At 60.6% G+C, this 43,461-nt stretch carries 39 protein-coding genes and 6 tRNA genes (1 of these 45 cut by a window edge); 1 reads left to right on the top strand and 44 read right to left on the bottom strand.

Going from position 1 to position 43,461, the window contains the following annotated elements:
- The 17 genes from B5E65_RS01770 to B5E65_RS01690 form a co-directional block, all read right to left on the bottom strand.
- On the bottom strand, nucleotides 1-1,489 hold a 1,489-nt coding region (locus B5E65_RS01770), incomplete at its 3' end, for a GDSL-type esterase/lipase family protein (protein WP_087170054.1).
- Nucleotides 1,490-1,514: 25 nt separating this feature from the next.
- The gene (locus B5E65_RS01765) at nucleotides 1,515-2,159 is read right to left on the bottom strand and encodes an HAD hydrolase-like protein (protein WP_087170053.1); all 645 of its coding nucleotides are present in this window, start codon (nucleotides 2,157-2,159) and stop codon (nucleotides 1,515-1,517) included.
- Nucleotides 2,160-2,353: 194 nt separating this feature from the next.
- A complete protein-coding gene (locus tag B5E65_RS01760) occupies nucleotides 2,354-3,190 on the bottom strand; it encodes a helix-turn-helix domain-containing protein (RefSeq protein ID WP_087170052.1) in 837 nt (278 codons plus the stop codon).
- 134 nt (nucleotides 3,191-3,324) lie between these two features.
- Nucleotides 3,325-3,399: transfer RNA gene (locus B5E65_RS01755), tRNA-Cys, on the bottom strand.
- Between the two features lie 32 nt (nucleotides 3,400-3,431).
- Nucleotides 3,432-3,507: transfer RNA gene (locus tag B5E65_RS01750), tRNA-Gly, on the bottom strand.
- A 4-nt stretch (nucleotides 3,508-3,511) separates the two neighbouring features.
- A tRNA-Phe gene (locus B5E65_RS01745) sits at nucleotides 3,512-3,587 on the bottom strand.
- Nucleotides 3,588-3,590: 3 nt separating this feature from the next.
- A tRNA-Asp gene (locus B5E65_RS01740) sits at nucleotides 3,591-3,667 on the bottom strand.
- A gap of 7 nt (nucleotides 3,668-3,674) precedes the next feature.
- Nucleotides 3,675-3,750: transfer RNA gene (locus B5E65_RS01735), tRNA-Val, on the bottom strand.
- A gap of 4 nt (nucleotides 3,751-3,754) precedes the next feature.
- A tRNA-Gly gene (locus tag B5E65_RS01730) sits at nucleotides 3,755-3,830 on the bottom strand.
- 105 nt (nucleotides 3,831-3,935) lie between these two features.
- Nucleotides 3,936-4,823 (bottom strand): Hsp33 family molecular chaperone HslO, encoded by an 888-nt coding sequence (gene hslO, locus B5E65_RS01725; protein WP_087170051.1) that lies wholly within the window; start codon nucleotides 4,821-4,823, stop codon nucleotides 3,936-3,938.
- Nucleotides 4,820-5,587 (bottom strand): class I SAM-dependent DNA methyltransferase, encoded by a 768-nt coding sequence (locus B5E65_RS01720; protein WP_087170050.1) that lies wholly within the window; start codon nucleotides 5,585-5,587, stop codon nucleotides 4,820-4,822. The genes hslO and B5E65_RS01720 overlap by 4 nt, the downstream gene beginning before the upstream one ends.
- Nucleotides 5,577-6,173 carry a ribosome biogenesis GTP-binding protein YihA/YsxC gene (gene yihA, locus B5E65_RS01715; protein ID WP_087170049.1) on the bottom strand — a complete coding sequence of 199 codons (597 nt, stop codon included), beginning with the start codon at nucleotides 6,171-6,173 and terminating at the stop codon, nucleotides 5,577-5,579. Before yihA ends, B5E65_RS01720 begins: the two co-directional genes overlap by 11 nt.
- Nucleotides 6,174-6,188: 15 nt before the next feature.
- The gene (gene lon / locus B5E65_RS01710; RefSeq protein ID WP_087170048.1) at nucleotides 6,189-8,624 is read right to left on the bottom strand and encodes an endopeptidase La; all 2,436 of its coding nucleotides are present in this window, start codon (nucleotides 8,622-8,624) and stop codon (nucleotides 6,189-6,191) included.
- Between the two features lie 191 nt (nucleotides 8,625-8,815).
- Nucleotides 8,816-10,129 carry an ATP-dependent Clp protease ATP-binding subunit ClpX gene (clpX, locus tag B5E65_RS01705; protein WP_087170047.1) on the bottom strand — a complete coding sequence of 438 codons (1,314 nt, stop codon included), beginning with the start codon at nucleotides 10,127-10,129 and terminating at the stop codon, nucleotides 8,816-8,818.
- Between the two features lie 15 nt (nucleotides 10,130-10,144).
- Complete coding sequence (clpP, locus tag B5E65_RS01700; RefSeq protein WP_087170046.1) at nucleotides 10,145-10,729, bottom strand: ATP-dependent Clp endopeptidase proteolytic subunit ClpP; 585 nt, start codon at nucleotides 10,727-10,729, stop codon at nucleotides 10,145-10,147.
- 134 nt (nucleotides 10,730-10,863) lie between these two features.
- Nucleotides 10,864-12,177 (bottom strand): trigger factor, encoded by a 1,314-nt coding sequence (gene tig, locus B5E65_RS01695; RefSeq protein ID WP_087170045.1) that lies wholly within the window; start codon nucleotides 12,175-12,177, stop codon nucleotides 10,864-10,866.
- Nucleotides 12,178-12,268: 91 nt separating this feature from the next.
- Nucleotides 12,269-12,946, bottom strand: coding sequence for a metallophosphoesterase (locus tag B5E65_RS01690; protein ID WP_087170044.1), 678 nt, complete (start codon nucleotides 12,944-12,946; stop codon nucleotides 12,269-12,271).
- A gap of 67 nt (nucleotides 12,947-13,013) precedes the next feature.
- On the opposite strand from B5E65_RS01690, the gene B5E65_RS15955 reads away from it, so the two are divergent.
- Nucleotides 13,014-13,178 (top strand): DUF1540 domain-containing protein, encoded by a 165-nt coding sequence (locus B5E65_RS15955; protein WP_158098483.1) that lies wholly within the window; start codon nucleotides 13,014-13,016, stop codon nucleotides 13,176-13,178.
- A 69-nt stretch (nucleotides 13,179-13,247) separates the two neighbouring features.
- On the opposite strand, the gene thrC is transcribed toward B5E65_RS15955, so the two are convergent.
- From thrC to uvrB, 27 genes are all read right to left on the bottom strand, one after another.
- Nucleotides 13,248-14,702: a threonine synthase gene (gene thrC / locus B5E65_RS01685; protein WP_087170043.1), complete on the bottom strand. Its 1,455-nt coding sequence runs from the start codon at nucleotides 14,700-14,702 to the stop codon at nucleotides 13,248-13,250.
- 47 nt (nucleotides 14,703-14,749) lie between these two features.
- On the bottom strand, nucleotides 14,750-15,115 hold the full coding sequence (locus B5E65_RS01680) for a YraN family protein (protein WP_087170042.1): 366 nt from the start codon (nucleotides 15,113-15,115) through the stop codon (nucleotides 14,750-14,752).
- Nucleotides 15,108-15,734: a ribonuclease HII gene (locus tag B5E65_RS01675; protein ID WP_481810347.1), complete on the bottom strand. Its 627-nt coding sequence runs from the start codon at nucleotides 15,732-15,734 to the stop codon at nucleotides 15,108-15,110. Before B5E65_RS01675 ends, B5E65_RS01680 begins: the two co-directional genes overlap by 8 nt.
- Entirely contained in the window at nucleotides 15,731-16,624 is an 894-nt protein-coding gene (gene ylqF / locus B5E65_RS01670; RefSeq protein ID WP_087170041.1) for a ribosome biogenesis GTPase YlqF, read from the bottom strand. The genes B5E65_RS01675 and ylqF overlap by 4 nt, the downstream gene beginning before the upstream one ends.
- Nucleotides 16,614-17,165, bottom strand: coding sequence for a signal peptidase I (lepB, locus tag B5E65_RS01665; RefSeq protein WP_087170040.1), 552 nt, complete (start codon nucleotides 17,163-17,165; stop codon nucleotides 16,614-16,616). The genes ylqF and lepB overlap by 11 nt, the downstream gene beginning before the upstream one ends.
- A gap of 89 nt (nucleotides 17,166-17,254) precedes the next feature.
- A complete protein-coding gene (rplS, locus tag B5E65_RS01660) occupies nucleotides 17,255-17,596 on the bottom strand; it encodes a 50S ribosomal protein L19 (RefSeq protein WP_204655952.1) in 342 nt (113 codons plus the stop codon).
- Nucleotides 17,597-17,787: 191 nt separating this feature from the next.
- Complete coding sequence (locus B5E65_RS01655) at nucleotides 17,788-18,432, bottom strand: TIGR03936 family radical SAM-associated protein (RefSeq protein WP_087170038.1); 645 nt, start codon at nucleotides 18,430-18,432, stop codon at nucleotides 17,788-17,790.
- On the bottom strand, nucleotides 18,395-20,266 hold the full coding sequence (locus B5E65_RS01650) for a TIGR03960 family B12-binding radical SAM protein (protein ID WP_087170037.1): 1,872 nt from the start codon (nucleotides 20,264-20,266) through the stop codon (nucleotides 18,395-18,397). Before B5E65_RS01650 ends, B5E65_RS01655 begins: the two co-directional genes overlap by 38 nt.
- Nucleotides 20,267-20,331: 65 nt before the next feature.
- Nucleotides 20,332-20,769 carry a zinc metalloprotease gene (locus B5E65_RS01645; protein ID WP_087170036.1) on the bottom strand — a complete coding sequence of 146 codons (438 nt, stop codon included), beginning with the start codon at nucleotides 20,767-20,769 and terminating at the stop codon, nucleotides 20,332-20,334.
- A complete protein-coding gene (locus B5E65_RS01640) occupies nucleotides 20,766-21,590 on the bottom strand; it encodes a M23 family metallopeptidase (protein ID WP_087170035.1) in 825 nt (274 codons plus the stop codon). The genes B5E65_RS01645 and B5E65_RS01640 overlap by 4 nt, the downstream gene beginning before the upstream one ends.
- A gap of 132 nt (nucleotides 21,591-21,722) precedes the next feature.
- Nucleotides 21,723-23,855, bottom strand: a complete 2,133-nt coding sequence (gene ppk1 / locus B5E65_RS01635) for a polyphosphate kinase 1 (protein WP_087170034.1) — start codon at nucleotides 23,853-23,855, stop codon at nucleotides 21,723-21,725.
- The gene (locus B5E65_RS01630) at nucleotides 23,855-24,235 is read right to left on the bottom strand and encodes a ComEA family DNA-binding protein (protein ID WP_087170033.1); all 381 of its coding nucleotides are present in this window, start codon (nucleotides 24,233-24,235) and stop codon (nucleotides 23,855-23,857) included. Before B5E65_RS01630 ends, ppk1 begins: the two co-directional genes overlap by 1 nt.
- A 78-nt stretch (nucleotides 24,236-24,313) precedes the next feature.
- Entirely contained in the window at nucleotides 24,314-25,135 is an 822-nt protein-coding gene (locus B5E65_RS01625) for a Cof-type HAD-IIB family hydrolase (RefSeq protein WP_087170032.1), read from the bottom strand.
- Nucleotides 25,128-26,057, bottom strand: a complete 930-nt coding sequence (locus B5E65_RS01620) for an RluA family pseudouridine synthase (RefSeq protein ID WP_087170031.1) — start codon at nucleotides 26,055-26,057, stop codon at nucleotides 25,128-25,130. The genes B5E65_RS01625 and B5E65_RS01620 overlap by 8 nt, the downstream gene beginning before the upstream one ends.
- The gene (lspA, locus tag B5E65_RS01615) at nucleotides 26,044-26,619 is read right to left on the bottom strand and encodes a signal peptidase II (protein ID WP_242957449.1); all 576 of its coding nucleotides are present in this window, start codon (nucleotides 26,617-26,619) and stop codon (nucleotides 26,044-26,046) included. Before lspA ends, B5E65_RS01620 begins: the two co-directional genes overlap by 14 nt.
- 77 nt (nucleotides 26,620-26,696) lie before the next feature.
- Entirely contained in the window at nucleotides 26,697-29,486 is a 2,790-nt protein-coding gene (gene ileS, locus B5E65_RS01610; RefSeq protein ID WP_087170030.1) for an isoleucine--tRNA ligase, read from the bottom strand.
- 37 nt (nucleotides 29,487-29,523) lie between these two features.
- Nucleotides 29,524-30,270: a DivIVA domain-containing protein gene (locus tag B5E65_RS01605; protein WP_087170029.1), complete on the bottom strand. Its 747-nt coding sequence runs from the start codon at nucleotides 30,268-30,270 to the stop codon at nucleotides 29,524-29,526.
- Nucleotides 30,271-30,309: 39 nt separating this feature from the next.
- Nucleotides 30,310-31,110 (bottom strand): YlmH family RNA-binding protein, encoded by an 801-nt coding sequence (locus B5E65_RS01600; protein ID WP_087170028.1) that lies wholly within the window; start codon nucleotides 31,108-31,110, stop codon nucleotides 30,310-30,312.
- On the bottom strand, nucleotides 31,094-31,537 hold the full coding sequence (locus tag B5E65_RS01595) for a cell division protein SepF (RefSeq protein ID WP_087170027.1): 444 nt from the start codon (nucleotides 31,535-31,537) through the stop codon (nucleotides 31,094-31,096). Before B5E65_RS01595 ends, B5E65_RS01600 begins: the two co-directional genes overlap by 17 nt.
- A gap of 110 nt (nucleotides 31,538-31,647) precedes the next feature.
- Nucleotides 31,648-32,859: a biotin/lipoyl attachment domain-containing protein gene (locus B5E65_RS01590; RefSeq protein WP_087170026.1), complete on the bottom strand. Its 1,212-nt coding sequence runs from the start codon at nucleotides 32,857-32,859 to the stop codon at nucleotides 31,648-31,650.
- Between the two features lie 48 nt (nucleotides 32,860-32,907).
- Complete coding sequence (gene miaA / locus B5E65_RS01585; RefSeq protein ID WP_087170025.1) at nucleotides 32,908-33,843, bottom strand: tRNA (adenosine(37)-N6)-dimethylallyltransferase MiaA; 936 nt, start codon at nucleotides 33,841-33,843, stop codon at nucleotides 32,908-32,910.
- Complete coding sequence (gene mutL / locus B5E65_RS01580) at nucleotides 33,827-35,854, bottom strand: DNA mismatch repair endonuclease MutL (RefSeq protein ID WP_087170024.1); 2,028 nt, start codon at nucleotides 35,852-35,854, stop codon at nucleotides 33,827-33,829. The genes miaA and mutL overlap by 17 nt, the downstream gene beginning before the upstream one ends.
- Nucleotides 35,855-35,870: 16 nt before the next feature.
- Complete coding sequence (mutS, locus tag B5E65_RS01575) at nucleotides 35,871-38,471, bottom strand: DNA mismatch repair protein MutS (RefSeq protein ID WP_087170064.1); 2,601 nt, start codon at nucleotides 38,469-38,471, stop codon at nucleotides 35,871-35,873.
- Nucleotides 38,472-38,558: 87 nt separating this feature from the next.
- Complete coding sequence (locus B5E65_RS01570) at nucleotides 38,559-38,966, bottom strand: YlbF/YmcA family competence regulator (protein ID WP_087170023.1); 408 nt, start codon at nucleotides 38,964-38,966, stop codon at nucleotides 38,559-38,561.
- A gap of 62 nt (nucleotides 38,967-39,028) precedes the next feature.
- Complete coding sequence (gene miaB / locus B5E65_RS01565; RefSeq protein ID WP_087170022.1) at nucleotides 39,029-40,408, bottom strand: tRNA (N6-isopentenyl adenosine(37)-C2)-methylthiotransferase MiaB; 1,380 nt, start codon at nucleotides 40,406-40,408, stop codon at nucleotides 39,029-39,031.
- Between the two features lie 121 nt (nucleotides 40,409-40,529).
- Entirely contained in the window at nucleotides 40,530-43,385 is a 2,856-nt protein-coding gene (gene uvrA / locus B5E65_RS01560) for an excinuclease ABC subunit UvrA (protein WP_087170021.1), read from the bottom strand.
- Nucleotides 43,386-43,393: 8 nt separating this feature from the next.
- Nucleotides 43,394-43,461: the 3' end of an excinuclease ABC subunit UvrB gene (uvrB, locus tag B5E65_RS01555; RefSeq protein WP_087170020.1), read on the bottom strand. Its footprint extends 1,939 nt past the window's final position; only the last 68 of its 2,007 coding nucleotides appear in the window; its start codon lies beyond the right edge, outside the window — the gene reads right to left on this strand; the stop codon is at nucleotides 43,394-43,396.

Raw genomic sequence — 43,461 nt, 5'->3', positions numbered from 1 at the left:
CCGTCGGGGTGGGGGCCGGCGTTGCGGTCGGAACCGGGGTCGGCGTCGGGGTCGCCGTTGCCGCCGTCTCCACCTTGATGGTGATCTGGGTCTTGGCCGTCACACCGTCCACGGTCACACTGGCCTCAATCACATAATCGCCGGGATTGCTGGATTTGAAGGTACAGCTGGCACCGGTAGTACCGTCAATGCCGGAACCGCTCCACTTCACATCGGCAGCGTACTTGTCGCCGCGGCTGACCGAGGCGGTCAGGGTAACGGATTCACCAGTCTGCACAGTGGTCTTGCTGGCGGAAATAGAGATCTTCATGAACATCGCGGTAACCGAGATATTCTGCTTGAAGTTCTTGTCCGTACGGGACGCGCTGGTTACGCCGTCGCTCCATTTCAGGAACACGTACCCGTCGGCGGGAACAGCGGTCACCGTTACGCTGTCGGAAGAGGATACCGGTACGCTTACTGAGGCCTGACCGGTCTTGTCGCCGTAGGTCAGGGTACCGCCGCTGCTCTCGGTATAGTAGTTGGCGGTATACTGGGTGGGCTCCGGCGTGGCGGAAGAAGACGACGGCGTGGTGGTACCGGTCTCCACCGGGTTCTTGGCCCGCTTGGGAATGTTGTTGGTATCCGGGCGGCGATCCTCCGTCTCATAGGCATGGGTACGGTGGTACTCCAGGATCTTTTTCAGGCCGCTCTGGCTCAGGTGAATGCCGTCGCTGGACATATACTCCGCTTTGGCATACCCGTCATCGCCCTTGAGGATCTCGCTGGTATTCAGGAACTTGAGGCCGTCCTCTTCGCACATCTTTACCAGCGCGTAGTTGAACTCATCCACCGTCTGCATATCCACGTTGTAGCCGCTGGTGGAAGCACTTACCGGCGGGATTGCATTGACGATGATGTCGCAGTACGAATAGGCTTCCTGGATGGCCTTGATAGCGCTGCGGTAGCTTTCAATGAAATCGTCGGCGGACATGCTGCCGTCCGCATTGTTCGTACCAAAGGTCAGCACGATCCGGCGGGGCTTCATCTTGGCCAGCGCCTCCGGGATAGTATAGGCGGTATTGTCGTTCTTGAAGTACACGCACTTGGTGGTGGTTACCTCCTGAATGCCCATGCTCTCCTTGCCGACAAACTGGTCCAGGGTGAGCAGGTTGTACTGGTTGAAGCGCACCGTATTGGAATCGCCCACAAAGACGGTCTGCTCCACGTACTCATCGCCGGCGTCGCTGGTTTCGGCCAGGATCGCGGAACTGGTTTCATCAATCACAAATTCGCTGTTGTCGTAGCCGGTGCTGGCGGAAGAAGAACCGCTCTGCGAAGAAGGATCCTCCGAACGGGTTGCCCCGCCTACCACAACCCCCACCACAATGGAGGTGATCAGAATCGCCAGTATGCAGCAGGCCAGCACGATGGCCGCCTGCTTTTGCTTTTTGCTCATGTTTTCCAGGCTGAAGCCGCCCGTTTTGCGGGACGCTTTGCGTTTTGCCATTTTCAGGTCCTCCGTTCGTCGGAATTCAGGATTCGAGAATAAACTTGGTCAGACTTTCACAATCCGGCGCAAGGAAAGCCGGTGCATAGGGTTCCAGTTCCTGCCGCGTACCATAGCCGTACAAAACCCCGGCAGCGGGCAGACCGCAGTTGCGCGCGCCTTCCATATCATCGCGCCTGTCCCCCACCATCAGGGCCGGACGGCCAGCCACAGGCGGCTGGCACAGCACATGCCGCATAACAGCCGTCTTGGTGTCCAGGCTGCTGTCCATCGCAGCGCCGCCGATAATCGTGAACCAGCGGTCAATGCCCAGATGCTCCAGAATCGGGCGGGCCACCTCGGCCGGTTTGGAAGTAGCGGTGCAAAGCAGGACGCCTTCCTCGTTCAGGCGGCGGAGCATCTCCTCCACACCGGGGAACAGGCGGCAGGCATACTGACCGCTCTCTTTATACAGCGCCCGGTACAGGGTAACTGCCTTTTCCACATCCTCCGGATCCTGAAAGTGCTGCGCAAAGGTACGCCGAAGCGGAGGCCCCAAGTACTGCTGAAGATCAAATCCGGAACAGTCTACCCCCATTCGTTCAAAGGTCTCGCGAAGGGTCTGCAGAATCCCCGGGCTGGAATGGATCAGCGTCCCGTCCACGTCAAACAGTACTGTCTGGAAACGCATGATGCGTCCTCCTTTTTTGCGGCATTTTTACCGGAAATTCCGGTACGTACTAAGTTATTATACCATCTTTGCCCGGCAAGAGCAATTCCGGCGCGGGAATTTACAGTTTATTCATGGTCGCAAAAGGCGGCAGCCCTTTCCGCGCAAGATGCGCGCAGAAAAAGCTGCCGCTTTTTATACAGGATCAATTCGGTTCAGGCTGTCTTGCCGGTACGGTACAGTGCCGCGCCATACACCAGAATGTCCACCAGGACCGCCATGCGAAGCAGAGCCAGCAAACCAGGCAGTATGCCGAACGCCGCATTGGCAAGGGCCGGCGGAAGCGGAAACAGGAGAACCAGATATGCCGCACAGCCTGCCGCTATGCCCCGCCGGGCATGGTCAGCCGCGATTTGCAGGGAACGGAAGCTGCGCAGCGTACAAGCCGCAAGAAACGCAAAAGCAGCGAATGCCAGGGCCGCTACAAGAAGGTCAAACCAATAGGTCTGGTACATTTGCCAGCTTGCGCCCGGCCGGGTAATCCACCGGGCTATAAACTTCCAGAAAAACAGGCTGCTGGAAAACCGCGTAAACATAACGGCGGCCAAATACAGCGTTCCATATACAGACCAGCCGCACCACAGGGCCCACCGCTTTTTTGCATAAATACAGATCAGGGCCGGAATAAAAAACGGAACTGCCAGAATCAGCCCGGCGACCGGATCCCCCTGCAGTATACACAGCACCAGCGCAAGGGCACCGATACCGAACAGCAGCAGGCATACCAGAATACGGGCAGGCACGGCCTGCGGACAGACGGGTGCTGGTACAGCCGGCTCTGTTTGGGGCGGCGACGCCTCGTCCAGGATCAGCTGATCCATAGTCACCCCGAACAGCTCATGCAGTTTGACCAGGTTGTCCAGATCCGGTGCGGACGCATCGGTCTCCCATTTGGATACCGATTGTCTTGATACCCCCAGCTGATCCGCCAACTGACTTTGCGAAAGGCCCTTCTGACTGCGCAGACGGCAGATTGTTTGTCCCAGGCTCATACCCTATCCCTCCTTGTTTCTGCTTTTCAGTATACAGGGACAGGGTGGTTTCGTCCACCAAGTATACGCGGAACTTTGTCAACCAGCGGTTGCACAACAGAAAAACTCCCGGACGCATACGCATTCGGGAGTTCTGGAGGTGCCGACCAGATTTGAACTGGTGAATGAAGGTTTTGCAGACCTTTGCCTTACCACTTGGCCACGGCACCGTATGAGCAACTGATGGATCAGCTGCTGTTTGTGGAGCGGCTTACGAGGCTCGAACTCGCTACCTCCACCTTGGCAAGGTGGCGCTCTACCAGATGAGCTAAAGCCGCAAAATGGTGCCTCCGATCGGAATCGAACCAATGACACGGGGATTTTCAGTCCCCTGCTCTACCAACTGAGCTACAGAGGCAAATGGCGACCCGGATGAGGCTCGAACTCACGACCTCTAGCGTGACAGGCTAGCGTTCTAACCAACTGAACTACCGGGCCAAACCGATGGTGGAAGTTACAGGACTCGAACCTGTGACCCTCTGCTTGTAAGGCAGATGCTCTCCCAGCTGAGCTAAACTTCCCCAATGGAGCGGCTTACGAGGCTCGAACTCGCTACCTCCACCTTGGCAAGGTGGCGCTCTACCAGATGAGCTAAAGCCGCATGTTTTGAGGACCTTGTCGACCGCTTTGTTCGGGCGACGGTGTTTATTTTATCGCATCCCGACGCATTTGTCAATACAAATCCTCAAAAAATTTCAAACTTTTTTTATTCGCCTGATTTCTTGTCGGAAAGGCCCTTGAGAAGCCGCTCCACGTCTACCGAATAGACCTTGTCGCAGAACTGGCAGGTAACCTCTACAGTCCCCTCTTCTTCCTTGAGGCGCTGCAGTTCTTCCCTGCCCAGGCTGAGCAGCGCACGCTCCACACGGGCCTGGCTGCAGTCACACTGATAGCTGACGGTATGGCTGTCCAGCACCTGCGGGGCAAAGCCATCCATCACACGCTCCATGATCCGCTCCGGGGTATAGCCCTCCTGCAGCAGGCTGGTAATCGGCGGCATAGCGGCCACGTTGGCTTCCAGGCGGCTGATCTCCTCCTCCGACGCGCCGGGCAGAAGCTGCAGAATATACCCGCCCGCGCAGGAAACCGTCAGATCCGGCGCCACCAGCACGCCCAGCGCGCACACGGTCGGGATCTGCTCACTCACAGCATAATAGCTGGTAATATCCTCGGCAATCTCACCGCTCACCAGCGGAATCTGGCCCACATACGGTTCTTTCAGGCCCAGGTCGCGCACCACGCTCAGGGTACCGTCCCGGCCTACCGCCGCGCCCACATTCAGTTTTCCGTCCGGCCGGTCGGGGACATCCACGCAGGGGTTCTCCACATAGCCTTTTACACAGCCCTTGCCGTCCGCCACGGCCAGAACAAGGCCAGCCGGGCCGCCGCCCTTTACGCGCAGGGTGATGGAGTCGCTTTCATTTTTCAGCATGACCCCCATCATGGAGGCCGCCGTCAGCAGACGGCCCAGTGCCGCCGAGGTAACGGCGCTGGTCTTGTGGATCTGCTCCATACGGCGCACCAGTTCCGTGCTGTCCACACCGTAAAACACAACGCCGCCGTTTTCCGAAATGCCCCGAATCAAATTGCTCATTGCTGGTTCTCTCCTTGCTGGGTATATTGCTTGATTGCCGTAAAGATGTACCGCTGGCTGTCCGGGCGCAGCGGACCAAAGGTTTCCCCGTCGCGGACACAGGCCACCGTAAAGCCGTACCGTTCCAGAACCTCTGTTACATACGCCTGCTCATAGGTATACTCGCTGAACTGCTCCCGGCACTCCTCCGGCGGATCGCTGTACCGGATGGATACATCAATATCCACCCGGCCCGCCTGGGGATCATACTGATTACTCCAGCAGCAGACCGCATCCGGGCACTCGATGGTAAAGCTCTGCCCGGCCAGTATCTGGCTGTGCTTATAGGGCGTGTTCAGGTCAAACACGAAAACGCCGTCCTTTTCCATGAAAAAGGCGGCTTTTTCGATTGCTTTTTCAAAACGCTCCCGCGGGCCGATATGATTGAAGGTATCAAAGGTGGACACGGCAGCCCGGATGGTTCCGTACAGATCCAGATCCAGGATATCCTGCTGCAGCAGAAGCAGGCCGTCGGAAACTCCCAGTTCCGCGGCTTTTTCCCGCAGAACCGACAGCATCTCCGCCGACTGATCCACACCGATCATATCGTAGCCGCACTGGGCCAGCATCAGGGTCAGGTCGCCGGTTCCGCAGCCCAGATCCACCACGATGCCGTCCCGCACGCCATGCTCCTGCAGCTGGCCCGCCACATAGCCAAAAAGCGCGTCGTAGTCGGCTTCTCCGTTCAGTTCGTCGTAGAAATAGGCAAACTCATTATAGGCCATTGTCCGCCTCCAGCCGCTGCGCCAGAAACGCCTGCAGCTCCCCGATTCCCTGCCCGTTCTCGCTGCTGACCAGGAACACGTCCTTACAGCCATACTCCGCACAGATCCGGGCAAACTCCTCCCGGGTGGCGGCCATCTGGCTTTTTTTCAGCTTATCGGCCTTGGTGAGCGCCACCGCAAACTCCACCCCGTGATAGCGCAGATACTCCAGCATCTGCCGGTCATCGGCCGAGGGGGCATGACGGCTGTCCAGCAGCTGGATCAGCACAGCCCGTTTACGGGCCGCGTCAAAGTAGCTGTTGATCAGATCGTCCCAGCGGCGGCGTTCCTGATCCGAAACGCGGGCATAACCGTACCCCGGCAGATCCACAAAATAGACGCTGTCCACCTGGTAAAAGTTGATGGTAGCCGTTTTGCCCGGGGTGGCGCTTACCCGGGCCAGGTTTTTGCGGTTGCACAGCTTATTGATCAGACTGGACTTGCCCACATTGGAGCGGCCGGAAAAGACAAACTCCGGCCGGTCGCTGCCCGGCAGCTGGCTGGACAGGCCATAGGACGCCAGAAACTGCGCGTTGTTATAGTTCATGAGACTTCCTTTCCCTTACTGGCGCACGGCAGCCGGGGCGGCATGCTCTTCCGGCGGCGGCGCGGCCTTCTTGCTGCGGGAAGAAGATTTCTTTTTCTCCTTTCCCGGGCGGATCAGCGCCTTATCCAGCACCTGCTGCAGGTTGGAAACCGGAACAAAGGTCACCGCTTTCTTGACCTCTTCCTCCACCTCGTACAGGTCGCTCTCGTTGTCCTTGGGGATCAGGACGGTCTTGATGCCCTCCCGGTAGGCGGCCATGCTCTTTTCCCGCAGGCCGCCGATGGGCAGCACCTGACCGTGCAGGGTGATCTCACCGGTCATGGCCACGTCCGCCCGCACAGCGCAGCCGGACAGGCTGGAGATCAGCGCAGTGGTCAGGGTGACACCGGCGGACGGGCCGTCCTTGGGCACTGCGCCCTCCGGGGCATGGATATGCAGATCCGCGTCTTTCAGCCGGGCGGGATCAATGCCGTACTCCGCCGCATGGACACGGGCATAGGTGACCGCCAGACGGGCACTCTCCTTCATTACGTCGCCCAGGGAACCGGTCAGCTCGATCTTACCGGTACCGTTGTCCAGCACCTGCACCTCGATGGGCAGAATCTCGCCGCCCACGCTGGTCCAGGCCAGGCCGTTGGTGATGCCCACGGCGTTGGTGCGGTTAAAGAAATTGTCCTTGACACGGCGGGGCCCCAGCAGCTCTTCCAGCATGCCGGCGGTCACATGCACCGATTCGGTCTCTTCGGCGGCAATCTTGCGGGCACACTTGCGCAGAACCTCGGTGATGCTGCGTTCCAGGCCGCGCACACCGGCCTCGCGGGTATAGCCGTCGATCAGGCCGTACAGCGCGCCGGAGTTCATGGTCACCTTGCCCTCCAGGCCGTTGTTCTTCAGCTGTTTGGGCAGCAGATGCCGCTTGGCAATGTTGTACTTCTCCACCCGCGTATAGCTGGGCAGTTCGATCACGTCCATACGGTCCAGCAGCGGGGCCGGGATGGTGTCCAGGTTATTGGCCGTGGTGATGAAGAGCACATTGCTCAAATCAAAGGGAATGTCCAGATAGTGGTCCTTGAAGCCCTTGTTCTGCTCCGGATCCAGGGCCTCCAGCAGCGCGGCGGCCGGGTCGCCCCGGAAGTCGCTGGCCAGCTTGTCGATCTCATCCAGCAGCAGCAGCGGGTTGGAACTCTTGGCGGTAATCACCGCGCTGATGATCTTGCCGGGCATCGCCCCGATATAGGTGCGGCGATGGCCCCGGATCTCGGCTTCATCCCGCACGCCGCCCAGGCTCATGCGGGCATACTCCCGCCCCAGGCAGGCCGCAATGGAACGGGCAATCGAGGTTTTGCCCACGCCCGGAGGGCCTACCAGGCAGATGATCTGCCCCTTGACCTCCGGACTGAGCTTGCGCACCGCCAGAATCTCCAGGATGCGGTCCTTGACCTTTTTCAGGCCATAGTGCTCTTTATCCAGGATATTCTGGGCGCGGGTGATGTTCAGGTTATCCACCGTGGTTTTGCCCCAGGGCAGGCTCAGGCAGGTGTCCAGATAGGTGCGGATCACCGCGGCTTCCTGGCTGTTTCCCTGCATGCGGGCCATCCGCTCGGTCTCTTTGAGAAGCTTTTCCCGGGCCTCCTCGGGCAGTTCCAGGGCTTCGATCTTCTTGCGGTATTCCTCCGCCTCCAGGCGGGCATCCTCGGTCTCATCCAGCTCGGTGGCGATGACCCGCATCTGCTCCCGCAGATAGTAATCCCGCTGGTTCTTGTCCATCTGGTCGCTGACCTTGTCCTGGATCTCCTTTTCGATGGAGAGGACCTGGCATTCCCGGTTCAGCAGTTCCAGCAGGGTGCTGATACGGCGCATCAGGGTGCTTTCGTTGAGCACCTGCTGCTTGTCCTGATATTTAAGCAGGATGTTGGCGGGAACGTATTCGGCCAGGAATGCCGCGTCATCGCTGGACAGGATGTTGTACACCACGTCCTTGGACAGACGGGGGTTCAGGGACAGATACCGCTCAAACGCCTCTTTCAGGCTGCGCAGCATGGCCTCCATCTGGATGGTAGACCCTACCCGCACACCCCGCAGCGGCGCAGGCTTGATGGTGGAGATCAGGAACTTGCCGCCGCTTTCCAGCGCCAGCAGACGGGCCCGGTATTTGCCCTCCACCAGGACCTTGACGACCTCGTCGGAGACGCGCAGCACCTGCTTGACCTCCGCCACAACGCCATACTCGTACAGATCCTCCACAGTGGGGGTCTCGGTTTCCATTTCACGCTGGGTAATCAGGAAAATATGGCTGGAATTGTTCATGGCCCATTCTACGGCAGCCACCGACTTTTCCCGGCCGACCTCGAAATGCACTACATTATTGGGAAAGACCACCAGACCGCGCAGCGCGATGGTGGGCATCCGCATAATATCACGATCCACCTTGATCTTGACTTTTTCTGACATATTGGCAACCTCCCGGGCTTTCCGGCAGAAAGCCCTTTGCACATTGATTCATATTATTATACACTAGCGCGGTATAGGATGCAAGCCTTTGCAGCAGGTGTGCAACTTTGCCGCCGGGAGACAGCCGCCGGAGGGAAAACAAGGCGGCGGCCCGCTTCTGCACAGGAAGCGGACCGCCGTCCGGAAAGCTATCAAACGGGATTGGCGGAAGCCAGGCTCTTGTACCGCTTGCGCACCGCGCCATACTCCAGGCGGGGCGGCTGGCCCTCCACAGTGGATTCGTCCACGATAACCTTGATGATGGTGGGATCGCTGGGAACCTGGTACATCACCGGGATCAGCAGGTTCTCCACCACGCTGCGCAGACCGCGGGCGCCGCTCTTGCGCTCGATGGTCTTGCGGGCAATGGCCCGCAGCGCCTCGTCGGTGAACTCCAGCTCCACGTTGTCCATGCGGAACAGCGCGGTATACTGCTTGACCAGGCTGTTTTTGGGCTCCTTGAGGATACGCACCAGGGCGTCCTCATCCAGCGCATCCAGCACGGTAATCACCGGCAGACGGCCGATCAGCTCGGGGATCAGGCCGAACTTGACCAGATCGTGGGGTTCCACCTTGTTGAGCAGCTTCTGCTTGGCACTGGCGCTGGTATCCTTCAGCTGGCTGCCGAAGCCCAGGGCCGAGGCGTCGGTACGGCGCTGGATCTGCTTTTCCAGGCCATCGAACGCACCGCCGCAGATAAACAGGATGTTCTTGGTGTTGATCTGGATGAACTCCTGCTGGGGATGCTTGCGGCCGCCCTGCGGCGGCACATTGCTGACAGTACCCTCCAGGATCTTCAGCAGCGCCTGCTGCACACCCTCGCCGCCCACGTCGCGGGTAATGGAGGGGTTCTCGCTCTTGCGGGTGATCTTATCGATCTCGTCGATGTAGATAATGCCGATCTCGGCTTTCTGGACGTCAAAGTCCGCCGCCTGGATCAGCTTGAGCAGGATGTTCTCCACATCCTCGCCCACATAGCCGGCCTCCGTCAGGGTGGTGGCATCGGCAATGGCAAAGGGAACGCCCAGCATCCGGGCCAGGGTCTGCGCCAGCAGGGTCTTGCCCACGCCGGAGGGGCCCAGCAGCAGCACGTTGCTCTTCTGCAGCTCCACATCGTCGCCGCTCTTGCCGCTGAGGATACGCTTATAGTGGTTGTAGACTGAGACCGCCAGCACCGTTTTGGCGGCGTCCTGGCCGATCACGTACTGATCCAGCCCGGCCTTGATCTCGGCGGGGGTCAGGATGTTGATCAGCGGGCGCTTCTCCGGAGCGGGACGGGCCGAAGCCTTGCCGGACTGGGGCCGGGCCGAGGGCTTTTCGTCATTGTCCAGCAGAGAGTGACACAGCTCAATGCACTCGTTGCAGATATTGACGCCGGGGCCAATAATCATCCGTTCCACTTCGTCCTGGCTCTTGCCGCAGAAGCTGCAGATCAGGGATTTCTCTTTTCCGGTATTGTTTGCCATATAACTCCTTTAGCGTCAGCGGTGGCTGATCACGGCATCCACCAGGCCGTAATCCTTCGCCTGCTGCGCGGTCATATAATTGTCGCGCTCGGTGTCGGCGCAGATCACATCCAAAGGCTGGCCGGTATACTCGCTGAGCAGGCCGTTCAGCTTGTTCTTCAGATGGATGATGTGATCTGCGTGGATCTTGATGTCGGTGGCCTGACCCTGCAGCCCGTTCATCAGGGGCTGGTGGATCATGATCTCCGCGTTGGGCAGCGCCAGGCGCTTGCCCTTGGTGCCGCTGGCCAGCAGGAACGCGCCCATGGAGGCCGCCATGCCCATGCAGATAGTGGACACATCGCACTTGATGTATTTCATCGTGTCATGGATGGCCATGCCCGCGCTGATCGAGCCGCCGGGGCTGTTGATATACAGGCTGATATCCTTGTCCGGGTCCTGCCCTTCCAGATACAGCAGCTGAGCCACCACCAGGCTGGCGGTGTTGTCGTCCACCTGGTCGCTCAGCATAATGATCCGGTCGTTGAGCAGCCGGGAAAAGATATCGTAGGACCGCTCACCGCGGGCCGTCTGTTCGATGACGTAAGGTACCAAACTCATGGTTTTCGCCTCCAATATTCCAGATTCAGCAGGTTTTGGCAGAACGCCTTTTTGCCAAATTGACCGATATGGCCATACCGGTCATATCGGTCAATTCAGCAGCGCCAAAAGAGTATGCGGCAGTCGGGCCGGGTTTATTCAGCCGCAGGCGCGTCCTTCTTCACTTCTTCGGTGGTGATCTCGGCCTTCTCCTTGATGAAGTCGATGGCCTTGTTCACAGCCAGATCCGCCTTGACGGCCTTCTCGTCCACCAGCTCGCGGACCTTGTCCTCTTCCATCTTGTACTGGTCGGCAATGCGCTTGACCTCAGCGTTGAAGTCCTCGTCGCTGGCCTCCAGCTTCTCCTTGGCGGCAATAGCCTCCAGAGCCAGACGGATCTTGACCTGCTTCTCGGCCTGCTCCTTGTAGCTGGCGCGGAAGGTCTCCAGGGTCTGGCCCATGTACTGCAGGTACATCTCCAGCTTCAGGCCCTGCTGGCTCAGGCGGTACTCGAAATCACGGACCATGTCGTCCATGCGGCTCTCGTACATAGCCTCGGGGATCTCGCCCTCCAGGGTAGCGATCACCTGGTCAACCAGGTCGTTCTCCACCTGCACGTCCGCCTGCTTGGCGTTGCGCTCTTCCATCTCCTTGCGGATACTGGCGCGCAGTTCGTCCAGGGTGTCGTACTCGCTCACGTCCTTGGCGAACTCGTCGTCCAGGGCGGGCAGCTCCTTGTACTTCACTTCATGCAGCTTGATCTTGAACACGGCGGGCTTGCCGGCCAGCTCGGCGGCATGGTACTGCTCGGGGAAGGTGACGTTCACGTCGAACTCCTCGCCGGCCTCGTGGCCCACAACCTGCTCCTCAAAGCCGGGGATGAAGGAGTTGCTGCCCAGCACCAGGGAGTAATGCTCGCCCTTGCCGCCCTCGAAAGCTACGCCGTCCACGAAGCCCTCGAAGTCAATGTCGGCGGTGTCGCCGTTCTCAGCCTTGCCCTCGCGGGTGATCATGCGGCCGTTGCGCTCCTGCATACGGGTGATCTCGGCCTCCACATCGGCATCCTCCACCGCGGTAACCTTGCGGGTTACCTTCAGGCCGGTGTACTCGCCTACGGTCACTTCCGGCTTAACGGGAACAACAGCCTTCAGCACAACGCCCTCGTCCATGGACATGGAAACCACGTCCACCTCGGGCTGGCCCACGACCTCCAGGCCGGCTTCCTTGACAGCGGCCTCGTAGTTCTCCGGGAACAGGTCATTGATAGCGTCATAGTGGAAAATATCCGCACCGTACATCTTCTCGATCATCGCGCGGGGCGCCTTGCCCTTGCGGAAGCCGGGCACGTTGTACTTCTTGCCCTCACGCTTGTAGGCCTTGTCCACAGCGGCGCGGAAGGTCTCCGCGTCCACAGAAAACTGCAGTTCGACCATGCTCTTTTCCAGCTTTTCGTTCTTAACCAGTTTCATTCTATTTCCTCCAAGCGGGACCAGAGGCCCCTAAAATAGCCATTGTAGCGATAATTATACCATATAGTGGACAGGAATACCAGCCCTAATTTCAGATTTTAAGCGGACAGAAGCCCAGCGCGTCGGCGCTGATCAGGCGGTATTCAATTTCGTCCCGCATTCCCTGCACCGCATAGCGGATGGCCGTGCCGTGCAGATGGCCGTAAAAGCAGCGTTTGACCCCGTATTCCCGCAGCACCGCCACGACCTCCGGGGCCTGGGCGTTGGAGCACAGGGGCGGATAGTGCAGGAACACCACCTTTTCCCCGTCACCCGCCGCGTCCAGGCTCATGCGAAGACGGCCCAGCTCCCGGTTCATGACCTTTTCGTCGTGGGGCTGGCCGGCGTCAAACAGCCAGCTGCGGGTTCCGCACAGCGCCATGCCCTCCACGGAAAAGGAGTTGTTGTGCAGAATTGCCAGGCTGGTAAAGCCCTGCTGTTCCAGATACCGGTCCATCTTGGCCTTGGTGCACCACCAGTAATCGTGGTTGCCCTTCAGAAGAAGCTTGCGGCCGGGAAGGCTTTGCAGAAACGCGAAATCCGCGCCGGTATCCTCCAGCTTCATCGCCCAGCTGGTATCCCCCGCCAGCACCACGGTATCCTCCGGGCGCACAAGGGCGTTCCAGCTGCGCTCCAGCTTTTCCTTGTAGCCTTTCCAGCCGGGGAACACATCCATGGGTTTGTCGGTTCCCAGCGAGAGGTGCAGGTCACCGATCGCAAAGACTGCCATTTTCTTCCTCCCCTCATAAATCATGGCCGCCCCGCGCACACTAACGGCACAAAGGAGGCGAAATTGTATGGAATCCTGTGCTGATAACAAAATCCGCTGTGACGAGCTGGACTGTGCCTACAACAACGGCAGCTGCCATTGCATGGCGGAGCAGATCCATGTGAAAAAGTGCACCGGCACCTGTACCGCCGGCCCGGATGAACCGGCCTGCGATACCTTTACCAAGGCCTGACCTTCGCCACAACGGAAAAATCCTGCTGCGCTGACGCAGCAGGATTTTTTGCTTGCTGCTGATACGGGTTTATGCCAGATCCAGCGCCGTTTTGCCGATCTCATCCGGGCGGATCACATCCCGGAAGCGCTCCGGCTTGCCCTGCAGGTCAGCCAGCTGACGGGGCGCGGCACAGCCGGTACGGGCGGTAAGCTGTTCCATAGCGGCAAAGTCGCTTTCCGGCGCGGTCTCGCCCAGGGCCGCCAGCACATCCCGCGGGAACTTGAACGGACTGGCGGTGGACAGCACCACCATCGGCCGTTCGGACCGCTGTTCCTGCGCAACCTTGAAAGCTACCGCGGTATGGGTGTCGCACAGGTATCCGTCCTGCTCATAGCGGCTGCGGATTTCCCGCGCTGCCTGCCCGTCGTCCGCCCAGCCGGCGGCAAAGACCTGCCGGATCTTTTCCATTGTGGCGTCGTCCACCTGGTAGTGGCCGTCCCGGGCCAGGCCTTCCATAAAGCCAGCCACCGCCTGATCGCTGCCGGTCATGTGCCAGAGCAGGCGTTCCAGGTTGGAGGATACCAGGATATCCATGGAAGGCGAAGTGGTGCGGTAGAATTCCCGCCGGGCATTGTACAGGCCGGTGGTCAGGAAGTCGGTCAGCACCTTGTTCCGGTTGGAAGCGCAGATCAGGCGGCCCACCGGCAGCCCCATCCGCTTGGCGTAGTAACCGGCCAGGATATCGCCGAAGTTGCCGGTGGGCACACAGAAGTCCACCGGTTCGCCGTACTGCACCGCACCGGAACGCATCAGCTGCCCATAAGCGGCAAAGTAGTAGACGATCTGGGGCACCAGACGTCCCCAGTTGATGGAGTTGGCGCTGGAGAGGCGAACGTTTTTCCGGGCCAGCACCTGCGCCACCGCGGCATCACCAAATACACGCTTCACTCCGGTCTGGGCATCGTCAAAGTTGCCGTCCACCGCGTACACGGCCACATTGTTCCCCTGCTGGGTTGCCATCTGCAGGCGCTGGATCTCGCTGGTGCCGTGATCCGGATAGAACACGGCAATCTTGATGCCGGGAATGTCCCGGTAGCCTTCCAGCGCCGCCTTGCCGGTATCGCCCGAGGTGGCCACCAGAATCAGGGTGGTTTCGTCCCGGCCCAGGTTTTTCTTGGCCTGCACCAGCAGCCGGGGCATCAGCTGCAGCGCATAGTCCTTGAACGCACAGGTGGGGCCATGCCACAGTTCCAGCGAGTACAGCCCGTCCTGCACCTTGGCAAGATGGCCGGCTTTGCCGCCGAACGGCTCGCCATAGACCTGGCGGGCAAACTCTTCCAGCTGGCCCGGATCGTAATCGGTCAGGAACGCGGCCAGCACGCGACGTGCCAGCGCCGGATACGCCAGCCCGCACAGCTCCCGGGCATCCACCTGCGGAAACTCACAGGGAACAAACAGGCCGCCCTCTGCCGAAAGGCCCTGGGCGATCGCCTGGGAGGCGCTCACCCGCAGATTACTGTTTCTGGTACTGCAAAACTCCATACTAAACCCCTCCTGTCTGATAATCCGGGCCCTGTGCCCGGCTTTTTTCATTCGCACTCAAACGCCCCGCAGATGCACCGCACCCGAAGCCCCAGCAGGCCGGGCGTTACCTCTGCCACGTCAAAGCGCACGGCATATTCGGCATATTCCGGGCAGCGCTGCAAAAACAGCTGTGCCGCCCGGATAAGCCGCTGCTGCTTATGCCGGTCCACCGCTTCCGCGGGTGCGCCGAATCCGGCGTCGCCGCTGCGGGTTTTGACCTCCGCGATAACCAGCAGGTTACCCCGGGCTGCCACCAGATCCAACTCCCCCATCCGGGTGCGGAAATTGCGTGCCACGATGGCAAAGCCCTGTTTCTGGTACCAGCGGGCCGCCGCGTCCTCACCCCGGCGGCCCAGCTCTGCACTATTCATGCCAGTAGCCCTGCTTTTTCAGAAAGCTGCGGCGGTAAAACGGCTGAATGCCGTACTGCGCAATCAGTTCATAATGCAGTTTGGTGGGATAGCCCTTATGTTTGGCCAGCTGGTACTGGGGAAACTCCGCGTCCAGCTGCTTCATGTACCGGTCACGGGTGACCTTGGCCAGAATGGAAGCCGCGCCGATGCTGGCGCTGACCGCGTCCCCCTTGACCTGCGCCGCTGCCGGGATTGCCAGTTCAGGCGGGCAGCGGTTGCCGTCGATCAGGGCAAAGGCCGGCGCTACCAACAGGCCCTCCACGGCCTGCCGCATCCCGCCCATGGTTGCCCACAGGATGTTGTCCCGGTCGATGATCTCCGGGCCAACCGACACAATGCTGTACGCCAGCGCATGGGCGCAGATTTCCTCGTACAGCGCTTCGCGCTTTTTTTCGCTGAGTTTCTTGGAATCGTTGATCCCCTCGATGGGATGTTCCGGGTCCAGAATTACCGCCGCACAGCAGACCGGCCCGCACAGAGGGCCGCGGCCCGCTTCGTCCACGCCGCAGAAAATCCCGTGCTCTGCCCGGATCTGCGCGTCAAATTCATAGCGGGCAAGCTGCTTTTCATCCATCATTCCGCCACCTCCGTCCGGGAGGGAGGGGCTTCCAGCGAGATACGGCCCCACTTGCTGGCGCGGAACTCGTCCACCAGCATGATGGCCGCCCGCTCGGTGTTCACTTCCCCGCCGCTGATCAGCATGCCGCGACGGCGGCCGATTGCCTGCAGCAACTCCCAGGGATCCAGTGCCAGCTCCTCTTCGGTCAGCTTATACCGCTGGGCCAGCATCTGCGGATACATGCGGCTCATCTGGGCCAGCAGACCCATGGCCAGCTCCTCGATGTCCAGGATATCGTCCTTGATGGAACCGATAAACGCCAGGTTGGTGGCGGTTTCCAGGGAATCAAACTTTTTCCAGAGCACGCCGGGCATATCCAGCAGGTCGAAGTTGCCCACGGTGACCCACTGCTTGCCCCGGGTTACGCCCGGCTTGTCCGCCGCTTTGGCTCGGACGGAGCCGGCAAAGCTGTTGATAAAGGTGGATTTGCCCACATTGGGGATGCCCACCACCATAACACGCAGCCGGGCGCCCGCCATGCCGCGCACCGCACGGCGCTGCATCAGGTCGGACAGTTCCTTTTCAATGGCCGCCCGCACCGCTGCCGCACCGCCGCGCTGGCGGGCGGTAATCGCCACACAGCCTTCGCCCTGGGACTGGAAATACTTTACCCAGCGGGCTGTAACGGCCGGATCGGCCAGATCCGCCTTATTCAGCACATACAGATGGGGCTTGCCCCGGGTGATACGCTGGATCTCCGGGTTCAGGCTGCTGGCCGGGATCCGGGCATCCAGAAGCTGCAGAACCGCGTCCACATGGCGGATATCCGCTTCCATGATGCGCAGGGTTTTGGCCATATGGCCGGGAAACCACTGGATCTGGCGCCGGTTGATCTGTTCATTTGACATTGTTACTCGATTCCTCCAAGCTTCTCCAGGGGAAAAAGCGGAATACCACCTTACCCAGCACATCCCGCTCGTCAATACAGCCGATCTTGCTGGTCCGGCTGTCGGAAGAGTGCTGCCGGTTGTCCCCCATTACAAACAGGCATCCCTTGGGAACCGTGTAGGGGAAGGTCACGTCCCCGTTGATGGTGGTCTGATTGTTGATATAGGGCTCGTCCAGCACCTCACCGTTGACCGTGACCGCACCGGTGGCGGCATCGATGTCTACCACATCGCCGCCCAGGCCGATCACCCGCTTAACCAGCGGCTTGCCGTAGTTGATGTAGCCGTCGATCACCACCACATCGCCCCGCTGAGGGGTGTAGCCGATGCTCTGCACAAGAAGCCGGTCACCACCCTGGAGCGTGGGCTCCATGGAAATGCCGTCCACCGCCACGGCGCGGACGAAAAACACAAACACGATCACCAGAACGGCCAGCGCAAAGATCAGCGCGTCATACCATTCCAGCAGCTCCGCGTTGCTCTGGCTGCGATTCGTTTTCATGCACAGACACCTTCTTTCCCACAAAACCGCGTAAAAGCGCGGAATAAACAAAAAAGGGACAACATATTGTCGTCCCTTTCCTGCAATGATCAGATCTGCTCTTTGACCTTGGCAGCCTTGCCGGTACGACCGCGCAGATAGAACAGCTTCGCGCGACGAACCTTACCGCGGCGGATGACCTCAACCTTCTCAACGAAGGGCGAGTTGATGGGGAACACACGCTCCACACCTACGCCGTAGGAAGTGCGGCGAACGGTGAAGGTCTCGGCGACGCCGCCGTGCTTCTTCGCGATCACAGTGCCCTCGAAAGCCTGGATACGCTCACGCTCGCCTTCCTTGATGCGGACGGACACGCGAACGGTGTCGCCCACTTCGAACTTGGGCTGGTCGGCCTTGATCATGCCCTCGGTGATAATCTTCATTGCGTCCATTTGATGATCCTCCATTTTTTTGTGACGTTCATGCCCGCAGAGCGGCAGAGGACCGTCCGTTTAATGATAACATTAACCCCGCTGGTGGTGCCAGCGGACACTAACGCCTAAATATCATAGCATAAGGATGCCCGGATTGCAAGCGTTTTTTGCAGAAAATCGGGCATTTTCCCGGCCTTTTGCCCGTATGGTCAGCAGAACGGTTCGCCGTCCTTGGTCAGGAGCGCGGTGCGCAGGATGGAGCACTCCTCTGCCGGAAGGCCGGACCGCTCCTGCAGGAACTTCAGCAGCAGGGACGGGTTCAGATTCAGCGTCTCGCTGGCGGGCAGCGTTACCGAAAAGCTGGCGGATTCGCCGTCGGTTTTCAGCTCCAGGGCCGACACGTAGGCTTTCAGGTCCACGGGCTTCTCCCCCCGCTTGCTCTTTTTCATGACGACCGCCTCGGTGAGCCGGTTGTACTCTTCCACCGCCTGGGCGGCCCGGGCGGGCAGTGTGATGGTATAGACCGCGGAACCGATCTGCTCGGCCTTGATGCGGGCGTAGTCCACCCGCACCACCGCAAGGCCGGTGGGCATGACCGGCGCCAGGGCCGCCTGCCAGGCGGCAAAATCCGGCTTATTCTCCTCAGTCTTTACGTCCACGCTTTCCACCAGGCTCTCCTGCCCCAGGGACAGCGGGCAGGCAAAGGTCATATAAATGTGCGGGTTGAAGCCCAGCGTGTACCAGACCGGCAATCCGCTGCGCTTGAGTGCGCGCCCCATTACCCGCTGCAGATCCAGCAGCGAGATGTAGGATGCCTCACCGGTTTTCGTGAACCAAATCCGTATCGTATGCAAAGCAGGGTCCTCCCAACAGATGATTTGCGCCGCAGCCGCTGCACTGACGGTTGCAGGGCTGGGTTGTCTGCGCGGCCAGCGCCTTGTGGTACTCGTGCACCAGGAACGCGTGGCTCACGCCGTAGTCCATATGGCTCCAGGGGGTGATTTCGTCCTCCCCGATGGTGCGATTGGCATAGAACGCGGTGTCCAGGCCGAACTCCCGGAAGGTCTCCAGCCACACGTCGTAGCGGAAGCACTCATCCCAGCCGTCAAAGAAGCAGCCTTTCCGGTAGGCGGCTTCGATCACCGGTGCCAGGCGGCGGTCGCCTTTGGCGAACACGGCCTCCAGAAAGCTGGTGCTGCTGTCGTGATAGTTGACCCGGATCTTGCGGCTGTGCACACTGTGCAGCAGATGCTGCTGCTTGGCCTCCAGCTGCTCCTTGGTATCCTGAGGCACAAACTGGAACGGCGTATGGGGTTTGGGCACAAAGCAGGCCACGCTGATGGTCACCTGCACCCCCTTGCCCTTGGGCTTGTCCGGATTGGAATAGTACAGATCCACCACCCGCTGGGCCGTTTCGGCAATGCCTTCGATGTCCTCCATGGTCTCGGTGGGCAGGCCCATCATAAAGTACAGCTTCACCGAACTGTACCCCGCCTTGAAGGCAATCTTGCAGCTCTTTTCAATCTCGTCCCAGGTGATGTTCTTATTGATTACATCCCGCAGACGCTGGGTGCCGGCTTCCGGCGCAAAGGTCAGACCGCTCTTGCGAACCTTGGTGGTCTTTTCGATCAGGCTTTCGCTGAAGTTGTCAATGCGCAGGCTGGGCAGCGAGATGGAAACGTGTTCCTGCGGGGTCCAGGTGTCCATCTCGTCCAGCAGCTGTTCCAGCTGGCTGTGGTCGGAGGTGGACAGGCTGGTCAGGCTGACCTCCTCGTAACCGGTATTGGCGCACAGGTCGCGGGCCGCTTCGTTGAGCATGCCCACGCTGCGCTGGCGCATGGGCCGGTACAAAAAGCCTGCCTGGCAGAACCGGCAGCCGCGCACGCAGCCGCGCAGCACCTCGACCTGGGCCCGGTCATGGATGGCCCCCACCATAGGTACCACAAAATGGGTGGGCGGCGCATAGGAATCCATATCCTGCAGGATGACCTTGGTCACCTTGGCGGGCGCCTGAGGACAGTTGGGCGTGATGGACTGAATACGGCCATCCGGCTGGTAGGTCACGTCGTAGAAAGACGGCACATAGCAGCCGGGGATACCGGCCAGCTGTTCCAGCAGGCGGCGCTTGGTCCAGCCTTCCTTTTTGGCCTGTTCCACCGTTTCACAGACCTTCTGCAGCTGCCACTCGCCCTCGCCCAGCATCATCATATCAAAGAAAGGCGCAATCGGCTCGGCGTTGCAGACACAGGGACCGCCCGCCACGATCAGCGGCCAGCTTTCGTCCCGGTCTGCCGCATAGAACGGAATACCGGCCAGGTCCAGCATGGCCAGGATATTGGTATAGGAAAGCTCGTACTGGAGGGTAAAGCCCACAATGTCGAAATCCGTCAGCGGGTCTTTGCTTTCCAGCGTATACAGGGGCAGGCCCAGTTCCCGGTGCTGCTGCACCATATCCAGCCAGGGCATAAATGCCCGCTCACACCACCAGTTGGGGTGCTGGTTGAGCAGCTCATACAGGATCTTCATGCCCAGGAAGGACATGCCTACCTCGTAGGTGTCCGGGAAGCAGAACGCAAACCGCAGATCCACCTGCGATTTATCTTTATATACGCAGCCCGGCTCCCCGCCGGTATAACGGCCCGGTTTCTGCACCCGTGCCAGCGCCTGTTTCAGTTTGGGGTCAAACATGGTTTTCCTCCGCAGATAGTTTTATACGGCTCTTATTGTACCGTATTCCGGGAGGAAATGCAATTTTACATTTTCAGAGTTTTTTGTTCCCGCCAGGCAGAAAGCATCTGGCCGCCGTCCAGCGGCAGGATCGGGATCAGATTATACCCGGCTGTGAGCAGATTGCTGCCCGCAAAACACCACCCCCAATAGGAGGCTTCGTGCTGCATCCACAGCCAGGAGGCCGCAAAAAGCACCAGATTGGCAGCCGGGCCGCTGGCCGCCAGCCAGAACCGCTCGTGCAGCCCCAGTTCCGCCTCGTTCCACTCCAGGCAGATCCCCCACAGGGAACAGTGCAGGCGCGGCGGCTTTTTCTGGCACAGCATATAAACGGCCAGATGACCGCTTTCGTGCAGCAGACAGCACAGCAGGCTGATCCGGTACAGACCGCTGTAATCCCGCAGCAGCAAAAAGGTCAGGACGGCCAGAAAAATCAGCGGCCGTTCCTGACGCAGGCGGTTCATTCCACCCCCAGCGCGGCGGCCGGGTCGTAGTGGATACCGTTGCTGATCAGTTCAAGGTGCAGATGCGGGCCGGTGGAAACGCCGGTGCTGCCGACCGTGCCCAGGCACTCACCCGGTTCCACGCACTCCCCTGCGCGCACAAACACATACTGCATATGGCAGTACACACTGACCAGCCCATCGCTGTGCATGACCTGCACATAGTTGCCGTAGGAGGAGTTGGTCGCGGTTTTCAGCACGATTCCCTGCCGCACCGGCGTGATAGGTGTCCCTTCCGCGTTGGCCAGATCAATACCGGTGTGAAAGTCCTTCTTTCCGGTCAGCGGGTGTTTGCGCCACCCGTATTCCGAGGTGACGGTATACCAGGCAAGCGGCTGTTCCAGTTCGCCCTCTACCGGGCAGTCCTTTAATGAGTAGCCCTCCGGCACGGAATCCTGCTTGACCGGAAACAGACCGCCCGCCCCGGCAAAGGCTGCGGCCGCCTTCTCGGCTTCCAGCTGTTGTTTCCATTGTTCCAGCGCAGTCTGGGTCCGGGCCTGCAAACCGGCAAGCAGGTCACCGGCAAATTCCACCGCCGCCTGTGCGGCCGGGGGCTGCCCGGATTCCATTGCCTCGTTATAGTCCTGCCGGACCGTCTCAAAGGCCGGCATCCCCAGCTGCCGCATCAGAAACACCAGCAGGGCCACAACAACACAAATCGCGATCTGTGCCCGCAGCAGATAGTCCGGCCCGTCGGAAACCGGAGCGGGCGGAGGCTTGAGATACTCCGGCCGTGGCTGTCTGTCTGCTGTCTGCTGCTTTTCCGTTTCATTCTCCCACACGCGGCATTGCCCTCCTCGCCTTGGACGTTTGTCTTCAGTATATGGGAGACGGCACAAAAAAAGACGCGAATCCCCGCTGCAAAGCCAACTTGCTTCGCAGCCGAAACTCGCGTCTGTATCTTTGAAAGGCGATCAGCCACGGAAGAAATTCCGCAGGCGCTCCAGAATGCCCACGCGCTTGGGAGCCGCGGCAGCGGGCGGCGCAACGTGGAAATCCTCCCGGAAAAGATCATACAGCAGCATCTGGCTGTCGATCCGGGCCTGCCCGTCTGCCGGTTTTACCCGGACATATTTTCCGTTGGGGCGCATCTCCCGGGCGTTCACATTGTCTTCCAGTTCCAGCCGCAGGATCTCCAGCAGACGAGCCACCAGATCCGGCTGCCGCACACGCACGCCTACCTCGACCCGGCGCTGGGTGTTGCGGGTAAGGAAATCGCCGGAGGCAATGTACACCCGCACATCCTCGCCGACGCCAAAGGCATAAATACGGGAATGTTCCAGATAGCGGCCCACAATGCTGCGCACCCGTAGATTCTCCGTCAGGCCCGGAACCCCGGCCTTTACGCAGCAGATGCCGCGCACGATCATATCCACCGGCACGCCCGCGCAGGAGGCCTCCGACAGTTTCAGGATGATGTCCTTGTCGTTGATGGAGTTGTTCTTCAGCAGGATGCGGGCGGGATGGCCGTCCCGGGCGGCCTGGATCTCCCGGTCCATCTCCTGCATCAGCACGCTCTTGAAGCAGAGCGGCGCCACCAGCAGATTCTCAACCTGCGGGGTAAGACGCTCTACCGCCAGATTGTTGAAGACCGCGGCCACCTCTTCCCCGATTTCCTGGTTGGAGGTTATAAAGGACAGATCGGTATACTGTTCGCTGGTTTTTTCGTTGTAGTTTCCGGTACCGATCTGGGAAATATACTGGAACTTCCCGTTCTTCTTGCGGGTGATCAGGGTCAGCTTGGAATGCACCTTGTAGTTGTCAAAGCCGTAGATCACGGTGCAGCCGGCCTGTTCCAGCTGTTTGGACCAGTCGATGTTGTTCTGCTCGTCAAAACGGGCGCGCAGTTCCACAACGGTCACAACTTCCTTGCCGTTTTCCGCCGCCGCCACCAGGGCCTGCACGATCTGCGATTCCCGCGCCACACGGTACAGGGTCATCTTGATGGAGAGCACATCCGGATCGTAGGCCGCTTTTTTCAGCATCTTGATAAACGGGCGGATGCTCTGATACGGATAGCAAAGCAGCACGTCCCGGTGCTGGACCTGTTCTTCCAGGTTATAATCCGCCGGGGCCTGCATCGGCCGGGCAGCCGGATAGCACAGTTCCGTGTGACCGTCCGACGCCAGGCGGGAGGCAAGACGGAACAGGCAGCTCAGATCCAGCGGGCTTTGCTGCACAAAGCAGCGTTTCCCGGAAAGGATCAGTTTCTGGCACAAAAAGTGCTGGATTTCCTGCGGTGCCTCCGGCCAGAACTGGATGCGCACCGCTGCCAGCTTGCGCCGCTTTTTCAGCAGTTCGGTCATAACCTCCCGGTAGTCGATGTCCTGATCCATCAGACCCTCGTCGGGGGTGATGTCGGCGTTCCGGGTTACCCGGAACAGGCACTTTTTCTGCACGCTCCAGCGGCCAAAAGCCATAGGCGCATAATGGGCGATCAGTTCCTCTACCAGGGCATACCAGGTCACGCCGTCCTGCTGCAGATACAGCACCCGTTCAAACTGGCTGCTGACCGGGATAATGCCAAAGGAAACTTCGCTGTCCCCTTTGTTTTTCAGGGTCACGCCCAGATAGATCTCCTGGTTGCGCAAAAACGGAAACGGATGCCGGTGGTCGATGATCTGCGGGGAAAGCAGCGGAAACAGCTCCGCTTCAAAATATTTTTTCCAGAAGCGTTCCTGTTCCTTGGTCAGTTTGTCAAAATTCAGCTTATTATAGCCTTTTTCCCGCAGATTCTCTTCCAGCTGATTTACATATTTGTCGCACAGGCCCTGCAGTTCCGCAACCACCGGCATGATGGCATTCAGCTGCTGCGCCGCAACCGCATTGCGGGAGCCCGCATCCGCCTTATCCCCGTCCAGTGCAAGCTGATCCTGCAACGACCCGACACGCACCATAAAAAATTCGTCCAGGTTGCTGCCGTAAATTGCCGCAAACTTAAGCTGCTCGGCCAGAGGCACTTCCTTATCCTTGGAAAGCGCCAGAACCCGGCGGTTAAACTCCAGCCAGCTTAATTCCCGATTTATAAACAGGGTATCCTGTTCCATCAAAATCCCTCCGCATACTGTTCCGAAATATATGCCATGCTCCCCCAGCTGAGAATCGTGTGCGCATCAATGCCCTCAATGTTCCACATTTCCGGCAGGAAATGATAGGGACCATGCTGCTCCCGGTAGGAAATGATCTCTCTGGCCAAAGCAGGACCAATCCCCGGCAGGCAGCACAATTCCCGCACCCCCGCCTGATTCACATCGATCCGGATGGAATCATTCAGTTCCGGAGGTGTGCCGGAAAGGTTTCCATCCGTTGACCAAAGCGGCGGAAAGACAGCCGCTGCCGCCCCCACTGTCAGCAGCAGAGCCAGCAGGGTAGCCAGCAACAGACGGACCGCATCCCGCCGGGCACTGACTTTATCCGGACGCATCATTGCGCATCGCCTCTTTATGCTGATTTTACCACACCTTACCACAAAAGGAAAAGGGACTTTTGCTGCATTTGACAATTTCTATACATAACGCTTGACGAGTTTATACAGATACTCCCCTACGCCGCCGTCCGCACAGCGGCTCATGGTAACTTCGTCTGCCTGCGCCTGTACATCCCGCGGCGCATTTGCCACCGCTACCGAATGCCCGGCCAGCCGCATCAGGTCAAGATCGTTGTAATAATCGCCGATAAAAATCACGTTTTCCATCGGCAGGGCCAGCCGGGCGCACAGACGTTCCAGGCCGGATGCCTTGCTTACCCCCTGCGGCATGATCTCATAATAGATGGTATTGGTGCGCAGAAAGTACACGCCGGGATAGCTGTTCTGCGCGGCAAACGCTTCAATCTGCTCCAGTAGCGCGCTTTCCCCCGCAAACACCACCTTGAGCCAGTCTTCCGGCAGTGTGTCCAGCGGCTGCAGGATGCAGCCCAGCTTCTCATCCGCCAGGTGCGCCTGGGTATACCGGTTGGCCCGCAGAAGGCGGATTTCGCCGTTTCCGGTCTGCACCTCCACGCCGACGGTGGGAAAATGCTCCATCACATCCAGGATGGCCTGCCGCGCACCGGCTGTTTCCATGGTGCGCCGGTACACGGCCTGCTCCTGCTCAAAATCATAGAGGATAGCTCCGCCGCAGCACACCGCCGGCGCCGACAGCTTCTGGGCGCCCATTGCCGCCCGCACCGATTCCGGCGGCCGGCCCGTGGCCACCGTAAAGCGTCCCCCCAGGGAGCAGAACAGATCAATCGCTGCCCGGTTACAGGCCGGAATACCGCTTTTTGCTGTGAGCAGTGTATTGTCCATATCGCTGACTACCAGGATATCCGCCAAGCGTTCAATCATCGTTTGTATTCCTTCCCAGAGAATGCAGAAATTCCGTAAACCAGGGCGGCAGCGGCACTTCAAACCGCATGGTTTCCCCTGTGATCGGATGGGTAAATCCCAGCACCTTTGCGTGCAGGCACTGCCCCTGCAGCCGTGTAATCACCGCTTTGGGGCCGTATACCGGATCGCCCGCCAGAGGATGCCCGATGCTGGCCATATGCACCCGGATCTGATGGGTACGGCCGGTGCGCAGGCGGCACTCCAGGTGGGTGAATCCCTGGTACCGGTCCACCACCCGGTAAGCCGTATAGGCATAGCGGCCGTCCGGTACAATCGCCATTTTCTTCCGGTCGGTTTTGTGGCGGCCGATCGGGGCTTCCACAAAGCCCTCATCCTGGCGAAAACCGCCGTAGGCCACCGCATGGTAGGCCCGTTCGATGCTGTGTACGGCCATCTGGGCGGCCAGGCCCTGGTGCGCCGCGTCGTTTTTGGCCACCACCAGCAGGCCGCTGGTGTCCTTGTCGATCCGGTGCACAATACCGGGGCGCAGTTCGCCCCCAATGCCGGACAGGCTTCCCCGGCAGTGGTACAACAGCGCATTCACCAGGGTTCCGTCCGGATTGCCGGGGGCCGGATGCACCACCATGCCCTTGGGCTTGTTGACCACCAAAAGATCCGCGTCTTCGTACACAATGTCCAGCGGAATATTCTGGGCAACGGCTTCCACCGGCTGCGGGTCCGGGATCTCCAAAGTGAGGATCTGCCCCGGGCGCAGCCGGGCGTTTTTGGTCGTCGGCTTTCCGTTGCACAGCACCTTGCCGTCCTTGACAAGCTGCTGCAAGGCACTGCGGGAAAGGCCTGTTTCCTCCTGAGCGGCCAGGTAGCTGTCCAGCCGCTGGTCACAAGCTTCCTGCGGCACTACAAATTCAAGCTGCTGCATACCCGTCTCCGTCCGCTTTGCGGCGGTGCTCCCGCAGTTCCACCTGAATCAGGTAGAGGATCAGCAGGCACACCCCGACTGTTACCAGCACATCCGCAAAATTGAAGATCGCAAAGTTCATGAACAGCACGTTCCAGAAATCCATCACGGCGCCGTTGGCCACCCGGTCGATCAGGTTGCCGATGCCGCCTGCCAGGACCAGGGTCCAAGCGGCGTACTCCAAACGGCTGGCCGGCATCCGGAATACCAGATAGGCGGTCAGAGCCAGCAGCGCCAGGCTGGTAAACAGAATCAGGAAGGTTTGTTTTCCGCCCAGCATGCTGAAAGCCGCCCCGTCATTCAGGGTAAAGCGGAATTCCAGAACGCCGGGAATAAACGGAATGCTGTCCACATACTGCAGCACCTGAACCGCCCACAGTTTGGTCAGCTGATCCACGGCAACCAGTACCGCGGCAACGGCAAACATTCCAAGCGTAAGGCGGAATCCGCGCGTCCCGTGCACAAGCCAGGCGGCAAGCAGGAACAAAACGGCCAATACACAGGAAACAACGATCACGGTCATAAACAGAATACTCCCTCATTGCCAAAACAGCGGCGCTTTGGGCAAGCGCCGCTGTTTTGTGTTGTTACAAATTCAAATCAGTCTTCCAGAACGCTGGCGCAACGGGCGCACAGGGTAGGATGCTCCGGATGGCTGCCCACGTCGCTGGTGTATTTCCAGCAGCGCTCGCACTTGTGGCCCTGAACGCGCTCCACGCTTACGCCCAGGCCTTCCACCTCGCCCTTGGTGCCGGCATCGTCCTCGCAGATCTTCACCTGGGAGACAATCAGCAGGTCTTCCAACTCATTCTGGGGAATGCTGCGCACAAACTCCGCCAGTTCACCGGTGCAGTGCAGGGTCACGCTGGCCTCCAAGGATGCGCCGATCACCTTGTCGGCACGGGCCTGCTCCAGCACCTTCTTCACGTCGTCACGCAGGGCGATCAGGCGGTCCCACTTGGCACGGAATTCCGCGCTCTGGGCGTAGACGCCGGGCTTGGGCATATCCTCAAACACCACGTACTTCTGCTTGCCCTCAAAGTCCGGAACAAAGCTCCAGATCTCCTGGCTGGTAAAGGTCAGGATGGGGGCGATGATCTTGGTCAGATCCACCAGGATACGGAACATGGCGGTCTGCGCCGCACGGCGGGCCGGAGCGTCCACCTTGCTGATATAGAGGCGATCCTTGACCACATCCAGATAGAAGTTGGACATATCCACCACGCAGAAGTTGTACACCGCATGGTACACCTTGTGGAAGTCAAAGCTGTCGTACCCGTCACGGGCCACCGCGTTCAGCTGATCCAGACGATCCAGCGCCCAGCGGTCCAGCTCGGTAAGCTGATCGTCCGCCACCAGATCGGTGCGGGGATCAAAGCCGTTCAGGTTGCCCAGGATAAAGCGGGCGGTATTGCGGATCTTGCGGTACGCCTCGCTGAGCTGCTTGACAATCTCCTTGCTGATGCGCACGTCCACGGTGTAGTCGCTGGAGGCGACCCACAGACGCACGATATCGGCACCGTAGTCCTTGATGATCTCGCTGGGTTCCACGCCGTTGCCGGCAGACTTGTGCATCTGCTTGCCTTCGCCGTCCACTACCCAGCCGTGGCACAGGACGTTCTTGTAGGGAGCAACGCCGCGGGTTGCGACGCTGGTGAGCAGGCTGGACTGGAACCAGCCGCGGAACTGGTCGCCGCCCTCCATATACAGGTCAGCGGGCCAGTGCAGTTCCGGACGCTCCTCCAGAACCGCCACGTGGGTGGAACCGGAGTCGAACCAGACGTCCATGATATCCTTGTCCTTCTCGAACTCGGTACCGCCGCATTCGCAGGTGTAGCCGGCCGGCAGGATCTCAGAAGCCTCGTACTTGTACCAGGCGTCGCTGCCCTCCTTGCGGAACAGGTCGCTGACCGCCTTGATGGTCTCGTCGGTGATGTGGTACTTGCCGCACTTCTTGCAGTAGAAAGCCGGGATCGGCACGCCCCAGGTACGCTGACGGCTGATGCACCAGTCGCTGCGGTCACGCACCATGCCGGTCATGCGGTCATGGCCCCAGCCGGGGAACCACTGCACCTGGTCGATGGCCTTGTAGACGTCCTCTTTGAAGGCGTCAATGGAGCAGAACCACTGCTTGGTGGCACGGAAGATGATGGGGCTGTGGCAGCGCCAGCAATGGGGATACTGGTGGCTCATGTGCTGAACGCCCAGCAGATGGCCGCTCTCCTGGATATGCTTCAGGATCACCTTATTGGCATCCCAGACCTTCAGGCCGCTGAAGGGGCCGGCCTCGGCGGTCAGGTAGCCGCCGTCGTCCACCGGCACCACCACGGGGATCTGGGGATAGTTGCGGGTGCAGACCTCGAAGTCTTCCACACCATGGCCAGGAGCCGTGTGAACACAGCCGGTACCGCTTTCCAGCGTGACATGGTCGCCGTTGATCACCAGGCTCTTGCGGTCCAGGAAAGGATGCTGAACCTGCATCAGTTCCAACTCGCTGCCGCGCACAGGCTCGCCCACGATCTCATAGCTGTCGATCTTGCAGGCCTGCATGGTGCTCTCCACCAGGGCCTCGGCCATGACCAGGTAGTCCTCGCCTACCTTGACGAACACATAGTCATAGTCGGGGTTCAGGCAGATGGCCACGTTGGCGGGCAGGGTCCAGGTGGTGGTGGTCCAGATCACGAACCAGGCCTTCTCCATGGGGATGCCGCGCTTGGCCAGGATGCCGTTCGGGTCGTCGGTGACGTTGAAGCGGACGTAGATGGAATCGCACTCGTCCTCACCGTACTCGATCTCCGCCTCGGCCAGGGCGGTGCGGTCCTCCGGGCACCAGTACACAGCCTTCAGACCCTTGTAGATATAGCCCTTCTTGGCCATCTCGCCGAAGATCTCGATCTGACGAGCCTCAAATTCCGGCTTCAGGGTCAGGTAGGGATCCTTGAAATCACCGATCACGCCCAGGCGCTGGAACTGCTCGCCCATGATGTCGATATGCTCGGTGGCGAACTCGTGGCAGACCTTGCGCAGCTCCAGCTTGGAGATCTCGCCCTTGCCCACCAGCTGCTTCATGGCTTTCAGCTCGATGGGCAGGCCATGGGTATCATAGCCGGGCACATAGGGAGCCTGGAAACCGGTCATGTTCTTGTAGCGGACAATGATGTCCTTGATGATCTTATTCAGCGCCGTGCCCATATGGATGTTGCCGTTGGCATACGGAGGGCCGTCATGCAGCACATACTTGGGCTTGCCCTCGTTGTGCTTCATGAGTTCTTCATACAGATGGTTCTCCTGCCAGTCGCGGAGCATCTCCGGCTCCTTTTTGGGCAGGCCAGCCCGCATATCAAATTTGGTGCTGGGAAGATTGATGGTCTTGTTGTAATCCTGTGCCACTGGTCTATACTCTCCTCGCTGCGTTTTTTGTGTGCGGTCAGTCGCTGAATTTAATGCCCTGGAACCCGTCAAATACCGACGGCTCCTCCTCGGCCGGTTCCTCTTCCGGAGCGGCGGGGGCATCCATCAAATTGGTGAAGTCGATCTCGGCGCCGAAGTCCTCTTCCTCGTCCTGGGTTTCCGAAACGCCGGAAACCGCTGTCCAGGGGGAAGTTTCCTGCTGCGCCGGCTGGGCAGGCTCGTCCATCTCCGCAGCAGCCGGTTCCTGCGCCGCGGGCACAGCCGGCTCTTCCGGGCTCTGCACCGGCTCTTCTTCCTTCTCGGCCGGGACTTCATCCTCATGGCCCGGCAGCGTGCTGAGGGACTCAATATGCTGCCGGTACAGGTTCAGCACATTGGTCTTGAACGCTGCCACCTCGGCACTGATGCGCTGGTACTCCAGCGTCTCGTCCTGCACCTGCTCATGAGCCTGGCGGGTGATGTCCTCCGCGCCGATACGGGCCTTGCGGATGATCTCCTCCGCTTTCTGCTTGGCCTCGTGGATCACGTTTTCACCCATACGCTGGGCGTTGAGAAGCGCCGTCTTCAGATTGTCCTCGTCCTTGCGGTACTCTTCAATCTTCTGCGCCAGAATATACAGCTTTTTGCGGAATTCTTCCTTTTCCTTGGTAAGCTCGTCGATCGTGTCAGCCACCTGCTGCAGGAACGAGTCCACATCCTCTGCCCGGTACCCGCGCATGGACTTTTCAAAGGTGACGGTGCGGATCTCCTGAGATGAAATCATGATCTACCCCTCCGGTCGTGTAAGAATGTTGCGCATGGCTCAGCCATACTGAAAAAATGTAAGAAACAAACGGTCTTTGCGGCTTTTTCCGCCCAGCTGCTGCACGCGAAAGCGCCCCATCCCCCGCACGGTGAACACGTCGCCTTCATATACATCGGTATGGGCAGCCGAAACCGGGATATGGTTGATCTCCAGCCGCCCGGCCCGGATCAGGTCACAGGCCTGCCCGCGGGAAATATGCAGCATGGCAGCCAGCACACTGTCGGCCCGCAGGGACGCCACCGTGACGGTGTGGCTCTCCCGCTGGGGCGCGCACAGCTCCTGAGGAATATCCGCAAGCTGCGCCATCTCGGCCCGGGCGGATACCCGGCCTGCCGAAGTCAGCTCCTGGCAGATCAGCCGGGCAGCCGGTTCCAGCGCGCACACATACGCCTGCTGGGCCGGTGCCGCCTCTATCAGGATATCCCCTATGCTCTCCCGCTTGATGCCCAGGCCCAGAATGGAGCCCAGCAGGTCCCGGTGGCCGGGGCCCGGCTGGCCGAATTCCACCCGGACGCAACAAAGCGGCGGTTCGCCATAGGCGCCCGCCGGCCTTATGCACAGCAACTTCCGTTCCGCTTGTTCAAATCCTCCCTCAAAACCGTAACAGGCACAGCCGGCACGGTTCATGGCGGCGACACACAGGTCCTGTTCCCGGTCGCTCAGGAAAGATGTCCAGCGAACCCGGCCGCTGCTTTCAGCAGCACGGGCCAATTCTTCCGCGCGGCGCATCACAAGCCGCTCATGATCGTCCCGCGGCGGGATAAAGCCGCGGGTTGCAGGCTCAGAAGAATACGCCATTGCTCTCCAGTTCGTCCAGCAGATCGCCCATGATGTCCACGTTGTACGGGGTGATGATAAAGGTGCTGTTGGCAACCCGCTTGATCTGACCGTTGTTGGCATACGCCACACCGGACAGGAAGTCCACCAGGCGGCGGGACACTTCCTTATTGGTGGATTCCAGGTTCAGTACCACCGTACGCTTGGCGTTCAGGTGATCCGCCACCGTGCTGGCATCCTCAAAACGTTCCGGCTTGACAAGCACCACCTTGAGCTGGGTGGTGGCGTTGATATTGACCACCTTGTTGCGCTTGGAACCGGAATCCGCCTTGGGTTCCTCTTCCACTGCTGCAGCCCGGGGGCTCACAAAATCTACTTCGTCTTCCCCATAGTAATCATCCGCGTCTTCTTCGCCGATGCCAAGAAAATCTTTCAACTTATCCAGCATGGTCCCATCTCCTTTGCGCAGCCGGGCAGATCAGGCAGCCGCGGCCACAATACAATATGTTATTATTATCGCTTTTTTTGTGCCGGATGTCAACTACGCACAAGGCTGTGTCACAGCTTTTTTCCGTCGTACAGATCCATGCCGGATACGATAACCTCATCGTACAGCCGGACCTCACTGTCGCCGCCCACCTTGCCGTCTGCGGGAACCAGCAGATAGTTCTCATCTTCGTACAGCACGACAATGTTCCGCTTGCGGGCCAGGTTGCCATATTTTACATACACGCATTTCTGGCCATCCACAATATGCAGCGCCTGGGCCGGAACCCGGATTCCCTCATAGCTGGCAAAGTCGATCCGCGCTGTTTCCTGGCCCAGGGCCAGGATATCCGCACCCATATACTCGCACTCCAGCGTGACCTTGACGAGGCCGGTTCCCTCCTCCTCTTCCAGGCTCAGGACCTTGGCAGGCAGAACGGTATCGCTCCGGTTGGGGAAGCTGACGCTGACCTTGCTGCCCACCGTAAACTTTTCGCTTTCTTCCAGGGTGCAGACCCCGTAAAAATGCCAGGTATAGCTGGTAACGATCTTGCCGGAATAGGCATCCGAGGACTGCAGAATACCGGTTTCCAGGGCCGCGGACAGTTCCGAAGCCGTCATACCGGCCAGCGTTTCCCCGTCCGCCGAAAGGAACGACGCCTTGTCGGAGGAGATGAAGTATCCGCCGGAAGGCGCTGTTACCGCCGCCGGGCTTCCCAGCTGCTGGGTCAGCGCGTCCTTCTGGGCGTTCAGTTCCGCAAGGGTATCGGCAAAACCCGCGCTCTGGCCGGTAGTGACCTTGAGCCGGTTGGAGGCCAGCAGGTACTCCTGCGCCCCGCTGGATGCCTGGCCGAAATCATGGGCTGCCAGCGCGTCCAGAATATCCAGCGTGGCGGTTCGCATCGAGGCGCTCAGGGTGTCCACATTTCCGCTGACCTGGCTGCTCTGCAGCACCTGGATCTCCTCTTCCACCTGCTGCAGCTGCTTGCGGCACTGTGCCTGTGCGGCGTCGGTGTACTGCTCCGCCACCTGCGTGCCGGAGGACACACGGATGCCGTCCGCTACCAGATAGCCGATCTCGCCGCTGCCGGCGGGCAGTGTCTGCTCGCTGAACACCACGGCGCCCTCACAATACAGGCTGTCGGTCATGGTGGCGGTTACTGCGGTTTCGGTAATATAGGGCCGGTTGGCAAAGTGGAACAGCATGACCGCCAGATACAGTGCGGGCGCCGCCACGGCCACCACCAGGATGGTGCGCAGCAGGGTTTGTCGTAAATTGTTCATCTTTGCCTGCCTTTCCTGCCGTTATACCGGCGCATCTTTGTATTCCGCTTACAGTTCCTGCCGTACCCGTTCCACCGCGAGACGGCACACCGCCGGGTCACAGGCGTCCAGCCAGACAACGCCATCCATATGGCGGAACCAGGTCAGCTGCCGTTTGGCGTACCGGCGTGAGGCCTGTTTCAGCTGGGCGGTGCAGTCTTCCAGGGTTGCCTGCCCGGCAAAAAACGGGAAATATTCCTTGTATCCGATTGCCTGGGCCGCCGTGGGATAGTGGTCCCGGTTTTCCCAGACCCGGCGGGCCTCTTCCAGCAAACCGCGGCTGAGCATAACGTCCACCCGGCGGTCGATCCGTTCATACAGCCTTGCCCGGTCCGGGTCGGACAGGCAGAACAGCAGCGAGTTGTAGGGCTTTTCCTGCGGCAGGGAGGCCGCGTTGCGCTGTGCCAGCGTCTGGCCTGTGGAGATGGAAAGTTCCAGTGCCCGGATCAGCCGCTTGTGGTTGTGGGGGTGGACCGCTTCGGCCGCCTGGGGGTCCCGCTGACAGAGTTCTTCGTAGAGGGCCTGTTCCCCCTCCGCTTCCAGGCGGGCGCACAGCGACTGCCGCAGGCCGTCATCCTCCGGCGTGAGGGAGTAGCGGCGGCCATCCAGCAGGCTGGACAGATACAGGCCGGTTCCGCCTACCACCAACGCCAGCTTGCCCCGGGCATGGATATCCCGGATGCAGGCATCTGCCTGCTCCACGAAATCCGCCGCGCTGTACGGAACTTCCGGGTCCAGGAAATTGACCAGATGGTGCACAACGCCGCCCATCTCCTCGGGGGTTACCTGGGCCGTGCCCACGGTAAGGCCCTTGTACACCTGCATGGAGTCGGCACTGATGATCTCCGCCCCCAACTGCCGGGCCATCTGCACCGACAGGGCGGTTTTTCCGCAGGCGGTGGGGCCGCCCAGCAGGATCACACGGGGTTTATCCAAGCCTGCCAAACTGCTTTTCCAACTCCTTTTTGGTCAGTTTCAGCACCACCGGCCGCCCGTGCGGGCAGAACGGCGGCACCTTGCCCGCCAGGATCTCCTGAGCCAGGTGGAGCAGCTGCGCGGCATCGCTCTTGTCCCCTGCCTTGATGGCGGCGCGGCAGGCGATGGAGTGCAGCACCCACTCGGTTTTTTCGCTTACGGCGTCCCGGCTGCCCGCTGCCAGGCGGTCGGCCAGTTCCACCAGCAGTTCTTCCACATCGTTCGGGGGAACATCCGCCGGAACGGCGCGCACCAGCACGGTGCGGTCGCCGAAGTCCTCCGCTTCCAGGCCCGCGTCCTGCAGCAGCTGCTGATGCTCCAGAACCGCCTGCTTTTCCTCGGCGGAAAGCCGCACTGTTACCGGGGCCAGCAGCATCTGGCTGCTGACGCGGCCGTACTCGGCGGCCAGCTTTTCATACAGCAGCCGTTCATGGGCGGCATGTTTGTCGATCAGGCACATCTCGTCGCCCCGCTGGGTGATGATGTAGGTGCGGAACACCTCGCCCACATACCGCAAAGGCTCGATTTCCGGTTCAGGCTCCATCGTGATCTGCTCGGCGGCCTGAACGGGGGCCGGCTTTGGCGGCTCGGTTTGCGGTTCTTCCCGGGGCATTTCCGGCTGCGGGGCGGGCGGTTCCGCCCGTTCCGGTTCCGCCGGGCCTGCGGGCGGCATTTCCTCGACCGGCAGGCTCAGTTCCTGCTCGGAACGCACGGTATACACAGGCGTTTCCGGATCCGCCCCCACCGGGCGGCTGCGAAGCTGGCTTGCGCCGGCAAACATCTCGTTGATCTGCCGCATGGTCTCGACAGCGCGGGCAGAAGGCGCGGCGGTGGAAACCACTGCCGCCGGACGGGGAGCAGGCTGCACCGCGGGAGCGGCCGGTTTTGCCGGGGCAGGTACCGGCGCGGCCGCAGGCTTTTGCGGCGCCTGTACCGCCGTGCCCGGTTTTGCGCCGGACGGTGCAAAGGAGAACACCCGTTCCCCGGCGGCCGGGCGGGTGACCACCGTTTTGACCGCCCGGTAGACCGCGTCGAACACGTCCCCTTCCCGGGCAAAGCGCACCTCGGTTTTGGCGGGATGGACGTTTACGTCCACCAGCTGGGGCGGCATCTCCAGATTCAGCACACAGCCGGGGAATTTGCCCTGCATCAGAGTGCCTTTATAGGCGTTTTCCAGCGCGGCCATCATGGTGCGGTTCTTGACAAACCGGCCGTTGATGAAGAAGAATTGCATACTGCGGCTGGCCCGGCAGCCCCGGGGGGCGGTGAGCAGGCCGGAAAGCCGGTAGGGGCCCTCCCCTGCCGGTTCCAGTTCCAGCAGGTCCCGGGCAAATTCCCGGCCCAGCACCGCATAGGCGGCGCTGCGCAGACTGCCGTCTCCGGCGGTGGCAAACTGCTGCTTGCCGTCCCGCACAAAGCGGATGGCCACTTCCGGATGGGACAGGGCGATGCGGCTGACCACCTCCGACACATAGGTGCCCTCGGTGGCGTCCTTTTTCAAAAACTTCATCCGGGCCGGGGTGTTGTAAAACAGATCCCGCACCTCAATGGTGGTTCCCTGCGGACGGGCGGCTGTTTCCAGCCCCAGCTCCTGCCCGCCCTCGATCCGGTACAGGGCGGCAAACTCCTCGTCCTCGGTGCGGGTGAGCAGCTGCACCCGGGCCACGCTGGCGATGGAAGCCAGCGCCTCGCCCCGGAAGCCCAGCGTATGGATGCTGTCCAGATCCTCTTCGGTGCGTATCTTGCTGGTGGCATGCCGGATAAAGGCAGTGGGCACATATTCGGTGTCAATGCCGCTGCCGTTGTCGGATATGCGGATCAGGGAGATACCGCCCCGCTCCAGTTCCACCGTTACCTGGGTGGCACCGGCGTCAATGGAGTTCTCCAGCAGTTCCTTGACCACCGACGCGGGACGTTCCACCACCTCACCGGCGGCGATCAGTTCCGCTGTATGCTGGTCCAGCACATGGATCACGGCCATGCCCCTTCACCTCGTTTCAAAAATGCTGTTTCAGTTCGTACAGGAAATTCAGCGCCTCGATGGGGGTCAGTGTTTCCACATCCAGGCCTTTCAGCTTCTCAATTACCTCGCTGGGCACCGACGGGCTGTTGTATTCTTCCAGCTTGTCGAAGTCCAGCTGCTCCACCTTATGCGCGTCCGGCGCGGTGGCCTCCAGCCGCCGCAGCACCTCTTTGGCCCGGCGGGTAACCTGGGCGGGCAGACCGGCCAGGCGGGCGACCTCAATACCGTAGCTGTCGTCGGCCGGGCCGCGCACGATCCGGCGCAGGAAGGTGATGTCCTCGCCGCGCTTCTTTACGGCGATGTTGTAGTTCTTGACCCCGTCCAGGGTATTCTCCAGATCGGTAAGCTCGTGGTAATGGGTGGCAAACAGGGTTTTGCAGCCCAGGCCCTTGGACGGGTCGGCGATGTGTTCCACCACCGCGCGGGCGATGCTCATGCCGTCAAAGGTGGAGGTGCCGCGGCCGATTTCGTCCAGAATGACCAGGCTGCGGGGGGTGGCATTCTGCAGAATCTCGGCCACCTCGGTCATCTCCACCATAAAGGTGGACTGCCCGGCGGCCAGGTCGTCCGACGCGCCCACGCGGGTGAAGATCGCGTCCACCACACCCACATGGCAGGATGCGGCCGGCACAAAGGAGCCGATCTGGGCCATCAGGGTAATCAGGGCGTTCTGCCGCATGTAGGTGGATTTGCCCGCCATGTTGGGGCCGGTGATAATGAGCATCCGGTTGTCCCCCTGATCCAGCAGGGTATCGTTGGGCACAAACAGCGCCCCTTTGAGCATCTGCTCAATCACCGGGTGGCGGCCCTCGGTGATATGGATCTCGGTGCCCTCGTCCACCTCCGGGCGGGTGTAGCGGTTTTCTACCGCGGTCTGCGCCAGGGAGGCCAGCACATCCAGCTGGGCCACCGCGTCCGCCGTGGCCTGGATGCGGGCCTGCTGCCCGGCGATCCGCTGGAGCAGTTCCTCAAACAGCTGCCGCTCCAGCACCAGAAGCCGCTCGTTGGCGCCCAGGATCTTGTTTTCCCAGTCTTTGAGTTCCGGGGTTATGTACCGCTCGGCGTTGGCCAGGGTCTGCTTGCGTACAAAGCTGGCCGGCACCTGGTCGGAGAAGCTCTTGCTGATCTCAATATAATAGCCGAACACCCGGTTGTACCCTACTTTCAGGGTGCGGATGCCGGTTTCTTCCTTGAGTTTGGCCTCCATCTGGGACAGATAGTCCCGCCCGCCGTGGACGATCTGCCGCAGTTCGTCCACCTCGGCGGAGTAGCCCGCGCGGATCACGCCGCCGTCCTTCAGAGTGGAGGGCACCTCTTCATCCAGCGCGGAGAACACATCGTCCCGGATATCCTCCAGCGGGTCGATCCGCGCCGCCATCTCGCTGAGCACCGGGCTGCCGCACCGGTCGGCCATCTCCCGGACAGCCGGAAGCTGGCAGCAGGTCTGGGCCAGGGCGTACACATCCCGGGGCGAGGCGGTGCCGTACACGCTGCGGGTGAGCAGGCGCTCCATGTCGAACACCCGATCCAGCGCGGCGCGCAGTTCATCCCGCTCCACACCGGCGTTCACCAGCGCCTGCACCGCGTCCAGGCGGCGGTTGATCATGGCGGCGTCCACCAGGGGGCGCTCCAGCCAGTCCCGCAAAAGGCGCTTGCCCATGGCGGTTTCGGTCTTGTCCAGTACCCAGAGCAGGGTGCCTTTCTTCTCCCGGCCGCGCATGGTTTCGGTCAGTTCCAGGTTCATGCGGGTGATGGGAGACAGCTGCATATACTGGGTCTCGGCATAGCTGTAGATGGTTTTGAGCCGCTCCACGCCCCGTTTCTGGGTACGCTGCATATACTGCAGCACCGCGGCCAGCGCGCCGGGCACATTGCCGCTGGGGTCAATGTGTTCCTGCGCGGCCCAGTCCTCGCCGAACTGGGTTTTGAGCAGCTCGTCCACCCGCTCCGGCTGGTAGTACTCATCTTCCATGAGTTCCACCGAACAGGTCATCCGCTGCTTGATATACTGGGTGACCTCTTTCAGATCCAGCACGGCCCCGTTGAACAAAATTTCGGTGGGAGAAAAGCGGCACAGTTCCGCAATGATGGTTTCGCCGGGCGCGATGTCCCGGATCTCGGTGGTATGGGCACAGCCGGTGGACACGTCCGCAAAGCACAGGCCCACCCGCTCCTTGGTGCGGTAGATGCTGCACAGGTAGTTGTTGCGGTCGTCCTTGAGCATGCTGTTCTCAATGACGGTGCCGGGGGTGATCACACGGATCACGTCCCGCTTGACCAGGCCCTTGGCCAGGGCGGGGTCCTCCATCTGCTCGCAGATGGCCACCTTGTACCCTTTGGCGATCAGGCGCGCCACGTAGCTTTCGTAGCTGTGGAACGGCACGCCGCACATGGGGGCGCGCTCTTCCTGCCCGCAGTCCCGGCCGGTCAGGGTCAGTTCCAGTTCCTTGGACGCGAGGATTGCGTCGTCGTAGAACATTTCGTAGAAGTCGCCCAGCCGGAAGAACAGAATCTCGTCCTTATGCTGTTTTTTCAGTTCAAAATACTGCGCCATCATGGGGGAAAGCGCCGCCATGCTCATTCACCGTCCTGATCGTTGGAGTAAAGCGGCGCGGCCGGCCCTCTGTTCGTGCCGCCGCGCCGTCTGTTCAGATGTTATCTATCAGCCGCAGCCGCCGCAGGTGGAGCAGCTGCCGGAGCAGCCGCCCTGGGGCTCTTCCACCAGCATCGGGTCGCCGCCGTTCATGGCGGTGTTGATGATCGCGTCAATGTGGCTGATCATCGCCTCGGCGCGGGTCTTGGCCTCGTTGTAGGCCACCATGCCCTCGCTGGCCATGATCTGGCTGTACAGGGTGTTCACCTTGGTGTTCAGCTCGGCCACACGGGCTTCATCCCGCTCCTCCTTGCTGATCTCGTTGTTCAGATCCATGCGGGCCAGGTTGAACTCGCCGATCATGTCCTGCAGTTCCTGGTTTTCGTCGTTGGCACGGCGGGCAGCGTCCAGCGCCAGATAGCGCTCGTCGGTCTGCAGGGCTACAGCGGCTCTCTTAAACATCTCAATTGCGTCCATGGTTTGAATCTCCTTATTTTTCATAGTTACGGCGCGGGGTGCGCTGGGAATGTATAGTGTGCTCAGGCCAGCTGCCCCTGCAGCATGGCACCCCGGGCGCCAGTCAGGGTAACGCGGGCATACTGCCCCAGCAGCGCCGGGTCGGCGGCAAATTCCACCACCAGGTTGTTGTCCAGACGGCCGTTCAGGCAGCCTTCGGTGCGCCCGTGGGATTCCACCAGCACGGTGACGGTGCTGCCCACCAGTTCGCTGACCAGCTTGTGGGAAATCTCATCATGCAGCGCCAGCAGGCGGGCCATCCGGTCGGTCTTTTCCTTGCGGGTGATCGGGTCCGGCATGGTGGCCGCCTTGGTGCCCTCCCGCCTGGAATAGATAAAGGTGAACAGCTGCATATAGCCGATCTCCCTGACCAGATCCAGCGTGGCCTGGAAGTCCTCCTCGGTTTCGCCGGGGAAGCCCACGATGATATCGCTGGATAGGGTCAGGCCGGGAATCTTCTCCTTGGCATAGCGGATCAGATCCCGGTACTGGCCGGCGGTATAATGCCGGTTCATCTGCTGCAGGATCCGGTCGCTGCCGGACTGCACCGGCAGGTGGATGTGGCGGCAGATCTGCGGATGGGCCGCAATGGTGTCGATCAGCTTATGGCTGGCATCCTTGGGATGGCTGGTCATGAAGCGGATCTGGTACTCGCCGGGTACCTGGCAAAGTTTTTCCAGCAGGTCGGAGAAATCGATCTGCTCCTCCAGGCCCTTGCCGTAGGAGTTTACGTTCTGGCCCAGCAGGGTGATCTCTTTATATCCCTGCTCCACCAGCTGACGGAATTCCGCCAGCACGTCCTCGCTGCGGCGGCTGCGTTCCCGGCCCCGCACATAGGGTACAATGCAATAGGTGCAGAAGTTGTCGCAGCCGTACATAATGGGCAGCCAGGCCCGGAAAGAGGAATCCCGCCGGATGGGCACCTGCTCCACCACGTCGAACCGCTCCACCGGGGTCTGCAGCAGGCGTCGGCCCCGCTGCAGCTTTTCCGCCAGCAGCGCGGGCAGAGTGTCGATGCCGTTGACACCGAACACCAGATCCACAAAGGGATAGCTCTTTTTCAGCTTTTCCACCACGGTGGGCTGCTGCGCCATGCAGCCGCACACCCCGATGATCAGCCGGGGATTGGCCTCTTTCAGGCTTTTCAGGGCCCCCACGTTGCCGAACACCCGGTCCTCCGCGTGCTCACGCACCGCGCAGGTATTGAACAGGATCAGATCCGCCTGTTCCACACTGTCGCACAGGCCGAAGCCAGCGTCCAGCAGCACGCCTTTGATCTTTTCCCCGTCGTTCACGTTCTGCTGGCAGCCGAACGACCGCACATAGGCCATGGGCGGGGTGTCGTAACAGGCAGCAATCTGCGCGGCTGCCCGTTCATCATGGGTAAAATTGATACGCTCCAAGGAATCACCTCTCTACCGGCCGCCCGGGCAGGCGGCCGTGCGCCGGCAATGCGGCGCCCGTCAAATACACCGTTTTAGTATACAACAAATTCAGATAAAGCACAAGACCCGCCCGGCAGGCTTATTTCGGCTGCGGGTCGGCAGGCTCCCGGTCCCGCTCCAGCAAGGGTTTCAGGTACTGGCCGGTATAGGAGCCCGGAGTCTGGGCCACCTGTTCCGGGGTGCCGCAGGCCACCACGCGGCCGCCCGCGCTGCCGCCCTCCGGGCCCAGGTCGATGATATAGTCGGCCCGCTTGATGATGTCCAGATTGTGCTCGATCACCACCACGGTGTTGCCCGCGTCGGTGAGCTTGTCCAGCACCTTGACCAGCTTGTGCACATCGGCCACATGCAGGCCGGTGGTGGGCTCGTCCAGGATATACACCGTACGGCCGGTCTCCCGCTTGCTCAGCTCCAGCGCCAGCTTGACCCGCTGGGCCTCGCCGCCGGACAGGGTGGTGGCGCTCTGCCCCAGCTGGATATAGCCCAGGCCCACGTCCAGCAGGGTTTTCAGCTTGCGGTGGATGCGGGGGATGTTGGCAAAGAAATTGCAGGCTTCCTCCACCGTCATGTTCAGCACATCGGCGATGGTCTTGTCCTTGTATTTGACCTCCAGGGTTTCCCGGTTGTAGCGGGCGCCTTTGCAGACCTCACAGGGCACAAAGATGTCCGGCAGAAAGTGCATTTCGATCTGCAGGATGCCGTCGCCCTCACAGGCTTCGCACCGGCCGCCCTTTACGTTGAAGCTGAACCGGCTGGGGCCGTAACCCCGCATCTTGGCGTCCTGCGTCTGGGCAAACACGTTGCGGATATCGGTGAACACGCCGGTATAGGTGGCCGGGTTGGAGCGGGGCGTGCGCCCGATGGGCGACTGGTCGATGCCGATGACCTTGTCCACAAATTCCAGGCCCTGGATCTCCTTATGACGGCCGGGACGGGTACGGGCGCCGTTCAGCTCGCTGGCCAGCTTTTTATACAGAATTTCGTTGATCAGGCTGGACTTGCCGCTGCCGGAGATACCGGTCACACAGGTCATGGTACCCAGCGGGATGTCCACCGTGACGTTCTGCAGGTTGTTTTCCCGCGCGCCCACGATCCGGATCTTGTTGCCGTTGCCCTTGCGCCGGGTGGCGGGCACGGTGATCCGCTTACGGCCGGACAGGTACGCGCCGGTGATGCTGCGGGGCTCGGCACAGATGTCCTCCACCGTGCCGGCCGCCACCACCTCGCCGCCGTGAACGCCCGCGCCGGGGCCGATGTCCACGATGAAATCCGCCTGGCGCATGGTATCCTCGTCGTGCTCCACCACCACCAGGGTATTGCCCAGATCCCGCAGGCGCTTCAGGGTGGCGATCAGCTTGTCGTTGTCCCGCTGGTGCAGGCCGATGCTGGGCTCGTCCAGTACGTACAGCACGCCGGTCAGGGCGCTGCCGATCTGGGTGGCCAGCCGGATACGCTGGCTCTCGCCGCCGGACAGGCTGGCTGCGCCCCGGGACAGGGTCAGGTATTCCAGGCCCACGTTCTGCAGAAAGCCCAGACGCTCCCGAATCTCTTTCAGGATGCCGTCGCCGATGCGGTGCTGCATCTCGGTGAGCTGGATATTATTCAGGAATTCCAGTTCCTCCCGCACGCTCATGTCGCAGAACTGGCTGATGGCAATGCCGCCCACCGTGACCGCCAGACTGGTGGGTTTGAGCCGGTGGCCGTGACAGTCGGGGCACTCCACCCCGTTCATGACGGTAGCGATCTCCTCTTTCATCCACTCGCTGCCGGTTTCCCGGAAGCGGCGTTCCAGGTTGTTGACGATGCCCTCAAAGTCGTTGAAGTACCGGCCGGAACCAAACTCGTTCTCCCGGTGCATCTCGATGCGCTCGCCCTTGGTGCCGTACAGGATGGCGTCCACCGCCTCCTTGCTCATCTCGCAGATGGGGGTGTCCAGGGTGAAGCCGTACCGTTTGCCCAGGCCCTCATAGTACATGGAACTTACCGAGCCGTCGGCATAGTACCAGCCGCTGGCCTTGATGGCCCCCTCCCGGATGGAGAGCTTTTTGTTGGGGATGATGAGTTCCGGATCCACCTTCATAAAGGTGCCCAGGCCGGTGCAGGTGGGGCAGGCGCCGAAGGGGTTGTTGAAGCTGAACATACGGGGGGTCAGCTCATCCACCGAGATGCCGTGCTCCGGGCAGGCGTAGTTCTGGCTGAATTGCATCTCTTCCCCGCCGATCACGTCCACCGTGGCCAGGCCGCCGGTCAGGTTCAGGGCCGTTTCCAGAGAATCCGCCAGACGGCTGCGCACCGAATCGTTCAGGGACAGCCGGTCCACCACGATCTCCACCGTGTGCTTTTTGTTCTTTTCCAGGCTGATCTCTTCCTCAAGGTCGTAGAGATTGCCGTCGATCCGCACACGGGCAAAGCCGCTGCGGCGGGCTGCCTCCAGTTCTTTCTGCTGGGTGCCCTTGCGGCCCCGCACCACCGGGGCCAGCACCTGGAACTTGGTGCCCTGGGGCAGGGCCAGCACCGTATCCACCATCTGGTCCACCGTCTGCTGGCTGATCTCCCGGCCGCAGACCGGGCAATGGGGAATGCCGATGCGGGCATACAAAAGGCGCAGATAGTCGTAGATCTCGGTCACCGTGCCCACCGTGGAACGGGGGTTGCGGCTGGTGGTTTTCTGGTCGATGGATACCGCCGGGGAAAGGCCCTGGATCTCATCCACGTCCGGCTTTTCCATCTGGCCCAGGAATTGCCGGGCATAGCTGGAGAGGCTTTCCATGTAGCGGCGCTGTCCGTCGGCGTAGATCGTATCGAACGCCAGGCTGGACTTGCCGCTGCCGGACAGGCCGGTCATTACCACCAGCTTGTCCCGGGGGATGGTCAGGTCGATATTTTTCAGATTGTGTTCCCGGGCGCCCCGGATGATGATTTTATCGTTGCTCAAGGTTGTGTTTACCCTCTTTTCTTTCGTTTGGGTGCCGCTGTGTCGTCTTTCGGGTTTTCGCCCCGGCGCAGCTTGT

It is taken from the genome of Gemmiger sp. An120, assembly GCF_002160955.1.
GTDB lineage: Bacteria > Bacillota > Clostridia > Oscillospirales > Ruminococcaceae > Gemmiger_A > Gemmiger_A avium.
The sequence above is the reverse complement of the archived record's forward strand: the minus strand, read 5'-3'. Positions and strand labels throughout refer to the sequence as shown.

Coding starts and splice junctions, on each gene's coding strand:
- B5E65_RS01765 (WP_087170053.1), bottom strand. CDS start 2,159: ATGCGTTTCCAGACAGTACTGTTTGACGTGGACGGGACGCTGATCCAT.
- B5E65_RS01760 (WP_087170052.1), bottom strand. CDS start 3,190: ATGAGCCTGGGACAAACAATCTGCCGTCTGCGCAGTCAGAAGGGCCTT.
- hslO (WP_087170051.1), bottom strand. CDS start 4,823: ATGAGCAATTTGATTCGGGGCATTTCGGAAAACGGCGGCGTTGTGTTT.
- B5E65_RS01720 (WP_087170050.1), bottom strand. CDS start 5,587: ATGGCCTATAATGAGTTTGCCTATTTCTACGACGAACTGAACGGAGAA.
- yihA (WP_087170049.1), bottom strand. CDS start 6,173: ATGAACTATAACAACGCGCAGTTTCTGGCGTCCTATGGCCTGTCCAGC.
- lon (WP_087170048.1), bottom strand. CDS start 8,624: ATGTCAGAAAAAGTCAAGATCAAGGTGGATCGTGATATTATGCGGATG.
- clpX (WP_087170047.1), bottom strand. CDS start 10,129: ATGGCAAACAATACCGGAAAAGAGAAATCCCTGATCTGCAGCTTCTGC.
- clpP (WP_087170046.1), bottom strand. CDS start 10,729: ATGAGTTTGGTACCTTACGTCATCGAACAGACGGCCCGCGGTGAGCGG.
- tig (WP_087170045.1), bottom strand. CDS start 12,177: ATGAAACTGGTTAAGAACGAAAAGCTGGAAAAGAGCATGGTCGAACTG.
- B5E65_RS01690 (WP_087170044.1), bottom strand. CDS start 12,946: ATGGCAGTCTTTGCGATCGGTGACCTGCACCTCTCGCTGGGAACCGAC.
- B5E65_RS15955 (WP_158098483.1), top strand. CDS start 13,014: ATGGAATCCTGTGCTGATAACAAAATCCGCTGTGACGAGCTGGACTGT.
- thrC (WP_087170043.1), bottom strand. CDS start 14,702: ATGGAGTTTTGCAGTACCAGAAACAGTAATCTGCGGGTGAGCGCCTCC.
- B5E65_RS01680 (WP_087170042.1), bottom strand. CDS start 15,115: ATGAATAGTGCAGAGCTGGGCCGCCGGGGTGAGGACGCGGCGGCCCGC.
- B5E65_RS01675 (WP_481810347.1), bottom strand. CDS start 15,734: ATGATGGATGAAAAGCAGCTTGCCCGCTATGAATTTGACGCGCAGATC.
- ylqF (WP_087170041.1), bottom strand. CDS start 16,624: ATGTCAAATGAACAGATCAACCGGCGCCAGATCCAGTGGTTTCCCGGC.
- lepB (WP_087170040.1), bottom strand. CDS start 17,165: ATGAAAACGAATCGCAGCCAGAGCAACGCGGAGCTGCTGGAATGGTAT.
- rplS (WP_204655952.1), bottom strand. CDS start 17,596: ATGGACGCAATGAAGATTATCACCGAGGGCATGATCAAGGCCGACCAG.
- B5E65_RS01650 (WP_087170037.1), bottom strand. CDS start 20,266: ATGTTTGACCCCAAACTGAAACAGGCGCTGGCACGGGTGCAGAAACCG.
- B5E65_RS01645 (WP_087170036.1), bottom strand. CDS start 20,769: ATGAACCGCCTGCGTCAGGAACGGCCGCTGATTTTTCTGGCCGTCCTG.
- ppk1 (WP_087170034.1), bottom strand. CDS start 23,855: ATGGAACAGGATACCCTGTTTATAAATCGGGAATTAAGCTGGCTGGAG.
- B5E65_RS01630 (WP_087170033.1), bottom strand. CDS start 24,235: ATGATGCGTCCGGATAAAGTCAGTGCCCGGCGGGATGCGGTCCGTCTG.
- B5E65_RS01625 (WP_087170032.1), bottom strand. CDS start 25,135: ATGATTGAACGCTTGGCGGATATCCTGGTAGTCAGCGATATGGACAAT.
- B5E65_RS01620 (WP_087170031.1), bottom strand. CDS start 26,057: ATGCAGCAGCTTGAATTTGTAGTGCCGCAGGAAGCTTGTGACCAGCGG.
- lspA (WP_242957449.1), bottom strand. CDS start 26,619: ATGACCGTGATCGTTGTTTCCTGTGTATTGGCCGTTTTGTTCCTGCTT.
- B5E65_RS01605 (WP_087170029.1), bottom strand. CDS start 30,270: ATGATTTCATCTCAGGAGATCCGCACCGTCACCTTTGAAAAGTCCATG.
- B5E65_RS01600 (WP_087170028.1), bottom strand. CDS start 31,110: ATGGCGTATTCTTCTGAGCCTGCAACCCGCGGCTTTATCCCGCCGCGG.
- B5E65_RS01595 (WP_087170027.1), bottom strand. CDS start 31,537: ATGCTGGATAAGTTGAAAGATTTTCTTGGCATCGGCGAAGAAGACGCG.
- B5E65_RS01590 (WP_087170026.1), bottom strand. CDS start 32,859: ATGAACAATTTACGACAAACCCTGCTGCGCACCATCCTGGTGGTGGCC.
- mutL (WP_087170024.1), bottom strand. CDS start 35,854: ATGGCCGTGATCCATGTGCTGGACCAGCATACAGCGGAACTGATCGCC.
- mutS (WP_087170064.1), bottom strand. CDS start 38,471: ATGGCGGCGCTTTCCCCCATGATGGCGCAGTATTTTGAACTGAAAAAA.
- B5E65_RS01570 (WP_087170023.1), bottom strand. CDS start 38,966: ATGGACGCAATTGAGATGTTTAAGAGAGCCGCTGTAGCCCTGCAGACC.